This is a genomic window from Allobosea sp. GW821-FHT10B12 (genome assembly GCF_059415545.1).
Genome location: NZ_JBWKNL010000005.1, coordinates 280,117 through 335,645, shown reverse-complemented (window position 1 = coordinate 335,645; position 55,529 = coordinate 280,117). Strand labels below are relative to the sequence as shown.

Below are 55,529 nucleotides of genomic sequence, written 5' to 3'. Positions count from 1 at the left end.
AGCGCGTACATCGTGCCGCAGCGCTCGACCGCCATGCCGCGAGCGTTCTGTCATTGCAGGAAACCCGGCGCATGGTCGACGAACTCATCGCTGCCCATGGCGATGCATTGCCGAAATGGAGGGATGCGGCCTGAATTTCGCAGGTCCCCGGAACAGTATCGAGCCGATGTCGCCAATCCGTCTCGCCATCGCGGCGACGGCCGGAATGGGCCTCAAAGCGTCGAGCGGCGCACGGTCAGGTCGGAGCGCTCGAAGACGGCGGGCAGCAATTCGACGCCGAGCCCGGGGCCTTCCATCGGCAGCACATAGCCGTCCTCGAACACCGGCATCTCGGTGACGAGCTCCTTGTACCAGCCGGTGTAGAAGGCTCGGACGGACTCCTGGATCAGCGTATTGGGCTGGCTGAACGAGGCGTGGATCGCCGCAATGAAGCCGACGGGGCCGATGCAGTCATGCGGCGCGAAGGGTCGGTGATAGGTCTCGGCCATCGCCGCGATCTTGCGGCCTTCAGTCAGGCCGCCGGTCCAGCACAGATCGGCCATCACGACATGCATGGCGTCGCGGTCGAGCATGTCCTTGTAGGGGAAGCGCGAGCCCAGCGTCTCGCTCGCCGTCACGGAGACGGTCGTCGAGCGGGCGAACTCGGCGAGCGCCTGCGGCGAGTTCATCCGGATTGGGTCTTCGTACCAGCTCGGATTATAGGGCTCGAGCGCGCGGGCGATCTTGATCGCAGTCGGCAGGTTCCAGAGCGAGTGGAACTCGACCATGATCTCCATCTTGTCACCGACGGCCTTGCGGATCTTCTCGAAGGGCTCGATCGCCTTCTTCATCTGCTCCGGCGTGATGTAGAGGCCCTGGTTCTCGATCGCGGGCGGATCGAACGGCCAGATCTTCATGGCGGTGATGCCGCTTTCGAGCAGGCTTTCGGCGACGGCGTCAGCGCGGTTCATGAAGCCGTCGAGATCCTCGTAAGGCCCTGCGGACTCGCCGAGATTCCAGGTCGAGACCGGCTTGATGTTGTGCGAGCGCACATATTTGTAGCCGGCGCAGGTGTTGTAGATGCGCTGCTTGTCGCGGCAGAGGCCACCCAGCATCTGGTGCACGGGCTGGCCACAGACCTTGCCGAAGATGTCCCAGAGCGCGATGTCGACGGCCGAGGTGGCGCGCGACTCGACGCCGGTCGACGCCTGCGCCATCGGCAGGTTCGACATCTCGCGATGCAGCGCCTCGATATGCAGCGGGTTCTTGCCGAGCAGGCGCATCGACAGCGTGTCGTGCAGATGCGACTCGACGGCGCCTGCGCCATAGAAGGTCTCGCCGAGGCCGATGACGCCTGCATCGGTGTGAACCCGCACCCACAGGACGTTGGCGAACTCCTCGGTCCGCATCGTCTCGATGGCGGTGATCTTCATGGCGCTTTTCCCTGAATTTCATTTTGGTCGCGCGCCTGGCGCATCGACCTCGTTGTTGGATTGCCTGGTGGCCTAGAGCACCGAGATCATGCCGCCATCGACATAGATGATCTGGCCGCTGACATAGTCGGAAGCCGAGGAGGCGAGGTAGACGCAGGTGCCGACGAGCTCGTCCGGCCGGCCCCAGCGCCGGGCCGGCGTGCGGCCCTTGACCCAGGCGTCGAAGGTCGGATTGTCGATCAGCGCCTGGTTCATGTCGGTCAGCATGTAGCCGGGGCCGATCGCGTTGGCCTGGATGCCGAGCTCGCCCCATTCGGCCGCCATCGCCTTGGTCAGCATCTTGATGCCGCCCTTCGCCACCGTGTAGGGCGCCACGGTGGCGCGGGCGAGCTCGCTGGTCAGCGAGCCGATATTGATGACCTTGCCGCGGCCGCGTTTGGCCATGCGCCGGGCGGCCTCGCGGCCGGCGACGAAGGCGCTGGTCAGATTGGTGTCGATCACACGCTGCCAGTCGCTCGTCTGGAGTTCGAGCATCGGCTTGCGGAACTGGATGCCGGCATTGTTGACGAGGATGTCGACCGCGACGCCCTCCGCATCGAGCGCCTCGAATGCCGCGACGACCGCTGCCTCGTCGGTCACGTCGAAGCGCAGGCCACGTGCGCTATGGCCGGCGGCCGTGAGGGCGACGACAGCCTCGTCGAGCCGGCCCTGGTCGGCACCGTTGAGGATGATCGTAGCGCCCGCAGTGGCGAGCCCTTCGGCCATGGCGCGGCCGAGGCCGCGTGACGAGCCGGTCACGAGCGCGGTGCGCCCGGAAAGGTCGAACAGCTTGTTCACGTTCAGCGTTCCTGGGGCGCTATCGTCTGAAGCGCGGGATGGACTGGCGGTGGGCCGCCTGTGGTGATCTGCGAGGCGTAGCGGCGATAGGATTCGCCGATGTGCTTGCGCATTGCTTCTCCGGCTCCGGCCGGATCGCGCGCCCGGATGCGGTCGAGGATCGCGGCATGGTCGGCGCGGCGGATCGCAATGTTCGAGGCTTCGCCGCGGTCCTTGTTGCGCATGCTCTGGATCGAATTGAGCAGCGGGCTCGACACGAACTGCAGCACGTTCAGGAACAGCGGGTTTTGTGCAGCGGCTGCGATGGCAAGGTGCAGTGCCAGATCGTGCTGGGCGCTCTCCTCGCCGAGATCGTCGGCCGCGTTCAGCGCAGCATCGGCGGCCTCCATCCGCGCCAGATCCTCCGGCGTGTGGCGCAGGGAGGCAAGCTGCGCCGCCTCGACCTCCATGCCGAGACGAAATTCGAGGAACTGCAGGATCGACTGCTCTGACGCTTCGATCTCGGTGCGTCGCAGGCGCAGCGAATCCTGCTGGTTGACGAACAGGCCGAGGCCGCGCCGGCTTTCGACGATGCCGTCTGCCCGCAGAAAGGCGATCGCCTCGCGCACCACCGGCCGGCTGATGCCGAGCTGGCGCGCGAGCTCGGTCTCCGAGGGCAGGCGCGCGCCAGGTTGCAGCGCGCCGGTCCTGATCGACTTCGCCAAAGCGGCGGCGGCGTCGCTGGCGAGGTTGGGTCTGGATCCGATCGATGACAGCTGCATGGCGTTTCCCGATGTTGCCCTATATTGTCATGCTATCAGTTGTTTGACAACCTGACATCTGCAGCGTTATGGGAACTTATCGGCGCCGCCAACAGAGCGACATCAAGCGCGCCCCACGGGAGGTCTCCATGTTCCACCAAACGCGCCGGACCGTGCTCGCCAGCCTCGCCGCAGGGGCGGCCATCGCTGCGGCTCATGTCGCGCCGGTCTCTGCTCAGGATGTAAAGACAGCCAAACTCGGCCACTCCTTCGCCGATGCCCACCCGCGCGCCACAGCGATGAAGCGCTTCGCCGAGGAGGTCGCCAAGGCGACCAATGGCAGCGTCAAGGTCGAGGTCTTCGGCAATGCGGCGCTCGGCTCCGAAGAGAAGATGCTGATCGCCACCCAGTCGGGCACGATCGACTTCTACATGGGCGCGCTCTCGCCGATCGCGGCGCGCAAGAAAGAGCTCCAGATCTTCGACTTCCCCTTTCTGTTTGCCAGCGATGCGGAAGCCGCGGCCGTGCTCGACGGGCCGGCCGGCCGTCGCCTGCTCGACAACCTCGCCGATATGAACCTCCAGGGCCTGGCCTGGTCCGGCGGTGCCTTCCGCAACCTCTCGAACAGCAAGCGCCCGATCGCCTCGCTCGCCGACATGAAGGGGCTGAAGGTCCGGGTCATGCAGAGCCCGATGGCGCTGGCGAGCTTCAACGCCATGGGCATGAACGCCGTGCCGATGGCCTTCACCGAGGTCTATACGGCGCTGGAGACGAAGGCGCTCGACGGTTACGAGCATCCCTTCGTCGACATGTACGCCAACAAGATGTTCGAGGTGCAGAAACACCTGACGGTGACCAACCACGTCTATACGCCGGTGGCCCTGCTCGCCTCGAAGCGGTTCTGGACCTCGCTGACGCCGCAGCAGCAGGCCGCAATCCAGTCCGCAGCGGAGGCGACGCGCACCTTCCAGAGGGAGGCCGAGCTGCGCGAGGCCGGCGAGGTGCTGAACGAGCTCAAGGCCAAGGGCATGGCGGCGGTCGAGATGCCGCCGGCCGAGCTCGACGCCATCCGCAAGGCGATCGAGCCGGTTATCGCGAAGAATTCCGAGGTGATCGGCGCCGCTTTCGTCAACGACTTCTACGCCGAAATCAAGAAGCAGCGGAAATGAGACCCTGCCCGGCTTCGCCGCCGGGCCGATCGAGACGACACGAGCGCATCCGGGCGCAAGCATTCAACGACAGAAACAGGGAGGCAGTCATGATCCTTTCGACTTCGCGGCGTTCGGCAATCGCCGCGCTGCTGGCGACGACGCTGCTGGGCTCCACCGCGGCTCTGGCCGAGGTCAAGGCCAAGATCGGCCATGCCATGCCGGACACCCATCCGCAGGCCACCGCCGTGAACAAGTTCGCGGAGCTCGCCGGCACCTACACCAATGGCAATGTGAAGGTGCAGGCCTTCCATTCCGCCATGCTGGGCAGCGACGAGAAGCAGCTCCAGGCCGTGCAGGCCGGCACGCAGGAATTCTACATCGGCACGCTCGCGCCGCTCTCGACAAGGGTGAAGGAGGTGCAGGTCTGGGATCTGCCCTTCCTCTTCCAGAACGAGAAGGAGGTCTATGCGGTCCTCGACGGCGCCTCGGTGAAAGCGATCTTCGAAAAGATCGAGCCGAGCGGGCTGGTCGGCCTGACCTGGACCGGCATGGGCTTCCGCAACCTGTCGAACAGCCGCCGCGCGGTGAAGACCGCCGAGGACGTCACCGGGCTCAAGCTGCGCGTCATGGCCAACCCCGTCGCGCTCGACACCTGGAAGTCGATCGGCGCCAACGCCGTGCCGATGGCGTTCTCCGAGGTGTTCACGGCGCTCGAGGTGAAGGCGCTCGACGGCCAGGAGAACCCACTGCTGCACATGTGGTCGAACAAGATGCAGGAGGTGCAGAAGTACATCTCCATCACCAACCACGTCTATACGCCGGTGGCGCTCGTCGCCTCGAAGAAGTTCTGGGACACGCTGTCCGCCGGCGACAAGGCCGGTGTCCAAAAGGCGGCGGTCGAGGCCGGGCTGCTGCAGCGCAAGCTCCTCGACGAGGGCGACCGCGACGTCATCGGCAAGTTCAGGGAAGCGGGGGTGACGGTGAACGAGGTCTCGGCGGAGGACCTGCGCAAGGTCCAGGCCAAGGTCAAGCCGGTCGTCGACAAGTTCAAGAGCCAGATCGGCGAGCAGTTCGTCGACGGCTTCACCGCCGAGATCGAGAAGGCGCGCGCCGCCAAGTAAGGCGACCGCAGCTGCATGGCCGGCTCGGGTGAGCCGGCCGAACTCTCCGCACGCACCAAGCGAGGTGATCGATGGGCAATCTGCTCGCAACCGCGGTCAGCGGCTTCTACCGCCTGATCGAGATCATCCTGGTGCTGTGCATGGCCCTGATGCTGGTCATGGTCTTCGGCAACGTCGTGCTGCGGCTGTTCTTCAACACCGGCATCGATCTCTCGGAGGAGATGCCGCGCTTCGCCTTCGTCTGGATGACCTTTCTCGGCGGCATCATCGGCTTGCACCGGCGCAGCCATCTCGGCGTCGACATGGTGGTGCAGGCGCTGCCGGTCCTCGGGCGCAAGGTCTGCTGGGCGATCAGCCAAGTCGTCATGCTGATCTGCGCTCTGTTCATCTTCTACGGGACCTGGCTGCAGCACGACATCATCGCCGGCAACGCCTCGCCCGTCGCGCAGATCAGCATGCTCTGGGTCTATGGCGTCAGCTACGTCACCGGCGCCGCCATCGCCCTGATCTGCCTGTCCAACCTGATCCGCCTGGCGCGTGGCGAGGTCGGCGACGACGAACTCATCGACGTGCACGAGGAGGGCCTCGCCGAGGGGCTGGAGGCTGCGCGTGACATGAAGGCGGGCACCGCCGGAGGAGCCAGGTCGTGATCGTCTTCGTCTTCATCATCTCGCTGCTGGGCCTGATGGCGCTCGGCATGCCGGTCGCCTTCGCGCTGATCGGCTGCGGCCTCGCCATGATGCTCTACATGGGCATCTCGGATCCGCAGATCATCATTCAGAACATGTGGGATGGCGCCAACAGCTTCCCGCTGCTCGCCGTGCCCTTCTTCATGCTGGCGGGCGAGTTGATGAACGCCGGTGGCATGACCCGCCGGATCATCACGATGGCGATGGCCTGGATCGGCCATATCCGCGGCGGCCTCGGCTATGTCGCAGTCATCGCGGCGGTGATCATGGCGTCGCTGTCCGGATCGGCCGTGGCCGACACCGCGGCGCTCGCCTCGGTGCTGATCCCATTGATGCGCAATGCCGGCTACAATATCGACCGCTCCTGCGGCCTCATCGCCTGCGGCGGCATCATCGCGCCGGTCATTCCGCCATCGATCGGCATGATCATCTTCGGCGTCACCGCCGGCGTCTCGATCACCAAGCTCTTCATCGCCGGAATCGTGCCAGGCGTCCTGATGGGCCTGGCGATCATGTTCGCCTGGCGCTGGAGCATCAAGCGCGACAATCCGCGCGTCGAGCCGAAGCGCAACATGGCCGAGCGGCTGACCGAGACCCGCAACGCGCTCTGGGCGCTGGTCCTGCCGGTGGTCATCATCGGCGGCCTCAAATTCGGTTTGTTCACGCCGACCGAGGCTGCGGTCATCGCCGCCGCCTATTCGCTCTTCGTCGGCGTCGTGATCTATCGCGAGATCAAGATCCCCGACCTGTTCGGCCTGATGTACCGCGCCGCCGAGACCACGGCCGTGATCATGTTCCTGGTCGCTGCCGCCGGCGTTTCCGCCTGGCTCATCACCACCGCCAACATCCCCCAGCAGCTCGCCGCCATGGTCGAGCCCTTCATGGGCAACAAGATGCTGCTGACGGCGGTGCTGATGCTGCTGGTCCTGATCGTCGGCACAGCGCTCGATTTCACCCCGACGGTGCTGATCATGACGCCGGTGCTGATGCCGGTGGTCAAGCAGGCCGGCATTGATCCGGTCTATTTCGGTGTGCTGTTCATCATGAACAACGCGATTGGGCTGGTGACGCCGCCCGTAGGAACCGTCCTCAACGTCGTCTGTGGCGTCGCCAAGGTGCCGATGACCGGTGTGATCAAGGGCGTCATGCCGTTCATGATCGCCCAGATCATCGTGCTCGTGCTGCTCGTGATCTTCCCCCAGATCGTGATGTGGCCGCTGGCGTGGATGTCGCGCTGAGGTCTGGGGCGCCCGCGCCGGGGGATGTCCGCTGTCCGGGTAGCGGCCAACTTCCGCTTCTGGCGCGGAACAACCGCCGATCGGCTATTTCAAGGTATCCGCGCGACCGTGTCCTTTCCTGCACCGAGCTGATCGCCTGTGACTGTCCTGAGTGAGCCGAACAAGAAAATAGCTTGGCCGCACCATTCGCGAACAGAATTTTCCCTCGGAGCCGGAAGCGAGAGCAATTGCTGGAATCGGGCGGGCGTTATGCTCGCCGACGCATCGTTGCCGGAGCCCCGATCCGGTCGATCAGATAAATGGATCGGACCATGCCCGAGATCGTTCACTTGGCCGACATCCGCAAGGCTCTCGGCAAGATCGATCTGATCGCGGTCATCGAAGAAGCGTTCGCGGCCTATTCGCGCGGCGACGTCGCCGTGCCGCCTGTCGGCGAACTGCTGTTCGCCGACCCCCCAGGTGAGATGCACGTCAAATACGGTGCAATCCGGGGCGACGATGTCTTCGTGGTCAAGCTCGCGACAGGGTTCCCGCGGAACGCTGCCCTAGGTTTGCCGCCCTTCGGTGGAGTCGTGCTGGTCTTCAGCGCGAAGACCGGTCTGCTGTTGCAGGTCCTGCTCGATGAAGGCCATCTGACCAATGTCCGCACGGCCGTGGCCGGGGCAGTCGCAGCAAAATATCTCGCGCCGAACGCCGTCAGTTGCATCGGCATCTGCGGCTCCGGCGTTCAGGCGCGCCTACAGGCACAGCACCTGCGTGCCGTCACCGACTGTCGGCGCGTCTTGGTCTGGGCGCGCGATGCGCGCAAGGTCGCAAGCTGCGTGGCCGATCTCGCGCTGCTTGGCTTCGAGACGGACGTGGCCTCCTCCGTCGAGGCTCTGGCGGCGGCTGCAAATTTGATCGTCACGACCACGGCAGCGGAGGAACCTTATCTGCTCGCCGGCCATGTCCGGCCGGGGACGCATATAACCGCAGTCGGCTCCGATACGCCGGGCAAGGCCGAGCTTGCTCCCGACCTGCTGGCCCTCGCCGACCTCATCGTGGTCGACAGCCGCGCGCAAAGCCAACTGCGCGGCGAGGTTCACCATGCAATCGCTGCCGGCTGTTTGCCTGCGAACCGTCTCGTCGAGCTCGGCGAGATCATCGCCGATCCCTCGCGCGGACGCCGCGGCAATGATCAGATCAGCATCGCCGACCTGACCGGCGTGGCAGTGCAGGACATCGCCCTGGCAAAGGCGGTTTGCGCGGAGCTGGCCGGCGGCTGACGGCCGCCGGTCCCGGACGTCGTCAGCGTGCGGGTGGAACGATCCCGAAGCGCTGCTGCAGGAACCGGTCGATGTGATCGAGGGCAGCTGCGAAATGCTCGGGATCGACGCCGATGCCGAGGCGCAGATGGCTTTCCATGCCGAACCAGCTGCCGGCGACGACGAAGACGCTTTGGCTCTCCCGCAGCTCGCGCGAGAAGTCGTCCGAGGTGATCGGCAGATCGTAGCGCAGGAAGGCCATGGCACCCGCTTCCGGCGGAACCCAGGCGAAGATGCTGGCGCGCGCTTCGATCCAGCTCGCAAGCCGATCGAGATTGCGATGAAGCAAAGCGCGGTTGCGGGCAATGATGCGGGCGCGTCGGGCCGGCTGCAGAGCATGCAGCGCCAGGCGCTGGCCGAGTACATTGCTGCCGATCGTGGTGTAATCCTGGCGCCGCATTGCCTCGCCGACGAGCTTTTCCGGTGCGACCAGCCAGCCGAGCCTGAGCCCGGCGAGCGCCATCGCCTTGGCCATGCCGCCGGTGACCACCACGTCGGGCGAAGCGCCGAACAGGGTCGCGGTCTCCTCGCCCGCGAGCTCGGCGCCGCGATAGATCTCGTCGGCATGGAGCGTGACGCCGTGTCGGCTCGCGATCTCGGCCAGGCCCAGCCGCTCTTCCGCACTCAGCACGGCACCGGTCGGGTTGTTGGGATTGCACAGCGAGATCAGCCTGGTGCGCGAGCCGATCGCAGCGACGACCTCGTCGAGGTCGAGCCGCCAGCGCCCCTGCTCGAGGCGCAGCGGGACCTGGCGGACATTCGCTCCCAAGGCTCGCGCCAGACCGTGGATCTGCATGAAGTTCGGTGTGACGAACACGATCTCGTCACCGGCCTCGAGCAGGCTGAGCAGCGTGACGAGATTGGCTTCGGAGGAGCCGGTCGTGACCAGAACCTGTTCGGGGCTCGCGCCGGGATGGAGCGCGGCGATCGCGGTGCGCAGCGCCGGCTCGCCTTCGGTGTGGCCATAGCCGAGCGGCAGGTCGAGCAGCGCCGCGATCTCGTCCTCGCCGAGAAGCTCGCGGATCGTGAACGGATGCAAGCCGCTTTCCGTCAGATTGTAGGCGACGGTGTTCTCCCAGAGCGACTGGGTGCGTTCCAGCGTGAAGGTATCGATGAGCATAGAGGTCTCCGAAGTCAGCCGGCCATGGCGAAGCCGCCACGGCTCGCGAGCCTTGCCTCGAGCGCGTGCACGGCCGAGGTCAGGATGAGGTTGAGGGCAAGGTAGATCGCGCCGGCGGCGAGGAAGATCTCGATCGGCGCATAGGTCTCTGAGGCGAGCGCGCGCGCCTTGCCGGTGATTTCCATGATGGTGACGGTGCTGGCGAGCGAGGTCGCCTTCACCATCAGAATCAGCTCGTTGCCATAGGCCGGCAGCATCTGGCGCACCGCCTGCGGGAAGACGACGAGGCGGAAGCGCAGCCAGGTCGAGAGGCCGAGCGATTTCGCCGCCTCGACCTGGCCCTTGCCGACCGCCTGCAGGCCGCCGCGGATGATCTCGCTGCCATAGGCGCCGGTGTTGAGTGCCAGCGCCAGCAGCGCGCAGAAATACTCGTCGCGGAACAGCGGCCACAGGCTGGACTGGCGGATGCTGTCGAGCTGAGCGAGGCCGAAGTAGATGAAGAAGATCTGTAGTAGCAGCGGCGTGCCGCGGATCGCGTAGACATAGGCATAGGCGAGGGCGGACAGGACGCGAACGCCGGAGAGGCGGCCGAGCGCGATCAGGACGGCCAGAAAGAAGCCAGCGAAGGTCGCTGTCACGGCGAGCTGGAGCGTCAGCGGCACTGCCCCCAGCAGCGCCGGCAAGGCTTCGAGGATCAGCTCCGGCCTCATGCTGGCCTCCCACGCGCCACGCCGCGCTCGAAATGGCGCTCGGCCCGTTCGAAGGCGAGGTTCGACAGGCCGGTGAGGCCGAGGAAAATCAGGATCGCGACCGAGTAGAACAGGAAGGGCATGCGGGTCGAGCCAGCGGCGATGTCGGTGATGCGCATCAACTCGACAAGCCCGGTCACCGAGATCAGCGCCGTGTCCTTCAGGGTGAGCTGCCAGACATTGCCCAGCGACGGCAGCGCATAGCGCAGCAGCTGCGGCAGCAGGATCAGGCGGAAGAGCTGGAGCCGCCGCATGCCGAAGGCGCGTGCCGCCTCGGCCTGGCCCGGCGGGATGGCACGGATCGCGCCGCGGAACACCTCGGCGCTGTAGGCGCCGGAGATCAGCGCGATCGCGGCGACACCGGCACCGAACGCATCGGCGGAGCTGGTCCCGCCATAGCCCATGACGGTTCCGATCATGCGGAACAGCTCGCCGCCGCCGAAGAAGAGCAGATAGAGCACCAGGAGTTCCGGCACGCCGCGAATGACGGTGGTGTAGACCAGCGCCGGCCAGGCAAGCAGAGGGTGTCCGGTCAGTCGTGCACCCGCAAGCAGGATGCCTACGAGACTGCCGCCGAGGAAACCCAGCACGGCGATGAGCAACGTCATCGCCGTGCCGCGCAGGATCTGGCTGCCCCATCCGCCCGGCCCGAACGCCAGGAGATCGATGAGGCTCATGGATTGGCCGCGACCGGGCGGACGGCGCCGTCGAAGCCCATCCATTTCTGGGTGAGGCGGGTCACCGTGCCGTCCTGCGTCGCTTCGACAATGGCGCGATCGAGCAGCTGGCGCAGTTCCTTCTCATTCTTGCGGAAGCCGAGCGCGATGCCCTTGCCGAGCGCCCCGCCGCGCAATGCCGGTCCGAAGACGACGAAGTCGCGGCTTTCCTTCTTCTGGCGCTCGATGAAGCTGCGGATCGGGCTGAAGCCGCTCACCACCATGTCGATCCGACCGCTGACGAGGTCGAGATATAGGCTCTCCTCCTTGTCGTAGATGCGGACCTTCACGTCAGGGAAGAGCTGCTGCATGAAGGTTGCATGGGTCGAGGCCCGCTCGACGCCGACCGTCGCCTTGGCCAGCGCCGCCGCGATCTCGGCGACGGCCTTCTTCTTGTCCTCGGTCATCTCGTACAGATCGATCATCCGGCCCTTGCCCGCTTCCATCCTGCTGATCGCGCTGCCGGCCGCGGCGACGAACAGGGTCGGCCCGGCATAGTAGGGCAGCGAGAAGTCGATCGACTCGGCCCGCTTCTCGGTGATGGAGAGCGACGCCATGATCGCGTCGAAGCGGCTCGCATTCAGCCCCGGGATCATGCCGTCGAAGCTCTGGGCGACCCAGTCGCAGGAGAGCTTCGCGCGTTTGCAGAGCTCGCCGGCGAGATCGACCTCGAAGCCGACGAGCTTGCCGGACGGGTCGGTGAAATTGAACGGCGGGTAATTGCCGTCGGTGGCGAGCCTCACTTTCTTCTCCTGTGCCGAGGCACAGCTCAGCCCGGCCAGGACGGCCGCGGACACCAATAGGCCGATACGGCTGTTCCGTCGCATGTCGTTCCCCATTCTTGGCGTTCTGATCGTGATTGTCATCGCCTTGGGCCACGGGTTCCGAAGCCCGCAGCCACATCGCCAAGAGTAAGGAGCCGCCGGCGAAACAATCGTCCAAAGGCCTATGAAGCGGGACGAAAGATGTCCGGCGCCCCGGCGGAAACGACGTTTTATGTCCGGCTGTGTCGCGGACACTGGCGGGGCGTGCAGATGGATGCACGGACCTTTGCGGAGCCTGCCTTGTCCGAGCCCTTGCAGAACTATGTCGATGGAAGCTGGCGCGGCTCGGATACGCGTCTCGTCCGCGAGAACCCCTCCGACATCAGCGAGATCGTCGCGGAGACATGGGTCGCGCGGCTGCAGGACATCGCGGAGGCAACCGCAGCGGCGCGGCGGGCCCTGCCGATGTGGCGGAAAGCTCCGCCACAGCTGCGCTTCGAGCTGCTCGACCGCATCGGCGACGAGATCATGCGGCGCAGCACGACACTGGCGACCCTGCTGGCGCGCGAAGAGGGCAAGACCGTTCCCGAGGCGCAGGCCGAGATCGTCAAGGCGAGCCAGACCTTCAAGTATTTCGCCGGCGAGGCGGTGCGCCTTTCGGGGGCTTCCTTGCGCTCGACACGGCCCGGCGTCGATGTCGACATCCGCCGCGAGCCGGTGGGCGTGGTGGCGCTGGTCACGCCCTGGAACTTCCCGTTCTCGATCCCGGCCTGGAAGACCGCGCCGGCGCTCGCCTATGGCAATTGCGTCGTGCTCAAGCCGTCGGAGCTGACCTGCGCCACCGCCTCGGCCTTGGCGGCCATCATTCACGATGTAGGGGTTCCGCCTGGCGTGTTTCAGCTAGTGATGGGTGGCGGCGAGGTCGGCGGCGCGCTGATTGCGGACAATGAGGTCGACGCGGTCAGCTTCACCGGCTCGACCGCGACCGGTCGGAGGATCGCAGCCGCGGTCGCATCGCGCGGCGGACGCCTGCAGATGGAGCTCGGCGGCAAGAATCCGCTGGTCGTGCTCGCCGATGCCGATCTCGACAAGGCCGTCGACGCGGCGGTGCGCGGCGCCTTCTACTCGACCGGGCAACGCTGCACGGCATCCAGCCGCCTCATCGTCGAGGGCGCGATCCACGACGCTTTCGTCGAGCGCCTGATCGCGCGCACCAAGGCCTTGCGCGTCGGCCACGCGCTCGATGCGGCGACCGATATCGGGCCGCTGGTCAGCGAGGCACAGCGCCAGCGGGTGCGGGACTATCTGACCGGTGCCGGCGCGGACGGCGCCGAACTCGCCTTCGGTGGGCGCGTGCTCGAGGCGCGCACACAGGGTTACTACCTGGAGCCGGCCGTCTTCCTTGCCGGCACGATGGACCAGCGGATCAATCGCGAGGAGATCTTCGGCCCCATCGCCTCGGTATTGCGAGTCGGCGATTTCGACGAAGCCATGGCTGTAGCCAACGCCACGCCCTACGGCCTGAGCGCCGGCCTCTTCACCCGCTCGCATGCCAAGGCGCGCGCCTTCATCCGCGACATCGACGCCGGCATGGCGATGGTCAATCTGCCGACCGTCGGCTCGGACTATCACGTGCCGTTCGGCGGTCGCGGCGCCTCCGCCCACGGTCCGAAGGAGATGGGGCTGGGAGCCTTCGAGTTCTTTACCCAGACCAGGACGGCCTACATCGCCGAATGACCGGGGCCCGCGAAACCATCGATGGGCCGGTTGCCGGCGCCGCCCCTATCATCGAAGCCGTCGGCTTGCGCAAGAGCTTCGGCAGCTTCCCTGCCCTGGCGGGTGTCAGTTTCGCGGCGCGCCGCAGCGAGGTCGTCGCCATCATCGGCGCGAGCGGTTCGGGCAAGAGCACCTTCCTGCGCTGCCTCAACTTCCTCGAACGGCCGGACGCCGGCGAGATCCGGTTCGATGGCGAGGTCATCCAGGCCGGTCCGCCGACTACGGCACAGGTGCGCGGCGTCGAGCGGTTGCGCCGGCGCTCGGCGATGGTTTTCCAGCAGTTCAATCTCTGGTCGCACTGGACGGTGCTGGAAAACGTCATGAAGGTGCCGATCCACGTCCAGGACGCGGTGCCCGCCACTGCCCGTGAAAAGGCGCTTGGGCTGCTCGACAGGGTCGGCCTGCTCGACAAGCGGGACGTCTATCCGTCTCAGCTCTCTGGCGGCCAGCAGCAGCGCGTCGCCATCGCCCGTGCGCTCGCCGTCGAACCCGAGCTGCTGCTCTTCGACGAACCGACTTCGGCGCTCGATCCCGAACTGGTCGGCGAGGTCCTCGCCGTTATTCGCGGCTTGGCGCAGGACGGCCAGACGATGCTGATCGTCACCCACGAAATGGGTTTCGCGCGCGAGGTTTCCGACAGGACGGTGTTCTTCCAGGGCGGGCAGATCGCCGAAATCGGCGCGTCGCGGGAGCTGCTCACCCGGCCGCAGACCGAGAGGCTTGCAACCTTCCTGGGCTCGATCCGCTGAGCTGACAGCTTGTGCCACCGGCAGGCTCGCGATCGCGCAATTCCTGTCAACCGAGCGGGCCAGCAGGAAATCTCGTCCCTCAGGCCAGCGTTACCGTTTTCTGCATCCGGTGCTTCGGCACACGGCTGCACCAACAGGAATACATCATGTCCAGCACCTCGCATGTCATCGATCCCCGCGCGATCGAGCCTGATACCCGCTCGACCTATCCGGCACATCTCCAGGAGCCGGTGCGCGGCAGGCGCAAGCGACGGCTCGGATTGCAGGCGGGCCTACGCAAATTGTCGGTGGTGCATGTCGAGCTGCCGCCCGGCACGGCGTCGTCTCTCAAGGTCTGGCAAAGCCACGAGGACGAGTATGTGCTCGTGCTCGACGGCGAGGCGACCTTAGTCACGGACGCAGGCGAGGAAATCCTGAAGCCCGGCCAGTCCGCCGGCTTCCCCGCCGGGCAGGCCATCGGCCATCAGATCGTCAACCGCGGCGACAAGCCCCTCGTCTTCGTTGAGGTCGGCACAATCGCTGACGAGAATGTCTCGACCTATCCAGATGACGACCTGCTGCAGGTGCCGGATGGCCGCGGGCGGCGTTTCGTGCGCGCCGACGGGACGCCCTTCGAGGCATGAGCGGGCGGATGTCGAAGGTGACGCCACGGCTGTCGGAACCGCTCGCGCCTGAGATCCAGGAGCTGGTGTTCCGACCGCGGATCGAGCGTGAGCTGGCCCTGGGCATCGAGGATCTCTGCGCCGTCAACGCGGCGCATCTGGTGATGCTGCGGGAAGCTGGGCTGATCGACGAAGGAGAGTGCGCCTTGCTCGCTGCCGCGCTGATTGGGCTGCGGGAGGCCGGCGCCGAAGCGATCGAATGCGATCCCGCTCGCGAGGACGGCTACTTCAACTTCGAGGCGGCGCTGATGCAGCAGGCCGGCGCCGAGGCAGGCGGCCGCCTGCATCTCGGCCGCAGCCGCAACGACATCAACGCCACGCTCGACCGGCTGTCGGCGCGGCGGGTCGCGCTCGACCTGGCGAGCTGCTGTATCGCGCTGCGGCGGGCTTTGCTCGAACGCGCGCAGGACCATGCCGCGACGGTGATGCCTGGCTATACCCATCTCCAGCCGGCGCAGCCGATCACCTTCGGCTTCTACCTCAGCGGAGTCGCCGAGGCGCTGGCGCGCGACACGCAGCGGCTGCTCGATGCTTGCAACGCCATCGACCTGTGCCCGCTCGGCGCCTGCGCTCTGGCCGGCACCTCGGTCCCGATCGACCGCGACCGGCTGGCCGCGCTGCTCGGCTTCGAGGCGGTCATGCTGCATGCGCAGGATGCGGTCACCTCGCGCGATTACGCCCACGATCTCGCCGCTGCCATGCTGAGCCTGGCCTCGACCTGGGGGCGCTTCGCCCAGGACTTTTATGTCTGGGGTACGCAGGAGTTCGCGCTGATCTCGTTTCCCGACCGGATCGCGGGCACCTCCAGCATCATGCCGCAGAAGAAGAACCCGATCGCGATCGAGTATCTGAAGGCGAGCGCCGGGGAGGTCCTTGGCGGAGTGGTCGCGAGTTTCACTATCGTGAAGGGCGGGCATTTCAGCCATGCCGGCGATACCGGCCGCTCCGCTCTGGCGCCTCTCTGGCCGGCGCTGCGGCTTGCCCGCAATGCGCTGACGGTCGCCCGCATCGTCACGGAGGCGGTTCAGCCCGAGACCGGGACCATGAGCGCCCGCGCCGCGGCCGGCTTCTCGACCGCGACTGATGTCGCCGACTGCCTCGTTCGCGAGGCTGGGTTGTCCTTCAGGCAGGCGCACCATGTCGTGGCCGAGCTGGTGCGTACGGCGTTGGCGGCAGGTACCGCGCCGACGGCCTTGTCCCCAGGCGATGTCAGTCGTGCGGCTGAAACAGTGCTTGCCCGACCGGTGACGCTGTCGAGCGGCCAGCTGGCGCGGGCCGTCGATCCAGCGCAGTCCATCACTGCGCGCATCTCAACCGGGGCTGCGGCTCCAGACGAAACGCGCCGCATGATCGAGCTCGCTCTGGTCGTCCTCGACAGGGATGAAGTCGAACTGCGCGACCGCATCGGCGCGATCACGGCTTCACAAGCGAGGTTGTGGCAAGCCGTGGCAGACCTGACGCGCCCGGCTGCAGAGTTTGCGTCGTGACAGGTCCTGTCCCGGCGTTCGCAAATTTGACAGAAACGCGGCCTGCGCCAGCCCAATGGAGAACAGCTTCGCCAGCCTCCGAAGATACCGTTTCCGAAATGAGGTTCGGTGTATGGCGATGACGGCGAATGGAGCGGGGCAATTCGTGCGGTTGGGTGAGACGAGCCGCGCGCCCGCCCTCATCCACATCGATGGCGAAGCGGTGCCATGCCTCGCAGGCGACACGGTGCTGACCGCGCTGCTGCTGCACGGCAGACAGCTGCGCGTTTCCGAATTCGGTGACGGGCCACGCGCCGGCTTCTGCAATATGGGCGCCTGCCAGGACTGCTGGGTGTCGCTCGAAGGCGGGGAGCGCCGCCGGGCCTGCACCACCTATGTCCAGCACGGCCAGCGGATCGTGACCCAGGAGCGTCCATGACGGCCGGGGAGCAGATCGTCATCATCGGCAACGGCCCGGCCGGGACCCGCGCGGCCGCGACGCTCTGCCGGGCCGGCCGCCGTAACGTCACCGTGATCAGCGAGGCTCCGGCCAGCGGCGGCCAAATCTACCGCCGCCAGCCACCAGGCTTCAGTCGCGATGCGAAGGCTCTCTACGGCGACGACAGTGACAAGGCGAGCCGGCTGCACGCCACCTTCGATGCGCTTGCGGACCTTGTCGCGCTGAAGGCCGAAACCGCGGTCTGGAACATCCTCGATCGCCAGGTCTACACATATGGTCCGGGCGGCATCGAGGTCCTGCCTTTCGACCGCTTGGTCCTCGCCACCGGCGCGATGGACCGCATCCTGCCGATCCCCGGCTGGACCTTGCCCGGTGTCTTCACGCTCGGCGGCGCCCAGATCGCACTCAAGCATCAATGCTGCGCGATCGGCCGGGCCGTCGTCTTCGTGGGTACTGGGCCGCTGCTCTATCTCGTGGCCTACCAATACGCCAAGGCGGGCGCCAACGTCGCCGCGGTGCTCGATTCCGCCCGTTTCGCCGACAAGGCCCGGGTGCTGCCGCGACTCGCTCTGGCGCCGCGCCTTCTGCTGCGCGGGCTAGTTTATCGGCGCTATCTGAAGCGGCGTGGCGTGCCGATCCATGAAGGCGCCCGCCCGCTTGCGATCACGGGCGATGCTTCCGTGGCCGGACTGCGCTTCCGCGACGCCGCTGGCAAAGAGCGGATGCTCATCTGCGACGCGGTCGGCCTCGGCTTTGGGCTCAACCCAGAGCTTCAGCTCGCCGAACTCGCCGGCGGCCGCACCGTCTTCGACCCGGCCAGGCGGCAATGGCTGCTCGCCCATGACGGCGAAGGCCGCGCTGCCGAGCGCGTCTATGTCGCCGGAGACGGTGTCGCGATCGGCGGGGCCGATGTCGCCGAACTCGCCGGCGAGCGAGCGGCGCTCGCCCTGCTGGCGGATCTTGGCCAGGCCGTCGACCGGGTGCGTCTCAAGGATATCGGTAGGCAACTGTCACGGCTGGCTGCCTTCCGGACCGGGCTCGACCGCGCCTTCGCCTATCCGGCCGGCTGGATTGCCGAGCAACCTGACGACACCATTCTGTGCCGCTGCGAAAACGTTACCTTCGGCGATGTCCGGGCGACGATCCGCCGGCATGCCCCGCAAGAGGTGAACCGGCTCAAGGCGCTGGCCCGTCCCGGCATGGGTCGCTGTCAGGGGCGCGTCTGCGGCGCGGTCCTCGCCGAGTTGCTCGCTGCGACCTCAAACCGCCCGCTCGACACGGTCGGGCGCCTGCGCGGCCAGGCGCCGGTCAAGCCGCTGCCCTATGCCGCCGCGGCCGACCAGGCCGCTCCGGCGATCCACGACTGGATGACGACCGACGAAGTGGAACCGGTGCGATGACGGATCGGATCGAGACCGATGTGGCGATCGTCGGCGGTGGCATTTCCGGTGTCTGTTCGGCGTATTATCTCGCTCGCCGCGGCGCCCGCGTGGTGCTGCTGGAGCGTGGCGCCGTCGGCTCCCAGGCCAGCGGCGTCAATTTCGGCGGATTGCGGACAAATGGCCGGGCCGAAGGCGAGCTGCCGCTGAGCCTGCGCGCCAGCCGCGAATGGCGGCAGATCGAGGCGCTGGTCGGCCACGACTGCGAGGTCGAGTTCACCGGCCATGTCGAGATCTGCGACCGGCGCGAGCATATGGCGGCGGTCGAAGACTGGGCGAAAATGGCCCGCGGCTACGGCCTGGAGTGCGAACTCATCGGCGGCAATGCCGTCGCAGAGCGGTTCCCATGGATCGGCCGGCGGGTCATCGGAGCCTGTTTCGTCGCAGCCGACGGCGCGGCCAATCCGCGCCTCGCCGCGCCGAACTTCGCACTGGCGGCGCGCAAGCTCGGCGCCGACATCCGCGAGCAATGCCCGGTACACCACGTCGTTCACAGCGGCAGCCGCTTCACCATCGAGGCGGGCGAGGGATTGACGGTCGTGGCGCGCCTTCTGGTCAACGCCGCTGGCGCCTGGGCCGGCCGGATCGCGGCTCAGCTCGGCGAGCGCTTCGCCATGGACGTGATGGCGCCGCAGATGGTTGTGAGCGAGCCTTTCGCGCGCCGGATCACGGCGACGGTGGATTACCCGGTTGCCGGCCGCTACTTCTATGTCCGCCAGGTCAAGCGCGGCAATGTCCTGTTCGGCCGAGGTCCAGGGCGCGCCGATCTCGATACCGGCCGGGCCCAGTTCATGCCGCAGAACGCCTTCGACGCCTCGCGCATTGCGATGGATGTCGTGCCGCTGCTGCGGGGGCGGTCGATCTTGCGGAGCTGGTCGGGCATCGAGGGCAAGACGCCGGATTCGATGCCCTATCTCGGATTGAGCCGGACCGTTCCCAACCTGATCCACGCCTTCGGTTTCTCGGGGCATGGCTTCCAGCTCGGGCCGGGAACCGGCGCCGTGGTCTGCGAGCTGGCGCTCGATGGCCGGAGCGCGACACAGATCGAGGCTTTCGACCCCTATCGCTTCGAGCGCGCAACAGCGGCGGCCTGATGTTGGCGTGTCAGGCGGCGCGGCGCAGAGGTGGGTTGATCTCGGTCGGAGCCGGCTGCTCGTCCTTGATCTCGCGCAGCACGACAAAGCTGTCGAAGCGCGCGAGCGGCACGTCGCCAGCGAGCAGCGCGCTGCTCGCCGCCTCATAGGCGATCAGATCGATGCAATCGAAGCGCAGCATGTAGTCATAGCTGCCGCAGAGACCGAAGCAGCCGGTGACCAGCGGGTTGGACCGGATATGCCGCTCGAAGATCTGGAAGTCGGAGGCGCCGTGGTTCTTCAGCGTGACGAAGGCGAAGATCTTGACGTTCGGGTAGAGCCGCGCCCAAGCGATCCTGGCACGGTAACCGCTGATCAAACCCATGCGCTCGAGCCGCTTGACCCGCTTGTGGCATGGGCTGGCGGAGATGCCGACGAGCTCCGAGAGTTTGTAGTTGGTGATGCGTCCGGCCTTCTGCAGCTCCGAGAGGATGCGCAGGTCGATCCGATCGATCTTTTCCATGAGGTTTGCGGGTTCAGTCGAGATCGGCCGGACCGTCATCGGAGGCACTCCTGTTGGCGCGATCACCCGGATTCCGCCTAGCATCCGGCAGCTCGGATTGCCCGGATCGCGGAATTTTGCATTCCTTCAAGAGTGATCAGGCTACGCGCCCGTGCAATCGAAACGATATCAATCCTGCATGCAGAAAACTCACGCCGGGCAGTTCAGGTTTCCGTCGCTCAATGCGCTCGTCGTGTTCGAGGCGGCGGCGCGGCGTGGCAGCCTGACGTTAGCAGCCGAGGAACTGCACGTAACGCCGGGCGCGGCGAGCCGGCAGGTCAAGGCGCTGGAGCAGGCACTGGGCGTCGAGCTGTTCCGGCGCCGGCATAATGCGATCGAGCTGACCGAGGCAGGCCGCGGCTTCCTCGGCCATGTCGACATAGCGCTCGGACAGGTTCAGACGGGCATTCAGGAGCTTGCAGCCAGTCGGCAGAGGCTGACGATCCAGGCGCCGATCACGATGACCCAGCGCTGGCTGATCCCGCGGATCGAGAGTTTCCGCCAGAGCCATCCCGAGGTCGATCTCCATATCCGCTCGATCCATTCAGCGAAGGGGGATGCGGATATCGACATCCGATACAGCCGGGGTGAGATAGCTGAGGAGGACGGGCAGGTCTTTCTGGTCGACCAGACCATTCCCGTCTGTTCGCCCAGCCTGTTCACATCGGGCGCAGCTCCCGCCTCCGCCGAGGGGGTTCTGAAATTGCCGATACTGCTCGACACGATTGACGGCTGGTCCTGGCATCGCTGGTGCGATGCAGCCGGCACGGACTTCCGCCCGGCGGCCGGCTGCATGGCCTTCGACACCGACGAGGCGGCAATCGATGCCTGTCTGTCCGGCCTCGGCGTCGCGCAGGCCAACGCTGCTTTCGTCGAGCCGATGCTGGCGCAAGGCAGATTGCTTTGGCTTTGCCCGACTATTCACGCGCCAGTGGGAAGCTATGCCGCCGTGGTCCGCAGGCCGAGCCGGGTGGCGACTTCGTTCCTTCGCTGGCTGGGCGCTGAGCTGAGACCCTGATCTTCATCCGGTCTGAGGGAGAGTCCGTCACTCACGGAGACGGACAATGCGCGCCTCACGATTGACGGAAGAGCAGATCATCGGGATGCTGAAGGAGCAGAAGGCTGGAGCTGCGACAGCGGTTGTCTGCCGCAAGCACGGCATCTCTTCGGCGACCTTCTACAAGTTCAAGGCGAAGTATGGCGGGATGGACGTGTCGGATGCGCGCCGGCTGAAGACCCTCGAGGACGTCGCGATAAACCCGGAACGGGTTTACGCTGTGAACACCCGCCTCAAGAAGCTACTGGCCGAACAGATGTTCGACAACGCGATCCTGAAGGATGTCGCCGCAAAAAAATGGTGACGCCCGATGCGAAGCGGAAGGCGGTGGCTCATGCCTGCGCGGTGCATGCCGTGAGCCAGCGTCGGGCGTGCCTGGCGCTCGTCGCCGACACCTCGTTCTCGGGCCTGCGCGTGGCTCGCGAACTGGATGATGTCATTCGCCTGCGCGGCCGGCCGGATACGGTCGTGTCCGACAACGGCACCGAACTCACCTCGATGGCGATCCTGCGCTGGTGCCAGGAGACCGGCGTCGAATGGCACTATATCGCCCCCGGCAAGCCGACGCAGAACGCCTTAGCCGAGAGCTTCAACGGGCGCTTCCGGGACGAGTGCCTCAACGACACGCTGCTCTCGACGCTCGCCGAGGCCCGCAGCGCCATCACTTCATGGAAGGAGGACTACAACCGGCACCGACCCCACTCGCCCCTCGGCAACATCACGCCCGCCGAGTTCGCCCTCAAATCCACGCTGGAAAAACAGGCCGCCTAAGGCCAGAAATCAAACCCAGGACTCTCCCTCAGGCCGGAGAAGAAAAGGGTCTCAGGTCATGTCCAATAGCGCTCGGCGCCAACTGCGGACTTTGGGATACTGCCCGAAACCAGACACACTTGGCGAAAAGGGCGAGCCGCCTTCTTACGCGGATCCGGACTCGACATTCCGCCGCTTTGCCGAGTTGGATCGGGAAGTGGTCAATCTCTGATCCTGGCGGCGGTGACCGTTACTTCGACAAGGAGATTCGGACTAGCCAGCCGGGCCTCGACCGTCGTGCGCGCAGGCACGGAGGCGTGAGCCAACCAAGCTTCCCACTCGAGGTTCATGGCTGCAAAGTCGTTGATGTCGCGAAGATATACCGTCGCGGTCAGCAGATGAGACCTGTCGCTCCCGGCTTCCGCCAGGAGCTCATCGATCCGCCGCAGGACCTCCTTCGTCTGGCTGGAGATATCGCTCAGGGTCGTGCCATTCGCCGTCTGGCCCGAGAGGAAGATCAGCCCGGCGTGGCGAACGATCTTGCTCATTCGCGGCCCGGTCTGGAAGCGGTCGATGATCATCGGGAAGTCTCGCTTTCTTTGGCAGGAACACATCCGATCGCGGCAAGCGGCACCGGCTTGAGTGGCGATCGAATACGGTAGGCGCCCACGGCTGCGGGCGTCATGCTCAGTTCACGCGCCAGGATGCCTGTCACGCCGAGGCCGCAGATCCGGCCCTGGCACGGCCCCATGCCGCAGCGACTGAAGAACTTGGTCTGGTTCGGCCCCAGGCAGCCGAGATCGGCCATGCGCGCGATCTCCCGCGCGCTCACCTCCTCGCAACGGCAGACGATCGTCTCGCCCGACGGCGCCGTGATCCAGTCCGGCGGACGGTAGAGCGCGTCGAGGAAGGGGCGGATGCGAAGCTGCCCGCGCAAGGCCCGGCGCGGCGCTTTCGCCAGCCGGTCGCGCTCCTCGAAGGATACCCGGCCCAGTGCGTACGCAGCACCGATCGCAGCGAGTTCCCCGCTCGTTGCCGCCGCCAGTGCCCCGGCTATGCCGCCGCCGTCGCCGGCGATGCGGAAGCCCGAAAGGCTCGTCTCGCCGAAGACATCCTGGTGCGGCCTCCAGGCCTGCTGCGCGTCGTCCCAGGCATGCTCGACGCGCAGGAGACGGGAGATCTGCGTATTGGGCACGACGCCGTGATGCAGGAGCACGACATCGGCGGCGATGCGCTTCCGTTCGCCAGCGACCGTGAAGCGCAAGGCCTCGGCCCGTTCATCGCCTTCGATCGCAATGTCCGTCGCCTCGATGAACCATGGAACCCGCGCCCGCCGGATCTGCCTGATCATGGCGAGGCCCTTTGCCAGGAGCCTGAGCGCGAGGAGAGCGCCAGGCATCTCTCGAAGCGCCGCCCGCCGGTTCGCGGCAGGGGCGGTTTCGACGATTCCTGCAATGTCAGCGCCCGCACCGAGCAACTGGCAGGCGACGAGCAGCAGAAGCGGGCCACAACCGGCCAGCACGATCCTGCCTGACGGAATGGAGCCGCTCGATTTCAGCGCGATCTGGGCGGCGCCGGCATTGAGGACACCCGGCAAGGTCCAGCCCGGAAGCGGCGAGGCGCGCTCCATGGCGCCCGTCGCGACGATCAGTTGCGGTGCGCGGAGTTGGAAATTGCGGCCGCCCGTAATCGCCGACACGGTCAGGTCGGGCGTGATGTCCCAGACGGTCGTCGCAAGACGGCGATCGATGCCGGCATGGAGGAACCGTGCGGCGAGTAGCCTACCGTGCAGATAATCGGAACCGAGAAGCCGGCCAACCTGCGGAGCGACATCGCCGACATTGCGATAGATCTGGCCGCCGGGGCGCGACTGCTCGTCGAGCACGGCCGTTTTCAGGCCGAGCTTCGCTGCGGCGAGCGCAGCCGCCATGCCGGCCGGACCGGCTCCGATGATGATGAGGTCATGCGTCATGGACGGCCTCCACCCGGCGTGCACCGTTCGCAAGCCGTACGCTCATGCCGTCCACGACCTCGACCATGCAGGACTGGATATTCTGGCGGCCATCCACGTGGCACAGGCATTCGAAGCAGACGCCCATCAGGCAGAGAGGCGAGCGCGGCGCATGCGACAGCGGAGTGCGGCGCAGCGGCACGAGCTTCGCTTCCATCAAGGCCATCGCCAGCGAAATCCCCTTGCGGACCTGCAGCGAGCGGCCGTCGACCTGGATCGTGATGCGGTCCTCAGCGGCCAAGCCGGCCATCGGCTCAAACATGGAAGCGCTCGGCCTTGAACTCCGCCAGAGCCGCCGGCTCTGCGCCGCCCGTGATCCATCGGGCGAGAGGATCGGCGTGCTGCGCGGCGAGCGTGACGCCCGAATGGCAGGTCACGACGAAGGCGCCCGGGCATTCGGCTGACGCCTGATAGATCGGATAGCCGTCCGGCGTCATCACGCGTAGCGCCCCCCAGGTCCGCACGATGTTGACGCCGGCGAGCACCGGGAACATCCGCACGGCGCGTTCGGCGATGCGCGACAGTTCGGCGATGGTGGTGCCGTCGTCGAAGCCGACATCCTCCTTGCTCTCCCCGATCTGGACGCCGCCATCGCCGGTCTGGCGCACGCTGCCGGTCGGCAAGTCGAGGAAGGGCGCGACGCGTTCGCTGATCAGCACCTGGCCGCGAACCGGCTTGACCGGAGCGTCGAGCCTGACCATCGGCGCCAGCCCAGCGTTGCCGAGGCCGGCGGCGAGAACGAGCTTGGCGGCCACATGCGTCGTGCCGCCTGCGTGGATGCGGAACGCGGCATCGCGGTATTCGATACCATCCACATGTCGCCCGGTCTGCAGTTCGCCGCCGAGCGCCAGCAGCGCCGCCGTCAGGGCGCGCAGCAGTCTTAGCGGGCTGACATGGCCATCGAGCGGACAGAAGCTGGCGCCGACGACGTCGGGGCCGACATGAGGACACAGCTCCCGCACCGCATTGGCACGCAGGATGTCATAGGGGTAGGTTTCGCCGAACGCCGCGACGTCGGCGGCGAGTTGCGCCATCATGACGGAGCGCCTGTCCAGCTCGCTCTCGTCGAGGCAGAGCGCCAGGCCGCCGGGCTGCGAGAGCTGCAGCCCGATGCCGGCGACCTCTTCGAGTTCCCTGGCGAAACCGGGCCAGAGCTTCGCGGCCGCCATCGACCACAGCGCATAGGCGGGCTTGCCGGCGCCCTTGCCCTGGACCCAGACGAGCCCGAAATTGCCACGCGCGGCGCGAAAGGCGTCGTCGCCTTCGTCGAGCAGCCGCACGCGCTCGCCGGCCTTGGCGAGGCCATAGGCGATCGACAGGCCGACCACGCCGCCACCGACCACGATCGTGTCGAGATCGCTCACGCCTTGCCTCCAAGGACGCGGTCGATGCCGAAGGCGCGGTCCATGACGATCATCAGCAGAAGCGTCAGCACGATCAGGACGCTCGACATCGAAGCCAGCAGCGGGTCGATCGTGTTGGCGATGTGGTTGTACATCCGCACCGGCAGGGTCGAGGTGCCGACGCCGGAGACGAACAGCGACATGGTGAGCTCGTCGAAGCTCGTGATGAAGGCGATGATCCAGCCGCCGGCGATGCCGGGCAGCAGTTGCGGAAGCTCGATCCGGCGGAACACCGTCCAGGGCGAGGCGCCGAGTGAGATCGCCGCCTGCGACAGCGTCTGATCGTAGCCGGTCGCGGCCGCGATCACGAGGCGCAGCACATAGGGCAGGACGATCACCGTATGGGCGGCGGCCAGGCTCCAGATCGTTCCGGTCGCACCGAGATGCGTGAAGAGGCGCAGGAGCGCGATGCCGAGCACGATGGGCGGCACCATCATCGGCGACATCAGCAGTCCGAGCATGGCATCGCGGCCGGGGAAGCGATGCCAGGCGATGGCCATCGCGGCGGGAACGGCCAGGATCACCGAAGCAGTGGCGGCGAGCACGCCCAGGCCGAGGCTGAGCTTGAAGCTGTCGATGAAATCCTTGGCGTCGAGCAGGGCGCGATACCAGCGCAGGGACGCGCCATCGAAGGGCAGCGCGACATAGCCCTTGTCGGTGAAGGAGACGAGGACGACGACCGCCAGCGGCGCCAGCATGAACAGCGCGAAAGCCCAGTGGAACAGGATGAGGGCGAGCGGAGTCCGGCTCATTGGAACACCTGGCTGAATCGGCGCTCCAGGTATTTGTTGGCTCCGAGTGAGACCGCGAGCACGATGACGAGCAGGATCAGCGACAAGGCTGCCCCGAGCGGCCAGTTCAGATTGCTGAGGAACTCGTCGTAGATCGTGGTCGGGACAACTTTCAGGCGCCGCCCGCCGATGATCGCCGGCGTCGCGAAGGCGCTGGCGGCGAGCGCGAACACGATCAGCCCGCCCGAGAGGACGCCGGGCAGAACCTGCGGCAGCACGATCCGGGTCATGATCGTCACCGGCCCCGCGCCAAGGGACTCGGCCGCCTGTTCCGTGGCCGGATCGAGCTTCTGCAACGAGGCCCAGACCGACAGCACCATGAACGGCACCAGCACGTGGACGAGCGCGATGGCCATGCCGGTGAAGCTGAACATCAGCCTGATCGGTGCCGAGACCAGCCCCGAAGCCAGCAGGATGGTGTTGATGATGCCGGTATTGCCGAACAGGATCGACCAGCCGAGCGTGCGCACCACCACCGAGATCAGCAGCGGACCCAGCACGATGACAAGCGACAACGCCCTCATGCCGGGCGACAGCCGGCTCAGCACATAGGCCTCGGGCACGCCGATCACTACGGCGACGGCCGTCACCAGCAAGGCCAGCTTGAAGGTGCGCAGAAAGATCGTGAGGTAATAGTCGTCGGTCGCAACCTGGACGTAGTTCTCGACCGTGAGGCCCGGCCCGACGCCACCGCTGCTGGAGAAGGGCTGGAAGCTCAGGGCAAAGGTCATCGCCAGCGGCAGCGCGACGAGCGCGAGCGCTGCGACGACGCCGGGACTGGCAAGCCAATAGGGTACGCGGTTCATGCCGCCACCCCGCGCCCGACGACACGCACGTGCTCGGGCGACCAGGTCAGGCCGACCTCATCGCCTTCCGCCGCACCGGGCGGGCCGACATTGGGCTCGGTCAGTTGCATCAAGCCGAGTGCCGTCTCGATCTGGTAGAGCCAGTGCTGCCCGAGGAAGATGCGGACGGCCACCCGCCCGCCGACGAGCGCAGAGCTGGTGGAAAAGCTCAGCTTTTCCGGCCGGACGATGTAGTCGACATCGCCGCTCGCCGGGGCTAGTCCCATCGGCAGCCGCATGCCGCCGACCATGACGTCTTCTCCTGATACCGCGCCGGCGAAGACGTTCGCCTTGCCGAGAAAGGTCGAGGTGAACCGACCATTGGGATGCTCGTACATCTCGAACGGCGCCGCGACCTGCTCGACAGTGCCCTTGTTCATCAGCACGACCCGGTCGGCGAGCGTCATCGCCTCGGCCTGGTCATGCGTGACCATGATCGTCGTGATGCCGACCTTGCGCTGGATGGCGCGCAGCTCGATCTGCATGCCCTCGCGCAATTGCGCGTCGAGCGCACCCATCGGCTCGTCGAGCAGCAGTACCGGCGGGCGGATGACGAGCGCACGGGCGAGCGCCACGCGCTGCCGCTGACCGCCCGAGAGCTGGCGGGGATAGCGTTCGGCGAGATGGCCGAGCTGGACCAACTCGAGGGCCTCGCCAACCCGTGCGGCGCGCTCTTGCGCCGGAATTCCGCGCATCTCCAGCCCGAAGGCGACATTGGCTGCGACGGTCATGTGCGGGAAGAGGGCGTAGCTCTGGAACATGATGCCGAGGCCGCGCTTGCTCGGGCGGACGTCGGATATCTCGGCGCTGTCGAGCAGAATGCGCCCTTTGGTGGGCGTCACGAAGCCGGCGATCATCTGCAGGATAGTCGTCTTGCCGCAGCCCGACGGCCCCAGCAGGCAGATGAACTCCCCCTTGGCGACCGCCAGGTTGAAGTCCGCGACGGCGACGAGTTCGCCATAGGCCTTGCCCAGATTCTGCAGGTCCAGAAATACCATGTCGTCCTCCCGGCCGTCCCGCCTCACGCTCGGCCTTTCGGCGGCGTGGGCCTGGCATTGCCCCGGCCGGGGGCATGTGCGGAGATCTCGCAATGCTCGACCGGGCTCGCTTTGCGGCAGATGGCATGGTCACCTGCCGTACAGGGCATCACTGATAATAAACCGGTATGCACCTGTTATCTCCCCTAGATCCGCTTCATTGCCATCAGAGGCGTGCCCAGAAGCAGGATTATTCGTTATCGTCATATGATAGGTCTGCGGAGAGCAGAAGAAAATGTAGACTTTTACTGCTGTTTATGCCGATAGGTTATGAATGAGATCGCCCCTGAATCTCCGCCAGATCGAGACGTTCCGGGCCGTGATGGTGTGCGGAAGCATCATCGGCGCGGCAAAACTGATGAACGTCACGCAGCCGGGCGTCAGCCGCACCATCGGCATGCTCGAGAAGAAGTTGGGTTATGCGCTGTTCCAGCGACGCGGCCGTCGCATCGTGCCGACGCCCGAGGCCGAGGCGCTGTATCGCGAGATCGAAAAGAGCTACCGCAGCATCGAAACCATATCGCGAGTCGCTCTCGATATCGGCCTGCAACGGGCCGGTGCGCTGCGCATCGCGGTGTTGCCGGCGCTATCGCAATGGCTGGTGCCGCGCGCGATCAGCCGCTTCCTGTCGACACGGCCGGATGTGACGGCTTTCGTCCAGAGCTTGCCGTCCGTCCAGATCGCCGAGCTCGTATCCACGCGCCAGTTCGACGTCGGCATCGTCGAGATGCCGGTGTCGCGGCCGGGGATCGATACCGAGGAACTCGGCGAATCGGTCTTCAATGTCGCTCTGCCTCCGGGGCACAGGCTGACCGCGCAGGATCACATCTCAATGGGCGACCTTGCCGGCGAGCGCATGGTCCTGCTCTCGCAGCACAGCTATGTGCGCTATCAGATCGACGACGCGTTTTCGGCGGCCGGCGTCGCCCCTACGGTCGTCCTGGAGACCGCGAGCGCATCGATCGCCTGGGCGCTGGTCGCCGCCGGGGCCGGCATCAGCATCATCTCGGAATCGACGGCCGACCGTGACATATCTCCGGATGTGATCGTCCGTCCGCTCGATGCCAGGATCACCTGCCGGTACGCGGTCGTATTCCCGCAGCTGACGACAAGGTCGAGCCTCGCGGACGCCTTCGCGGCCGATCTGCGCGCCGAGTTTCAGGGCGCGACGCGCTGATCGTCGATCCCTTCGGGCTGGTACCCGGCCGTCTCCACACGGCATCGTGCCGGCGCACTCCCCCGCGTCGCAGCTTCGCATATCCCGGCAAAGCATAACAATCCGGCATATATAGCGGAAGCAATTTACATATTCGCGCTGTGGCGCGCGGATTAAAGTCTCCTTGCGTTCAAAACCACAATAAGGGGATAGAAATGCGCAAATACCTTGGCGTCATAAGCGCGCTCGTCGTGGCCGCTCCGCTGAGCCTGCAGGCCGCAGAAACGATGTATGTGGCGGGTTTCGGGGGCGCCACGGAAACAGCTTTCCGGGAGAAGATCATCCCGCCCTTCGAGGCGAAGAGCGGCCTCAAGATCGTCTACGTCCCGGGGAACTCGACCGACACTCTGGCGAAGCTGCAGGCGCAACGCGCCAAGCCGGAGATCTCGGTCGCCCTGATCGATGACGGCCCGATGACCACGGCGGTCGAGTTCGGCCTTTGCGCCACGCTCGAAGACGGGCCCAATTCGAACAACGTCTATCGCAGCGCGCGACGCGTCAGCAAATCGGCGATCGGCCTCGGCTACGGCGCCACCGGCCTCGTCTACAACACCGAGGTGTTCAAAAAGAACGGCTGGGCCGAGCCGACCTCCTGGAAGGACCTGGAGGACAAGCGCTACGCTGGGAAGATCGTGATCCCGCCGATCGGCAACGGCTTCGGCCTGCTCGCTCTGGTGATGCAGGCACGATTGAACGGCGGCGACGAAAGCGCGATCGACCCGGGATTCGCGGCGATGAAGCGCATCAGCCCGAGCGTCCTCGCCTGGGAGCCGTCGCCCGGAAAAATGGCCGAGTTGCTGCAGACGGGCGAGGCTGCCCTGGGCGTCTGGGGAAATGGCCGCGTCCGTGCTCTTGTGGCGCAGGGAGCGCCGGTCAAGTTCGTCTATCCGAAGGAAGGCGCCCTGGTGATCCTCACCGAGGTCTGCGCCGTGCAGGGCGCCCCCCGGCCGAAGCAGGCCCAGGACTTCGTCCAATATCTGCTCAGCCCGGAGGTCCAGGCCATCATCGCCGAAACGCAAGGCTGGGGGCCGGTCAATCAGGAGACCAAGCTTCCGCCGGCGATCGCCGCCGATGTCGTCTTCGGGCCTGAGAAGGTGAACTCGCTGATCAAGCCGAGCTACACCGCGATCAATCCCAAGCGGGCCGACTGGACCAGCCGCTGGAACCGAGAGATCGAGCGTTGATGGGCCGGCCCTCGATGCAAGAGACAGCAGCCCCGTTTGGTCACTACGACCAAACGGGTATCGCAGGACGGATCGCAGCCTATGTCGCAGCGGCGAGGCGAAGTCGGGTCTCGGAACCGGCACGAGAAGCCGCGTTCAGATGCATCCTCGATCTCATGGGCGCAGCCGGCGCGGGCATTGCGGATCGGGCCGCGATCGCCGTCCGCTCGACGGCACTGGCGACGATGGGGACAGGCAACGTTCCCATCTGGTTCTCCGGCCGGTCGGGCTCCGCCATCGGCGCGGCCTGGGCGAACAGCGCTGCAGCCTCGGCGCTCGATCTCGACGACGGCCACCGCCTAGCCCGTGGCCATCCTGGTGCTGCCGTCATCCCGACCGCCTTTGCCATCGGGCGCGAGACCGGCGCCACATTGGAACAACTCATCGCTGCGACCGTGATCGGCTACGAGGTCGGGATCACCATTGCCGCCGCGCGCACCGCTTATGGCAATACCGGCACTTGGTCCGCCTATGCCGTCGTCGCCACTGCTGCTGCCTTGCGCGGCACGTCTGCCGATGTGATCGAGCACGCTTTGGCGATCGCGGGTGAGAGCGCGCCCAACCAGCTGTTTGCAAGCGCGCCGCTGCAAGGTCCTGCTCCCGAGGGCAGCGACGTCAAGGAAGGCATTCCCTGGTCGGTCGTCACCGGCCTGGTCGCACTGGGCCTCGCCGAGGCAGGCCATACCGGCCCGCGCAATATCCTCGACAGCGTCAGCCACTACCGTTTCCCCGAGGAGACGTCGCTCGGCTCCGCGCCGCGCATCTGCCAGACTTATTTCAAGCTCTACGCCTGCTGCCGCCACGTCCACGCGCCGCTCGACGCGCTGCTGGGACTGGTAGAGCGGCACGCCATCGAGGTGCGGACGATCGATCGGATCGAGGTCGAGACCTATGGCGGCGCCCTGCGCATCTCCAATAATCCGGACCCCGCCAACCTTGTCGATGTCCAATACAGCATTCCCTATTGCCTGGCCCTGGTCGCCCTGGCCGGCCCTCAGGCCCTGTTGCCGACAACGTCTCGCGTTCTCGCGCTCGGTGACGTGAAGGAACTCGCTGGCAAGGTCGTGCTGTCGCTGGATCATGGGCTCGATGCCCGCTTTCCGGCCGAGACGCTGGCCCGCGTCACCATCGTGAGCGGGAATGCGCGCTTCACCTCCGAACCGACGGGGCCGCAGGGCGAAGCGGCCAATCCGCTGAGCTGGTCGGCTCTCGAGGACAAGTTCAGGGCGGCAACCCGCATGGTCGCGACCGAGGCGCAGCAGCGCCAGGTGCTGGCGGCCGTCAACGATGCGCGCGCAGGCCAGCCAGCGGAGCTGATGGCCTGTTTCGAAGGCCTGACCTTCGAGGCGAACGAGCGATGACGAAAACATCCGTCGAGGATTTCGCGGCGCTGATCCGGCGAGCCGGCCTGCCGGTCCAGCCAGCGGATGTTCGGCAGATCTACGAGGCCTGGGCCTTGGTGGAACCGATGCTCGATCGCATCCGCTTACCTGGTCGTGATCGCGCCGCCGAGCCTGCGCACGTCTTCCGCGCCGATATCCATGCATCGCATCCCGGCAAGACGGAAACATTCTGATGGAGACGCCGACCATCGCTCAGGCCGCGGCCTTGATCGCGGCGCGCGCGATCTCGCCGGTAGAGCTGGTGGAGCATTGCCTGTCGCGCATCGAAGCGCTCGATGGCGCCTTGCACAGCTTCGTCACGGTCACCCCCGAACGTGCGCTCGAGGACGCGCGGGCGGCCGAGCGGCGTATGATGGCCGGTACGCTGCGCGGCAAGCTCGACGGCATCCCGATCGCGCACAAGGACATCTATTGCACGAGGGGAATCGCCACCACAGCGCACTCCAGGCTGCTCCGGGGAGCGATGCCTGACGAAGACGCTCACACCGCCATGCTCCTGGCTCAGGCCGGCACGTCGATGCTCGGCAAGCTCGCGACGCATGAATTTGCTCTGGGCGGCCCATCTTTCGACCTGCCCTGGCCGCCGGCCCGCAATCCCTGGAACACCGACCATTTCACCTCGGGCTCGTCCAGCGGCCCGGCGGCGGCGATTGCCGGAGGGCTCGTCCTCGGCGCTACCGGCTCCGACACCGGCGGGTCGATCCGCGAGCCCGCCGCGCTCTGTGGCATCGCCGGGCTGAAGCCCACCTACGGGCTCTGCAGCCGGCGCGGCATCCTGCCCTTGGCCTTTTCGCTCGACCACCCCGGCCCAATGGCCTGGACTATCGAGGATTGCGCGCTGCTATTGCAGGCGATGGCTGCTCATGACCCGGCGGACCATACGAGCATCGAATGCTCGGTTCCGGACTTCAGCGCAGCTCTGAGCCGTGGCGTGAAAGGTCTTCGTATCGGCGTCGTGCCGCGCTGGCATGACGCTGACTGCCCGGTCAGCCCTGGTGTCCAGAAGGGCTTCGAGAGCGCTCTGGCAATTTGGCGGGATCAGGGAGCGGACATCGTCGATATCACGATGCCATCCCTGTTCGACTATCAGGCGGTTTGCATCATCATCATGATCGGCGAGGCCTATGCATTGCATGAGCCCTGGATGCGATCACACCTCTACGACTATGGCGAATTGCTCCGCGACCGCATCTTGCTGGGCGGGCTGATCTCCAGCACCGACTACCTGCAGGCGGTGCGCCGTCGCCGCGAGTTGTGCGTCCTGACGGCGGAGGCGGCCGCGGACGTGGATGTGATTGCCACCCCGGGGGCTCCTCAAGAAGCGCCGCGGGTCGACAGCATCTCAAAATGGGGTTTCCTGGCGAGCACGGGTTTCGCCAAGCCGTTCAACGTCACGGGCTGGCCTGCCGCCTGCGTTTGCTCAGGCCTTGGCCAAGGCTGGCTGCCGGTCTCAGTGCAGATCGCCGCCAAGCCGTTTCAGGAAGCCCTAGTGCTGCAAGTAGCAAGCGCTTTCGAGGACGCGACCGATTTCCGCTCTCTTCGACCCTGTTGAAGACGACCGGTGCGGATGCGCCAACAGCTGACCTTGGATCAGTGCCGGGTAGCGGACATTGCATTGAGGCCGACGGAGCCGAGTGCCACCGGCCTGCAATCTTCAGACCTGGAAATTTCTAATCAACCGCGCCAGATCGGCTTGAAACTGTTTATAGTGCTGGGTGACGCCTGCTGTTGAAAGATCGGCATCTAGGATGACCGAAAGCCCGCGGGAGAGCAGCAAGTAGCCTTCCCCTGTCAAAGACAGTCGCCTCAATCGGGCATCTTCCGGATCGGCAAGGACGGCGACCAGCTGCCGACGGAGGAGTGGCTTGAGGCTCGCGGTGATGGTGGTCCGGTCCGCGCCTAGAGCAGCGGCGACCTCACCGATCGATGGTGGCGCATCCACGTCGAGGCAGCTCAATAGGATCAGTTGCCCGGTGTTGAGGCTGAGATTTCGCAGTGCAGCGTCGGTCCTTCGGGACAGAACCCTGGCGGCACGCAGGATCGAGGCCGTAAGCCCGGTGGAGGCGTCATAGCCCGAGCTTGCGGAGTCTGGCCCATCGCTCACTCCGCCGCCTGCGCAAAGGCGAGCGGCGAAGTTGCGGCACTAGATCGAGCCTCGACCTTGCTGGCGGCTGTCGCTGCCGGCTTGATCCTGAACCAGGCGGCATAAAGCGCCGGCAGGAAGAGCAGGATGAGCACCGTGCCGACCGCCGTGCCGCCGATGAGCGTATAGGCCATCGATCCCCAGAATACGGAGTGGGTCAGCGGGATGAACGCTAGGACCGCTGCGAGCGCGGTCAGGATCACCGGTCGCGTGCGCTGGACCGTCGCCTCGATGACGGCGTGGTAGTCGTCCAAGCCGGCAGCCTGGTTCTCCTTGATCTGGTCGGTCAGGATCAGCGTGTTGCGCATCAGGATGCCGGCCAGGCCGATGAGACCGAGGATGGCGTTGAAGCCGAAGGGCTGGTTGAAGACCAGCAATGTCGGAACGACGCCGATCACGCCAAGCGGGGCGGTGAACAGCACCATCGTCATCATCGAGAATGATCGCACCTGCAACATGACCACGATCAGGGTCACGGCGATCATGAGCGGGAAGATCTTCCCGAGCGCATCGTTCGCCTTCGTCGCCTCCTCGATCGAGCCGCCCATGTCGATGCGGTAGCCGGCGGGCAGTGATGCGATCAGTGGCTGAAGCGCCGTCAGGACCTGCTTGGAGACTTCCGGCGGCTGAGTGGCCTCGTTGATCTCCGATCTGACCGTGATCGTTGGCACGCGGTCGCGACGTTTCAGGATCGGCTCTTCCAGGCGGATCTCGGAATGTCCGATCTGGTCGAGCGGAACCTGTCGCCCCTCACGGCTCATCAAGGAGAAGTCGGCAAGACGGGTCGGATCCAGCCGCTCGCCGCCGGCGCTACGCGCAACGACGGGCACGTTGCGGATGTCCTCGCGGACCTGGGTGACGGCGATGCCGGTGAGCAGGAACTGGAGCTGCTGACCGACCTGCGCCGGCGAGAGACCGATGAGATTCAGGCGATCCTGGTCCGGGACAAAGCGAAGCACAGGCGTGCGATTGCCCCAGTCGCGGTTCGCCTCCCTGACGTCGGGAACCCCGCGCATGATCTCCAGAGCCTTTTCGGAGATCTTGTAGAGCTCGGAGGGATCGGGACCCGTCACACGAAATTCGACCGGGAACACCGACGGAGGCCCGAAGACGAACTGCGTGGCGCGGACATAGGCTTCGGGCGCAAGCCCGTTCGATACGGCGTCGCGCAGCCGGTGCTTCAGGGTTTCGCGCGTCTGCGCATCCGGTGTCAGCACGACGATCTTGGCGAAGGCCGGATCGGGCAGCTCCGGCGACAGCGCCAGGAAGAAGCGCGGGGCGCCCTGACCGACATAGCTCGTGACGATCTTGGCTTCTGACTGCTTTTCGAGCCAGCGTTCGACCTTTTCGACTGCAGCGGTGGTCGTCTCGATGCTGCTGCCTTCCGGCAGGCGGATTTCGACGAGCACCTCGGGCCGGTCGGAGGTGGGGAAGAACTGCTGCTTGAGGCCGCCCATGCCGATGCCGGAGAGCGCGAAGGCGACGCCGACAATCGCGCAGGTCAGGAACTTGTGATCGACCGCGAAGGTGATGAGCCGCCGCAGGCGCCGATAGTTCGGTGTGTCATAGATGGCGTGATGGCCGCCTTCGACTGGCTTGATCTCCGGCAGCATCTTGACGCCGAGATAGGGTGTGAACACGACCGCGACGATCCAGGACACGATCAGCGCGAAGCCCACGACCCAGAAGATGTTGCCGGCGTACTCGCCAGCCGTCGAGCGCGCAAAGCCGACCGGCAGGAAGCCAGCAATCGTGACCAGCGTGCCCGACAGCATGGGCGCTGCGGTGTGGCTCCAGGCATAGGCGGCCGCCTTGATGCGGTCCATGCCCTCTTCCATCTTCACGACCATCACCTCGATGGCGATGATGGCGTCGTCGACGAGGAGCCCGAGCGCCAGGATGAGCGCGCCGAGCGTGATCCGGTCGAAGAAGCGGCCGGTCTCCAACATAATGAAGAACACCACGGCCAGCGTGAGCGGGATCGCCGCCGCCACGACGATGCCGACCCGCCAGCCGAGGCTGAGCAGGCTCACCAGCAAAACGACGCCGAGCGCCATCGCGAACTTCATCATGAATTCGTCGACGGCCGCGGAGATGTTGACCGCCTGGTCCGTCACCTTGTCGAGCGTCATCCCGAGCGGCAGCGTCCGGGCGATCGCGGCCGTCTTGTTCTCCAGCGCTTTTCCGAGCGCGAGGCCGTCCCAACCCTCCTGCATGACGGCGGCGAGCATGATTGTTGGCTCGCCCTGATGCCGGATGATGAAGGTCGGCGGGTCTTCGTAGCCGCGGCGGATCTCTGCGGTGTCGGACAGTTTCAGCGTGCGCCCACCCGCAACGATCGGCGTGTCGGCGATCGCCTGGACGCTGTCATACGCGCCGTCGATCCGGATGAAGACCCGCGGCCCTTTCGTATCGATCGAGCCCGCCGGCGTGACAGCATTCTGCCGCTGCAAGGCGGCGACGATGTCCTGCGCCGAAACGCCGAGGGTCGCCAACTTGGTGTAGGAAAATTCGACGAAGATCTGTTCGGGGCGCTCGCCCAGGATGTTGACCTTCTTGACGCCGGGCACATGGAGAAGGTCCTGGCGGATGGTCTCGGCCTGCCGGGCGAGTTCCCTCATCGGCATGCCCTTGGCCTTCAGGGCGTAGAGGGCGAAGCTGACGTCTGAATACTCGTCGTTGACGAAGGGGCCAAGCACGCCGGGCGGCAGGTTGCGCGCTTCGTCCGCAAGCTTCTTGCGGGCCTGATAGAATTCTTCCTGCACGGCGGATGGCGGCGTGCTGTCTTTCAGGTTGACCGTCATGTAGGCGTAGCCGGGGCGCGTCGTCGTCTCGACGCGGTCGTACCAGGTCAGCTCCTGGATCCGTTTCTCCAGCGGCTCGGCGACCAGATCCTGCATTTCGCGCGCCGTCGCACCCGGCCAGACGGATGTGACGGTCAGCGTCTTGATGGTGAAGTTCGGGTCTTCCGCCCGCCCGAGCTTCACGAACGCATAGGCGCCGGCAGCGACGAGCAAGATGATGGAGAACAGCGTGACGGCGCGTTCGCGAACGGCGATCGCGGAAAGATTGAGGCTCATTTGCCGCCCCTGTTCTGGGAAGCAGGCCTGACGCGCGCGCCGTCCTGCAGAAGATGGGCCCCGAGCGAGATGACCGGCTCTCTGGAAGTCAGTCCGGAGATCACGGCAGTCTCATTGGTCACACGCACCAGCTTCACGGGCTGGAACTTCACCGTCGAGGTCTCGCCATCCAGGAGCCAGACGCCTGTCCGCTGGCCATTGTCCAAGAGTGCTCCGAGCGGCACCTCCATCTCCGGCTGGCTTGCCTGGTTGACCAGCCGGAGGGTGACGGTCGCCCCGAGCGGCGCGGCTGCTGCCTCGCCTTCGAGCACATAGCGCGCTTCGTAAGTGCGGGTTTGCGGATCGGCCGAATTGGACAGCTGGCGAAGCTGCGCGGCGTAGCGAAGAGAAGTCGTGCCATACAGGCTGGCCTCCGCCGCCGAGCCGATGGCCGGCCGGATCGTCTCCGGCAGCGCGACGAGCGCTTCACGGGGGCCGGCCTGTGCAAGCCGGACCACGGCCTGGCCGGCCGCGACGACCTGTCCCGGCTCGCCGAGCGTTTCGACGACCGTTCCATCGGCATCGGCGACCAGAACGGAATAGGTCGCTTCGTTTTCCGCAACCCCCGCTTCCGCCTCCGCCGCCGCAAGCTGGGCCGTGGCGGTGTCCAGTGCCGCCTTGGCCTGCTCGTAGCGCTGCGGACTTGCAGCAAACCCGTCCTTGGCCAGTGCGGCATAGCGCTTCTCATCAGCACGCGCCTGAACCAGAACGGCACGCGCCGCCACGGCCGCGTTGCGCTTTGCCGTGAGCGCAAGCCGAAGGTCCGTCTCATCGATCCGCATCAGGGGCTGGCCGGCCTTGACCTCTTGGCCGACATTCACAAGCCGCTCGACGATTTTACCGGCAACCCGGAACCCGAGATTGCTTTGGACCCGGGCCGCGATGACGCCCGTGAACCGGCGCTCGGATTCGGCGACAGGGATCGGGGTTGCCAGTCTGACGATCGGCGCATCCTGCCGCGGATCGCTCACGGCGGACGCCTTCTGTGGGCGGGCCGAGAAGGCAACGAGTACCGCCACCACTGACGCCGCGACCAGGACGCCCGCTGCGGCGACAACCGATTTCTTTTTCTTCCCCATGGCCTTATACCAATTAGATTGCGTTCGATCACCATACCTATTATAGATTACGAACGCAATCTAATTTTTGGAGGTCCCAATGCGTGTCACGCGCCAACAGGCCGAGGAGAACCGGCAAACCGTCATCGATGTCGCGAGCCGTCTCTTTCGGGAGCGCGGCTTTGATGGCATCGGCCTCAAGGACCTGATGGCGGGTGCCGGGCTGACGCAGGGCGCTTTCTACAAGCAGTTCGACTCCAAGGACGACCTGGCGGCGCAGGCGTCGAAGCGGGCCCTGGAGAGTGCCTTCAACAGCTGGTCGGCTGTTGGCGAATCCAGCCCTGAGGATCCGTTTGGCGCGATGGTCGATTTCTATCTCAGCATGGGCCATCGCGCCTTGCGGGGCGACGGCTGTCCGATCGTCGCGCTGGGTTCGGATGCGGCACGCCAGGGCGACGACGTGAAGGCGGCGTTCCAAGCTGGGATCGAGAAATACCTCGAGTTGCTTGGCGGCTGGATCGGCGACGCCGGCGATGTGCAGTCCAGCGGCAAGGCCATGGCCATCCTCTCGACGATGATCGGCGCGATGGTCCTCTCTCGCGCCGTCAATGACGAGCAGATGTCGCGACGGTTCCTGGAGGCGGCCGCCGAGAGCGTGCGGTCCTCGACCGAACCTGTGCAGCAGCCGGGACGGCGCCAATGACGTTGTCGTCGGCGGAGTAGTCAGAGCCAGCGGCGAACCTGGGCCTTGTAGCGGCGGTAGTCTTCGCCGAACTTCGCTTCGAGATAGCGCTCCTCGCGGGCGATCACCTGCGTCTGGATCGCGATCAGCACCAACGGGAGCAAGGCGAAGGCGATCGGTCCGTCGAAGCCAATCGCAAGGCCGGCATAGATAAGCGCCATGCCGAGATACATGGGATTGCGGGTCCACCGATAAGGGCCGGTCGTTGCGATGAGGGTCGTTGGCTGCGACGGCCGAACGTTGGTGCCTAGCCGCCGGAACAGCCCCGCCGCCGCAAGCATCACCGCCGCGCCGGCAACGAACAGCAGCGCGCCTGCTGCGACCAGCAACCGCCAGTCGATCCCGAAAGAGCGCAGGGTGAGGAACCGCTCCGCCGCCAGCCCCAACAGCAGCGCTCCCAGATAGATGAAGGGCGGAGGGAAGCGCACACCCGCACTGTCCGGTTCGACGGCCATGCTCATCTCCAATCTGTGCTCAAACCAGCATCGACTGCTGGGCGAAGATACCCGCCATCGCGCCTTGCCACGATGCCGTGGTGACCGAGGGCATTCCGGGGTTGGCGAGGTCGCCGGCGGCGTAGATGCCGGACATGCTGGTCTCGCGGCGCTCGTCGACCTCGAGGGCGATGCCGACGGGCGTATCGACCGTGGCGAGGCCCAGTGATTCATGCAGGCTGGCGGACGGCTTGTTGCGCGGATGCGCGAACAGGATGTCGACCGCAACATCGGGGCCGGTATCGCGCTTGATGGAGGCGCGATGCCCCCCGGGACGGGCGATCCCGGTGATCCGGCCGTCGACGACAGGTATGTTGCGACGCGCCAGATCGGCCCGGATATCGGGCGGAATGTCATGACCATCGGCGAAGAGCGTCAGCCTGTCGGTCCAATCGTGAAACAGCCTGACCTGATTCATCGACTGCGGACCCGACCAAACAAGGCCCCAATGCTGGTCGGCAACTTCAAAGCCATCGCAATAGGGGCATGGGATGACGGATGTGCCCCAGGCTTCGGCGAAGCCTGGAACATCAGGCATCTGGTCGACAACGCCATAACTCAGGATCAGGCGGCGCGCCTTCAGGCTTTCACCATCGCCAGTGAGGACCGAAAAATCGTCGATGGCACCGGAGACGCTGTCGGCTCGGGCATTGACCAGCTTCACCGTCGGATAACGCGCCAGCTGCCGCCGCGCCTCGGCCAGGATGTCCAGCGGCGGCTTGTGATCGTGGCCGAGCAGACCATGCGAGTGGCCAGCGAAGCGGTTGCGCGGCAGACCGGTATCGAGAACGGTGACTTTGCGACGGGCACGCCCGAGCTGCAGCGCGCCGGCGAGACCGGCAAAGCTGCCGCCAATGATGATGACGTCTTTCATGGTGAGTGGCTCCTTGTTGTGGATGGAAGAGGATGGGCCGGACTGGGCGGTGGCCGGGGCGCGGGCGATGCCGATGGCGGAAAGCGCCGCAGCCAGCTTCAGCAGGGTTCGTCGTTGCATGGCTCTCTCGTGTTTCAGGCCGGATCGTTCGACGAACGCGCTTGCATACTTTGGAAACTGCATGGTATCGTAATTTGTGAATTACGATACTGTCAAGGACCGTAATTGTCGTGACCGAAAATCGCCAAGGCCGGCGCGGCCGGCCCGCCAACGAGGCGCTTGGCCAAACGATCGTCGACGCTGCGCGCGAACTCTTTGTGGAATTGGGTTTTCAAGCGACGACCCTGGACAAGGTCGCCCAGCGAGCGAAGGTATCCAAGCTCAGCATCTATCGGCACTTTGAGAACAAGGAGGCGCTGTTCAGCGCGGCCATCGCGGCCCGCTGCCATCAGTTTGCACCTCTGGCCCTTTCTGAAGGCGTCGACGGTTCGGCCGAAGATCAGCTCATGGCGGCGGGATCATCCCTGCTTCGCACGCTGTTGAGCCCGGACGTCCGCAGTGTCGAAGCCATGGTCATGGCCGACAAGACGAATCAAAAGTCGCTAAGCAAGCTTTTTTACGAAGCCGGCCCCGCCCATGTCATGGCCCAAATCGAGGCCCTGTTGCGTCAGATGCACGCGAAGGCGGTGTTAAACGTGCCCGATCCTCTCCGGTCCGCCCGTTTGTTTGCCGCGCTTATCAAAGGATCCGATCTCCTGATGATCGCACGCTTCGATGAGGCGAGAGCAGAGGACGACAACGAAATCGAATCCTATTGCCGCTCGGCCGTCGCCATGTTCATCGCCGCGCACGGTGGCAACGACCACGCGGGGGGCTAGTTCAATAGGCCGGCGCCGGACATGGCGCCAGCAGCAGGCTAGACTCACGGCATTCCTCTCCGCAGCGCCTTGTGACCGGCGTAGGGTTCCACTTTCAGCACCCCGGCGAAGCCTTGGGGATGCCGGATCGGCTGAGAGGCCTGCGGTCCGGCGCGTAGAGATAGACGACGCGGGGCGGATCATCGGTTGTTCTACGGCCTAGTCACAAGCAACTGTCTTCGCCCAGGCAGAACGCGCCTTATTGGGACTTCGGCACGGCGCCATAAGCGGAACTTCGTGCGCTGCCAGAAACCTGACATTGGCTAATGCGGTGCAACGGGCCTCGACAGGTCCTAGCGCAAGCGTTCGACAGCGCTCGGCGTCCTTTCGAGCACCTGCTTGGCTCTGTTGGATCTGGAATCATTAAGGCGCCCTGAGCGCGTGCAACTCACACACCTATTGCGATAAATTCGTAGGAATGCAGCTGCCTCTGGCCCGCAATCGCGCAGTCCATCGCTGGCAGAGCGACCGCCTGTAGCACCGGGCCACTCAGGATCAGCGCCGCCTGCGGTCCGCGCAGCCGCACAAAGCCGTCCCAAGCGATTGATCACAAAAGCGCGGTCGCAGCGGCCAGCGCCAGCTCCTCTCACGAGACGGTTGACGGCTGTCTAGCGCTCGAATAATCATCAGTAAAAATAACATTCATATATGAAAGCTGGAGGAAGCCCATGAGGGCCCGAGCATCGTCGGGCGGGTTTGGTATCGTGATCGGCCTGTACCGGGCCGTTCTGGTCGGCCTGCTGATCGCCATCACGCTCCTCATCGCCACCGCGGTGCTGTTCCGCTACGGGCTCGGCGCCCCGATCCTGTATTCCTACGAGCTGGCGTCGCTGCTCTTCGTCTGGCTGGTCTTCCTGTCTTTGGCCGGCGGGGCCGCCCAGGCGGCGCATCTCGGCGCCGATGTGCTGACGCCCTATCTCGGCCCGAATGCGCTGCGCCTGCTGCACATCCTCGCGCATCTCTGCTCGCTGGCGGTGCTCGCCTATATCAGCTGGTACGCCTGGGTCCTGGCCGGCCGCACCCGCGTCGAGATGCCGACGCTCGGGCTCTCGATGGCCTGGATGTATGCCGCGGTCCCCGCCGGATGCGCGCTCTATATCGGCTGGATCTTCTACGACCTGGCGCGCCTCGCCGGCCTGGTCACGGCCCCGCCGCCGGCTCCGGTGGAGATCTGAGCGATGGGCAGCACCGGCCTCTTCACCGTCTTCACCGGCCTGATGATCACGGGCATGCCGATCGCCCTGGTCATCCTGGGTGCGGCGATCCTCTTCGTCATGACCGAGCCGGGGCTGATGCCGCTCGGCGTCGTCCAGGCGCTCGTCAACGCGACGCAACCCTTCCCGCTGATCACCATCCCGCTGTTCCTGCTGGCGGGCGAGCTGATGAACATCAGCGGCATCTCGCGCCGGCTGATCGACTTTGCCTCCGCGCTTACCGGCCACATGCCCGGCGGTCTCGCGCAGGTTAACGTCGTCGTCAGCACGCTCAAGGGCGGCATGAGCGGCTCCGCCAATGCCGATGCGGCGATGGACGCCAAGATGCTGGTGCCGGAGATGACACGGCGCGGCTACGACATCGCCTTCTCCTCGGCGGTGACCGCGACCTCTGCCTTCACCGCGGCGATGTTGCCGCCCTCGATCAGCCTGCTGATGTTCGGCTTCGTCACCGACACCTCGATCGGGGCGCTCTTCCTCGCCGGCATCGTCCCCTCGATTCTGCTGACCCTCGCCTTCATGGCGGCGACGCACATCATCGCCAAGCGCCGGGGCTATGGCGGTGACACGCGCTGGCAGGGCTGGGGCGTCGTCGGGCGAACCTTCATCGGCTCGCTGCCGGCGCTGCTGCTGCCGCTGGTCATCACCTTCGGCATCCGCTTCGGCGTGTTCACGCCGTCAGAGGCCGGTGCCGCCGCGGTGGTCTATGCACTCGTCTTCTGTGCCGTGACCCGCGAGGCGAGCTGGTCCGAGATCTACAGCGCGATGTGGAGCACAGCCGCCACGACCGGCGCGATCATGCTGGTGCTGGCTTCGACGGGCGCGCTCGGCTTCGTCCTGACCTTCGAGCGGATTCCGCAGGCTGTCGCCGAGCAGCTGATCTCGATCACCAGCGAGCCGCATCTCCTGCTCATGCTGATCTGCCTGCTCGTCTTCGTCGTCGGCATCTTCATCGAGGGCCTGCCGATGATCCTGATCCTGGCGCCGATGTTCCTGCCGGCCGTCACTCAGGCCGGCATCGATCCCGTGCATTACGGCGTGGTCTTCGTGCTGGTCTCGTTGCTGGGCGGCATCACACCGCCGGTCGGCACGCTGATGGCGACGACCTGCGCGATCACCAAGGTGCCGATGGGGCCGTTCTTCCGCGAATGCCTGCCGTTCCTGATCGCGATCATCGCGACGGGGTTGCTGATCATCTTCGTGCCGCAGACCGCGACCTGGCTGGCCTATCTCTGACCACGAGAGAGCGACACGCGAAGTCGCCAACCCGCAACGCCCTAGGGAGAAAACTGATGAAGACAGTAATTAAGATGCTGGCCGCGACCGCGCTCAGCGCACTCGCAGCCTCCGCCGCCCAGGCACAGCCGAAAGCGACGCAGCTGCGTTTCGCCCACATGAACGGGCCGCAGCACTCGGTCAATCTGGGCGCGCTGAAGTTCAAGGAGGCGGTCGAGAGCCGCACCGCCGGCCGTGTCCAGGTCGGTGTCTTCCCGAGCGGCCAGCTCGGCGAGAACACCGCGATCGGCGAGCAGATCAGCCTCGGCAGCGCGATGATCGGTCAGATCGGCGTCGGCGTGCTGGCCGACTACGTCCCCGACTACTCGGTGATCGTTTATCCTTTCCTGTTCAAGGATTTCGCGCAGGTGAAGGCCTTCCTCGCCTCCGACATGCCCAAGCAATGGGCCAAGGCGCTGGAGAAGAGCAATCTCAAGGTGCTCTGCCACGCCTATTTCGGCACGCGCGACCTCTACACCCGCAACAAGGCGGTGCGCGTGCCCGCGGACATGACCGGGCTGAAATTCCGGGTCCAGCCGGTGACGATCTACACCGAGCTCGCCAAATCGATGGGCGCGACGCCGACGCCGATGCCCTGGCCCGAGATCTACAGCGCGCTCAGCCAGGGCGTGATCGACGCGGCCGAGGCGCCGCCGAACGCGATCGCCGACCAGAAGCATTACGAGCACGCCAAGATGTACATGAAGACCGGACACATCGTCGATGTCTCGCCGGTCGTGATGAGCCTGTCCGCCTTCAACGGCCTGTCGAAGGACGATCAGGCGGCGGTGGCCGAGGAGAGCCAGAAGGCCTGCGATTTCATCAGCGAGGACACGGCCAGGGCCTATGACGCCAGCCTCCAGATCCTCAAGGACAAGGGCATGACGATCATCGCCGATGTCGACCGCGACGCTTTCGCCAAGCGCGCCGAGGCGATCGAGAAGGCTTTCCCGAAATGGACGCCTGGCCTTGTCGCCAAGGTTCGCGCCACGATGGGAAGTAACTGAGATGACGGCGACCGAGCTCGACAAGGACCGGGATGGCGCGCGCCGCTATGCCGTACCGGCGCTCGAGAAGGGGCTCGACGTGCTCGAGCTCCTTGCCCGGTCGCCGGACAGCCTCGGCATGAGCGCCGTCGCGGTGGCGCTCGACCGCACCGTGAGCGAGATCTTCCGGGTGATGCAGTGCCTGGAAGGTCGCGCCTATGTCGAGCGCGACCCTGAGAGCGATCGCTACCGGCTCTCGATGATGCTGTTCAACCTGGCCCATACCCGCCCGCCGACCAAGGCCCTGGTCTCGGCAGCTGGGCCGGTGATGGACCGCATCTCGGCGACGACCATGCAGTCCTGCCACCTTGCCGTGATCGATGACCTCAACATCGTCGTCGTGGCGCAGGTCACGGCGCCGACGCCGATGCATTATTCGGTTCGCCTCGGCGCGCAGTTCCCGGTCTGGGAAACCAGCTCGGGCCTCGTGCTGCTGGCGCACCAGCCGGAGGAGACGCGCGCCCGGCTGATCGACCGCATCATGACCGTGCAGTCCGATGTGACACGTGCCGAACTCGAAGAGCGCTGCGCGGATGCGCTGCAGAAGGGCTGCGAGATCCGCACCAGCGCCATCGTCAGCGGCGTCACCAACATCACCTATCCGGTCTTCAACCATCAGGGCCGGGTCGTCGCCGTGCTGACGAGCCCGTTCCTGCCGCAGGTGCATCTCGATGTGCGCCTCGATGAGGCCGCGGCGCTGATTGCGGCCGGCACAAGCGAAATCTCCAGCGCGCTCGGCCACCATCCCGGCTGAGCCTTCGTCCCTCCAAAGACAAGACGGATCAATGGCTTCTGTTCGCACCATTCGCGGCATCTCCTGGGACCACCCGCGCGGCTTCGACTGCCTGGCGGCCAATGTTCTGGCCTTCCAGGCGGCCAATCCCGATATCGAAGTGATCTGGGAGCGTCGTAGCCTGAAGCAGTTCGGCGAGCAGCCGATCGACGCGCTGGCGGAACGCTACGACCTGATCATCGCCGACCACCCCTTCGTCGGCCATGGCGCGGCCTCGGGCTGCCTCGTCGACATCACGCCGATCATCGGCAAGGCGGCGGTCGAGGCGCTGCTCGCCGACAGCGTTGGCAAGAGCAGCGTCTCTTATCACTGGGGCGGCGGCGTCTACGGTCTGCCGACCGACGCAGCCTCGCAGGTCGCATCCTATCGCCCGGACCTCATGCAGGCCCTGGGGCGCGAGGTGCCGTGCAACTTCAACGAGACGCTGGCGCTGGCCAAGGCGGCCCGCGCCGCCGGCAAGTCCATCGCGACCCCGGCCTGCCCGACCGACGCCATGGCGATGCTCCTCTCCTTCACCGCGAATCTCGGCCAGAAACTGTCGACCGAGCCCGGCCGCTTCTGGGAGCGTCGTGCCCTCGACGAGGCCTTCGCCTATATCGAGGAGCTCGTCGCCGCGAGCCATCCCTTCTCGATCAGCTGGAATCCGATCCAGGCTTATGATGCGGCCGCTGCCAGCGACGACATCGTCTACATCTCTTATGCGTTCGGCTACTCGAACTATTCGCGCCGCGGCGTCGCCAAGCCGATCCTGTTCACCAATGTCGCGGGGCCGGGCAGCGATCCGGTTGCGGGTGCGCTGCTCGGAGGCGCCGGCTGCGTCGTGACGAAGAGCGCGAGGGATCATGAGGCGATCGGCCGCTATCTGCGCTTCGTGCACGACCCCGCGCACCAGTGCGGCGCCTATTTCGACGCCGGTGGCCAGCCCGGCAGCCGCTCCGCCTGGCTCGATGCCCGCGTCAATGCCGAATCCGGCGACTTCTTCCGCAACACGCTGGAGACGCTGGACAAGGCCTATCTGCGTCCGCGCTTCGACGGCTTCGTGCCGTTCTTCGAAGAGGCCGGCGAGATCGTCAACGCCCGCCTGCGTGGCGCGATCAGCCGCGAGGCGGCGATCGACAAGCTCACGGCCCATTACGAGCACAGCTTCGCGCCGGAGCCGGCCCAATCATGAGCGCGCTCGATCACCTCACGGTGCTCGATTTCAGCCATCTGCTGGCCGGCCCGCTGGCCACGCAGATGCTGGGCGATCTCGGCGCCGACATCGTCAAGATCGAGCGGGTCGGCGAGGGCGATCTCTACCGGAACCTGCCGCCATTCTTCAACGCGCGGATCAACGGCGAGAGCCCGCATTTCCTCGCCTGGAACCGCAACAAGCGCTCGCTGGCGCTCGACCTGAAGGCGCCCGAGGCGCGCCGGATCATCCTCGACATGGCGGCGAAGGTCGATGTCGTGGTCGAGAACTTCCGGCCAGGCGTGATGGAGCGCCTCGGCCTCGGCTATGCCGATCTTTCCGCCGTCAATCCGGCCCTGATCTATTGCTCGAGCTCGGGCTATGGCGCGGGCGGGCCGCTCTCCGACCGGCCTGGCCAGGACCTGCTGCTGCAGGGCATCAGCGGCTTCATGAGCATGACCGGCAGCAAGGACGACAGGCCGACGCCGCTCGGCATCTCGCTCGCCGACCAACTCTGCTCCTACCACATCGTCTATGCCGTCCTCGCGGCGCTGATCCACCGGATGAAGACCGGCCGCGGCCAGCGCATCGAGGTCGACATGCTGCGCGCCTGCCTCGCCCATCAGGGCCAGGAGCTGCTTCTGGCGCTGACGCTCGGCCGGGCTTTCGAGCGGCCCGCCTCGGGTATCGCCCATCCCGGCATGCCGGCGCCCTTTGGCGTCTACCGCACCGCCGATGGCTGGCTGACGATCGCGATGAACCCGGTCGAGCGATTGGCTGAGGTGCTTGAGCTGCCGGAGCTCGCCGCCTGCGACGCAAGGCGCCTCTGGGACGAGCGCGACGCCGTCCACGCCCTGATCGAGAACCGCACCGCGACCGCCTCGACCGCGCACTGGATCGAGACGCTATTGGGCGCCGGCCTCTGGGCCGGCGAGGTCAACAGCCTGCAGCAGGTCACGCAGCTCGAACAAGCCGAGCACCTTGGCGCATTCACCAGCTACGAGCACCCGACGGCCGGTACGGTCCGCACCGTCAACATCCCCGTCAGCCTGTCGGAGACGCCGGGCGAGGTCCGTCTGCCGGCACCGCGCATCGGTGAGCACAGCCGCGAGATCCTGGCCCATTTCGGCTTTGCTGAAGACAGCATCGAGGCCTGGATCGGCGCTGGTGTGGTCGGGGCCTTGCAGGATCCCGCCCTTTCGGAGAACGCAGCATGAGCAGCGAGCCCACGATCCGCATCGAGATCGTCGACGCGACCGCGATCATCCATTTCGCCCGGCCGGACCAGCTCAACGCGATGAGCACGGCGATGGTCGGCGAGATCCTGGCCGCCTTCGACCGGTTCGAGAGCGACGCCGCGATCACCGCCGTCATCCTCACCGGCGAGGGCAAGGGCTTCATGGCCGGCGCCGATCTGAAGGAATATGCGACGCTGGACGCCGACGGCTTCCGCGTCTTCCAACGCCGCGGCCGTGCCCTCTACGAACGGATCGAGCGCTTCGGCAAGCCGGTCATCGCTGCGGTGAACGGCTACGCGCTCGGCGGCGGCTTCGAGATGGTGCTCGCCTGCGACCTCGTCGTCGCCAGGCGCGGCGCCCGCATGGGGTTGCCGGAGGTGAGGCTCGGCCTGATCCCGGGCGGTGGCGGCACGCAGCGTCTCGCCCGCAAGATCGGGCCGAACCGCGCCTTCGAGCTGCTGGCGACGGGCGAGCATCGTCCCGCCGAGGATTATGCGGCCTGGGGGCTGGTCTCGGAACTGGTCGAAGAGGATGTCGTCGCCGGTGCTCTGGCGCTCGCTGCCCGCTTCCAGAAATATCCCGCCGAGGCCGTCGCCGCGCTCAAGCGGCTCAACCGCGTCGCCCAGGCGAGCGAACTGCAGGCCGGGCTCGATCTCGAGGCGCAGGCGCTGCAGGGCCTGTTCGAGAGCCCGGAGGGCCAGGAGCGCGTCAACGCCTTCGTCGCTCGCTCGGGCGCCCGCTGACTCCATCGACGAGACGAAAGACCGGATACCCATGACCAAAGCGCTCGAAGACGTCACCGTCCTGGACTTCAGCCATCTGCTGCAAGGGCCCTTCGCCACGCAGCTCCTCGGCGATCTCGGCGCCAACATTATCAAGGTTGAGCGGCCGGGCCAGGGCGATCTCTTCCGCACCTTGACCTTCAACAACCAATGGGTCGACGGCAGCGAGAGCCCCAACTTCCTCGCCTGGAACCGCAACAAGCGTTCGATAGCGATCGATCTCAAGGCGCCGGAGGCGAAGGCCGTACTCTACCGGCTGGCCGAGAGCGCTGATGTCGTGGTCCAGAATTTCCGTCCCGGCGTGCTCGCCAAGCTCGGCTTCGGCTATGAGGATTTCCGGCGCATCAACTCGCGCATCATCTATTGCTCCGGCTCGGGCTACGGCCAGGACGGCCCATATGTCGACCGGCCGGGCCAGGACATGCTGATCCAGGGTCTCACCGGCCTGGCCGCCGCGACCGGTCGCGGCGACGGCCCGCCGGTGCCGGTCGGCTCCGGCTTCGCCGACCAGATCGGAGCGATGAACATGGTCTATGGCATCCTCGGCGCATTGTACTGGCGCGAGCGCTCAGGCAAGGGCCAGGAGATCCAGATCGACCTGATGAGCGGGCTGCTCGCTCATCAAGGCCAGGAGATGCTGGCCGCGCTCAATTTCGGGCGCGACTTCGTCCGGCCGAAATCCGGCATCGGCCATCCCGGCATGGACGCGCCCTTCGGCATCTATCCGACCTCGGAGGGCTGGGTGACGATCGCGATGAGCCCGTTCCGCCGGCTTGTCGGCGTGCTCGGTGACGACAGCCTGCTCGCCTACGACGATCCCAAGCTGCTCTTCGACAAGCGCGATGAGATCTGGGAATGCATCGCTGCGCTGACGAGGAGCTGGACGACGCGCGACCTGCTTGAGGCGATGCTCGCCGTCGACATCTGGTGCGGCCCGATCCAGACGCATCTGCAGGCCAAGGACGATCCGCAGGTCCGGCATATGGGCACGCTCACGAGCTACGAGCATCCCCGCGCCGGGACCGTCCAGGTCGTCGGGCCCGTCGTCCGCTTCTCGGAGACGCCGGCGGCGATCACGCGGCCCGCGCCGCTGGTCGGCGAGCACTCCGTCGAAATCCTGCGCGAGGCCGGTTTCGAGGCCGAGGAGATTCATGAACTTCTATCCGGCAAGGTTCTCGCGCAGTCGGAATGATGCGCCAGGAGCTGACATTGGCACGCTACCTGAAAGCTGACATTCGACGACGGCCAATTCATCGTCGGTAGCGACTTATGCTAGCCGGGTGCCGCGGGAGCGACAGCTATCAACGTATCCCGCTCACCACCTGCGCGCGCCCTCCAAAGCCTGAGCGAAACAGGGCCTCATGCGCGTCCTGATCAGGATCGTAGCAGCAGTCTTCGACCAGGCGCAGATCGTAATCTGCATCACTGGCCCAGGCGACGCTCGAAAGAACGACGCCCGTCGTGCTGATCCCGGCCATGACGAGCGTGCTTACTCCGCGCGTCCGCAGATCGGCGTCGAGCGACGTGCCATGAAAGACGCTGGCTCGTGGACATGTGTAGAACAGGTCTCCTTTCTCCACCGCCAGTTCTGCGACAGGCAGTCCGGTTCGAAATCGCCCGCTCGGGAGATAAGGGGTGATCTGGCGGTTGCTCGCCGGTGGGGCATGTTCATAGCCTTCGCCCAACGAAAAATTCGGGAAGAGCACCGGCCGGCCGGTGGAGCGCCATCGCCGGATCAAGGCGTTGCAACGATCCAATAGCGGTGACGGCTGCTCGCCGAACAGGATGTCGAACACATCGACCTGATAGTGCATGATGACGAGGGCTGCCTTCTCGATGAAGCTGCCCTGGAAATCGATCGGCATCGCATCACCTCGCGCTAGATCTGAACCGCGCCCCGTAACTCGTACGCGCACCTCGACTTGAACTCAGGAATCATTCGCTGAAGCGAGGCTGCGACGCCATGCAGTCAGCTGCTCCATGGTCGCTATCGCCCCACCGCACACGATGACCAGGATGTTCTGGAAATCGGCGAGTTCCGCCACCTGCTCGTAGATCGTGGCGATGCTCGCCCCGCAGGCCGGTTCGACGAGAATGCGATGGTCGTCGAGGAAGCGCAGGCAAGCATCGACCGCCTGAAGATCCGACACCACGGCGCAGCCGATGCGATGCTTGGACAGCAGGGCGAACGCATGTTCCGCCACCTGGCGCGCGCCGAGCGAGGTGGCGATGCTGTCGATCGCTGGCAGGACGATGCGTTCGTTCCGGGCAACCGATTGGGCGAGGCAGGAGGCACCCGTCGTCCCCACGGCCAGAACAGGCGTCGTCAGCTTGTGGCGCTGCAAGCCTTCGACGACGCCGCTGAGCAATCCTCCGCCGCCGACGGAAAGGACGACGAGGTCGGGCTCCACACCCGCCTCGACCATCTCGTCGATGATCGTCGAATGCCCTGTCCAGACCACCGGATCGTCGAAGGGGTGGACGAACGCATCGCTGGCCGCCAGCATCGCAAGCGCGCGCTCGTTCGCCTCCTGCCAGGACGCGCCGTGGACCAGGATTTCGGCATTCATGTCGGAGATCAGGCGACGCGCCCTTGGCGGTGTCGTCTCGGGGACGACCACCGTCACCGGGATGCCAAGCTCACGCCCAGCATAGGCGGCCGCTATTCCGGCATTGCCGCCGGACGAGCTGACGAAACGTTCGACCCCGCTGCGTGCATGGTGCTGGCACGCAAGGCCGATGCCGCGCAGCTTGAACGATCCCGTCGGCTGGAGAGATTCAAGCTTCAGCCAGACCTTGCGCCCGCTCGCGCGGGAGAGAGCCGATGAGCGATAGGTAGGCGTTCTGACATGGAGGGACATCATGACCTTCCCATCATGAGCGATCGGAGCTCAGCCACGGTCCCGGTTGCGCGAACCATGCCCGCCGTCCTTGTTCAGGGGGGCGGTGGAATGCCGGACCTTGAGTTGCATCCCGACAGACAGGCGCTCCGGCGCCATCTCGGATTGCTTGTCGGACATTTTTTTCAGCAGAAGATTGGCTGCAAGCTGGGCCACTTTCGTGCCATTGCCACGCACGGCCGTGATCGAAGGCGTCATGACTTCCAGAATGCTGGCGTCACCGATCGAAACGATCGACATGTCGCGCGGCAGAGCCAGCCCGCGCTTCGCGCAGAAGCGCAGGATCCCGGGGATCTCGTCGATATTGGCGATGATGGCGGTGATCGGCCGTTCTCGTCGGCATAACGCCTCCAGTTCGCGCGCCTTGAACGCGCCGACCTCGAAGACGAGACCTGCCGCCGGCTCCAGCCCGCGGTCTGCAAACGCCGCATCGAAGCCCGCCTTTTGCTCCCGGCCGACCCAGGTGTCGAGGTGACCGGCGACGAGCGCGATCTCGCTGTGCCCCAGCTCCAGGAGATGCGCGGTTGCGCTGCGCGCGCCGTGCCGATGCTCGGTCAGAACGGTGTCGAAGCCACCGCCCGGACTGCGTTCCCACAGCACCATGGGGATGTTGATCGCGGCGAGCCGCTGCGCGACATCCGGATCGTTGTCGCGATTGACAGTCAAAAGCATGCCATCGACGACGCGGTTCTGCATCAACGACAGAAGCTCGGCCTCTCGCCCATTGTCGAAATGAGTGCTCGCAACGATCAGGGTGTAGCCGGCCCGGCCGAGCGCCGTCTCCGCCGCAGCGATCATTTCCGCCGCGATCGGCTGCCGGATGTCTGTGACGAGGCAGCCTACGGCGTAACTCTTGCCGAGCCGCATGGAGCGGGCGACCGAGTTGGGACGGTAGCCGAGTTCCTGCACGGCTCTGAAAACCTGGTCGCGCAACTGGGGAGCGACATTCTCGTTTCCGTTGAGGACGCGCGAAACGGTGCCGAGGCCGACGCCGGCCCGGCTGGCGACATCCTTGATCGTGACGGTCCTGGGCTCGCTGGTCGCTTGCCCCGCCCTTTCCTCACTCACCCGGACCGTCCCTCTCCTGCGCCTCATCGACATACACGTGCGGCAGGCAGCGTGCGAGCCGGGGAACCAGCTCGATGACAGGAATGCCGATCGCCCTGGCGAGATCGTGGATCGAGATCTCCTCGCTTCCCTGCCGGCCGAGGACGACGACCTCGTCGCCGAGCGCGACATCGCCGAGTGCGGTCACATCGATGACCGAATGCTGGAAGGTCCGGCGGCCCAGCACAGGACAGCGCCGGCCGCGGATCAGGACTTCGCCCAGTGGCGGGATATGGTTCAGCCCGTCCCAGAAACCGATGGGCGCAACCGCCGTGCGCATGCCGTGTGCGATGGCGATCGGCGCGCCATAGCCGATTCCCAGCACGGCGCCGGGGGGGTGCTCCTGTATCTGGATGATCCGGGACTTCACAGCCTTGAGCAAAGGCGAGAGGGCGCCGATCTCCATCCAGTTCTCGTCGAGCCCTCCGCCATAGATCAGTCGCCCGGGATCGACCGCGTTGAAGAGCATGTCGGGATAGGCCAGCACCACGCGGCTCGAGGCCAGTATGAGGGTGAGGTCGTCATGCCCGGCCGCGGCGGCATCGGCTGCCGCTCGCCGGAAGAGTGCGGCCTGATCCCGACTCGTTGCGGGGTCGTCCGGCGTGCTCAAATGCGAGTACAGGCCCCGAACCGTGACGTGACTAGCGGCGCGAAGGCGCTGCAGCACGCCGAGCCATTGCTCACGGCGCAAGCCATAGCGGCCGAGACCGCAATCGACCTCGACGAAGACCTCGATCGCCTCGCCTGCGGCGATCACCGCCTCCGCATCGGCGATGCTCTGCACCGTCACCGTGGCACCGAGCCGAGCTGCTGCTGGCAGGTCGGCGGGGGTGGTGGAGGCGAACAGTAGGACCGGGAGCGTCGTGCCGGTGCTGCGGATCGAAACGACCTCGTCCGGGCTGCCGGCGCAGAAGCCATCGACGCCCGCCCGTTCCGCGGCCTTCGCGACCGCCGTGGCTCCGAAGCCGAACCCATCGCCCTTGCAGACGAAATAGATCCGGACATCCGGGCCGACCCGTTTGCGCGCCGCGGCGACATTGCGGCTGAGTGCGCCGAAATCGAGCTCCGCCCAGCTCGGACGCAGCAGGCGAGCGCGATCATGCCGGAGACAGTCTGTCCGCGCGTGACCGGGGCCGTAGCCTGCCAGTGCTGCGTGCACGGTCATGCCGCTTCTCCTTCTCGTTCGATGTTCGACGTCAAGCTCCGATTGCCTTCCGTAAAAAGGCGAAGCTGGGCGGTGGCCAACCCGGAGGGATCGGGCGCCAGGCGAGCGCGGCGAGCTTTCGTCGCGGTGGGATCCGCGCGGCCATCGGCGTCGATCACGACCCCATAGACGTCGCGCGCAAACGCCTCGGTGAAGCGCCCGTCACGTACATCGGCCGCTACCCGAGCCGGATCGCGCTCCAGCGGATCGCCATTGCCGCCGCCACCGGGAGCGATATGCGTGAAGAGATCGCCCTCGTGAAGCGCAAGCGTCCGCATCGGCATCACCGGCAGGAGATCGGCCTTGCCGGCATGGTCGAGAATATTGAGGGACGGCGAGCCCGGGCACCCGCCGAACAGCCCCGGCGGCAGATGCGCGCGACGGTCCGAGCGGACGGTGAGCGCCGCAGTTTTCCCGAGGATGCGATAGGACCGTGTGATCGCCATGCCGCCGCGCCGCCGCCCCGCGCCACCCGAATTGGCGACCAGGCCATAGCTCTCGATCCGCAGCGGATAGCGCGCCTCGATCAACTCCACCGGCATGTTCGACAGGTTGGCACCGGGGTTGGCGATCCCGTCGACGCCGTCCTTGGTGGCGCGGCCGCCCCAGCTTCCGAGAATCCCGTCCGTAATCAGCCAGGCCTTGCCGTCATGGACGCCGCTCAATGAAATGGCCGAAGGACCTCCTTCGCCGGCAGCCGGCATCCGGTCGGGGACGATCTGAGCGAAGGCGTTGAACAGCACATCGAGCATTCGGTAGGCCATGACGCCGCGCGCCGCGCAGGCGGCAGGCGGACGCGGATTGACGATGGTGCCGAGCGGCGCCACGACCCGGACCGGGCGGGCATAGCCCTCGCAGTTCGGCACCGCCGCCTGGACGGCGCAGCGCAATGCGGCATAGGCGACCGAATACGTGATTGCGACAGGGCCGTTGATGGCGCCCGGCACCTCTCCGCTGGTTCCGGTCCAGTCGATCTCGATCTCGTCGCCAGCAACGGTGATCGCGACCTTGAAGCGGATCGGCCCGCCAACCTCGCCGAGGCCATCGATGAAATCCTCGGCCTCGTAGACGCCATCGGGCATCGCGCGGATCTCGTCGCGGACGAGCCGCTCGGCATAGTCGTGCAGTTCCGCCAGCATGCTGCGCATCGGCCGCGCGCCATATTTGGCAAGCACCTTGCCGAAACCGCGCTCCGCCGCGGCGCAGGCGGCGATCTGCGCCCGCAGATCGCCCAGGACCTGTTCTGGAATACGCGAATTCACCTCCAGGAAGGCGAGCAGATTCTCGTCCATCCGGTCTTCACACATCGCCCTGATCAGCGGGATGCGCAGGCCTTCCTGGAAGATTTCCGTCGCATGGAGCGCCATGCTGCCGGGAGCCATGCCGCCGAGGTCGGTGTGGTGTACGAGGCTGGCGACGAAGCCCTCGACCTCTCCGTCATGGAAAACCGGCTTGACCAGGTAGACATCCGGCAGATGCATGCCGCCGGCACCGTAGGGATCGTTGGTGATGTAGCCGTCGCCGGGCTGCATCGTCCCGCCGAAGCGCTTGAGGATGTTCGCCATCACGCTCGGGAAGGAGCCGAGATGCACGGGATTGGTGAGCCCCTGCGCGATGATGAGCCCGTCCCGGTCGCAGAGCGCTGTCGAATAGTCCATCGAGTCCCGGACGATCGGCGAATAGGCGCT

General features: G+C 65.9%; 54 protein-coding genes and 1 pseudogene (2 of these 55 only partly in view). 30 read left to right on the top strand and 25 right to left on the bottom strand.

What is annotated here, in order from left to right; translation table 11 throughout:
* Positions 1 to 134, top strand: partial view of an alpha-glucosidase/alpha-galactosidase gene (locus AC07O0_RS19255; RefSeq protein ID WP_494625288.1) — the final stretch only. 1,165 nt of this gene lie to the left of the window's left edge; the window shows 134 of its 1,299 coding nt (coding positions 1,166–1,299); its start codon lies beyond the left edge, outside the window; its stop codon occupies positions 132 to 134.
* Between the two features lie 78 nt (positions 135 to 212).
* Here AC07O0_RS19255 and AC07O0_RS19250 read toward each other — a convergent pair whose 3' ends face one another.
* The 3 genes from AC07O0_RS19250 to AC07O0_RS19240 all read right to left on the bottom strand — a co-directional run bounded on the left by AC07O0_RS19250 (position 213) and on the right by AC07O0_RS19240 (position 3,010).
* The gene (locus tag AC07O0_RS19250; protein WP_494625287.1) at positions 213 to 1,412 is read right to left on the bottom strand and encodes a mandelate racemase/muconate lactonizing enzyme family protein; all 1,200 of its coding nucleotides are present in this window, start codon (positions 1,410 to 1,412) and stop codon (positions 213 to 215) included.
* 72 nt (positions 1,413 to 1,484) lie between these two features.
* On the bottom strand, positions 1,485 to 2,249 hold the full coding sequence (locus AC07O0_RS19245) for an SDR family oxidoreductase (protein ID WP_494625286.1): 765 nt from the start codon (positions 2,247 to 2,249) through the stop codon (positions 1,485 to 1,487).
* Positions 2,250 to 2,251: 2 nt separating this feature from the next.
* Positions 2,252 to 3,010: a FadR/GntR family transcriptional regulator gene (locus AC07O0_RS19240; protein WP_494625285.1), complete on the bottom strand. Its 759-nt coding sequence runs from the start codon at positions 3,008 to 3,010 to the stop codon at positions 2,252 to 2,254.
* Between the two features lie 128 nt (positions 3,011 to 3,138).
* Between AC07O0_RS19240 and AC07O0_RS19235 the strand changes: the two genes are divergently transcribed.
* The 5 genes from AC07O0_RS19235 (at position 3,139) to AC07O0_RS19215 (ending at position 8,453) form a co-directional block, all read left to right on the top strand.
* Complete coding sequence (locus tag AC07O0_RS19235; RefSeq protein ID WP_494625284.1) at positions 3,139 to 4,158, top strand: DctP family TRAP transporter solute-binding subunit; 1,020 nt, start codon at positions 3,139 to 3,141, stop codon at positions 4,156 to 4,158.
* Between the two features lie 89 nt (positions 4,159 to 4,247).
* Entirely contained in the window at positions 4,248 to 5,261 is a 1,014-nt protein-coding gene (locus AC07O0_RS19230; RefSeq protein WP_494625283.1) for a TRAP transporter substrate-binding protein, read from the top strand.
* A gap of 71 nt (positions 5,262 to 5,332) precedes the next feature.
* Positions 5,333 to 5,911, top strand: a complete 579-nt coding sequence (locus tag AC07O0_RS19225; RefSeq protein ID WP_494625282.1) for a TRAP transporter small permease — start codon at positions 5,333 to 5,335, stop codon at positions 5,909 to 5,911.
* Positions 5,908 to 7,188, top strand: coding sequence for a TRAP transporter large permease (locus AC07O0_RS19220; protein WP_494625281.1), 1,281 nt, complete (start codon positions 5,908 to 5,910; stop codon positions 7,186 to 7,188). Before AC07O0_RS19225 ends, AC07O0_RS19220 begins: the two co-directional genes overlap by 4 nt.
* Before the next feature lie 311 nt (positions 7,189 to 7,499).
* Complete coding sequence (locus AC07O0_RS19215; RefSeq protein ID WP_494625280.1) at positions 7,500 to 8,453, top strand: Rossmann-fold NAD(P)-binding domain-containing protein; 954 nt, start codon at positions 7,500 to 7,502, stop codon at positions 8,451 to 8,453.
* A gap of 22 nt (positions 8,454 to 8,475) precedes the next feature.
* Here the strand turns inward: AC07O0_RS19215 and AC07O0_RS19210 are convergent, their stop codons facing one another.
* The 4 genes from AC07O0_RS19210 to AC07O0_RS19195 are packed head-to-tail and all read right to left on the bottom strand — an operon-like array spanning position 8,476 to position 11,820.
* On the bottom strand, positions 8,476 to 9,612 hold the full coding sequence (locus tag AC07O0_RS19210) for an aminotransferase class I/II-fold pyridoxal phosphate-dependent enzyme (protein WP_494625279.1): 1,137 nt from the start codon (positions 9,610 to 9,612) through the stop codon (positions 8,476 to 8,478).
* Between the two features lie 14 nt (positions 9,613 to 9,626).
* Entirely contained in the window at positions 9,627 to 10,322 is a 696-nt protein-coding gene (locus AC07O0_RS19205; protein ID WP_494625278.1) for an ABC transporter permease, read from the bottom strand.
* Positions 10,319 to 11,038: an ABC transporter permease gene (locus AC07O0_RS19200; protein WP_494625277.1), complete on the bottom strand. Its 720-nt coding sequence runs from the start codon at positions 11,036 to 11,038 to the stop codon at positions 10,319 to 10,321. The genes AC07O0_RS19205 and AC07O0_RS19200 overlap by 4 nt, the downstream gene beginning before the upstream one ends.
* Entirely contained in the window at positions 11,035 to 11,820 is a 786-nt protein-coding gene (locus AC07O0_RS19195; RefSeq protein ID WP_494625276.1) for a transporter substrate-binding domain-containing protein, read from the bottom strand. The genes AC07O0_RS19200 and AC07O0_RS19195 overlap by 4 nt, the downstream gene beginning before the upstream one ends.
* Before the next feature lie 321 nt (positions 11,821 to 12,141).
* On the opposite strand from AC07O0_RS19195, the gene AC07O0_RS19190 reads away from it, so the two are divergent.
* The 7 genes from AC07O0_RS19190 (at position 12,142) to AC07O0_RS19160 (ending at position 19,487) form a co-directional block, all read left to right on the top strand.
* Complete coding sequence (locus AC07O0_RS19190) at positions 12,142 to 13,578, top strand: aldehyde dehydrogenase family protein (protein WP_494625275.1); 1,437 nt, start codon at positions 12,142 to 12,144, stop codon at positions 13,576 to 13,578.
* Positions 13,575 to 14,366: an amino acid ABC transporter ATP-binding protein gene (locus AC07O0_RS19185; RefSeq protein WP_494625274.1), complete on the top strand. Its 792-nt coding sequence runs from the start codon at positions 13,575 to 13,577 to the stop codon at positions 14,364 to 14,366. The genes AC07O0_RS19190 and AC07O0_RS19185 overlap by 4 nt, the downstream gene beginning before the upstream one ends.
* A gap of 146 nt (positions 14,367 to 14,512) precedes the next feature.
* Positions 14,513 to 14,989: a cupin domain-containing protein gene (locus AC07O0_RS19180; protein WP_494625273.1), complete on the top strand. Its 477-nt coding sequence runs from the start codon at positions 14,513 to 14,515 to the stop codon at positions 14,987 to 14,989.
* A gap of 8 nt (positions 14,990 to 14,997) precedes the next feature.
* Positions 14,998 to 16,515 (top strand): argininosuccinate lyase, encoded by a 1,518-nt coding sequence (argH, locus tag AC07O0_RS19175; protein WP_494625272.1) that lies wholly within the window; start codon positions 14,998 to 15,000, stop codon positions 16,513 to 16,515.
* 112 nt (positions 16,516 to 16,627) lie between these two features.
* A complete protein-coding gene (locus tag AC07O0_RS19170; protein WP_494625271.1) occupies positions 16,628 to 16,933 on the top strand; it encodes a (2Fe-2S)-binding protein in 306 nt (101 codons plus the stop codon).
* Positions 16,930 to 18,354 (top strand): FAD/NAD(P)-dependent oxidoreductase, encoded by a 1,425-nt coding sequence (locus tag AC07O0_RS19165; RefSeq protein WP_494625270.1) that lies wholly within the window; start codon positions 16,930 to 16,932, stop codon positions 18,352 to 18,354. Before AC07O0_RS19170 ends, AC07O0_RS19165 begins: the two co-directional genes overlap by 4 nt.
* Positions 18,351 to 19,487, top strand: coding sequence for an NAD(P)/FAD-dependent oxidoreductase (locus tag AC07O0_RS19160; RefSeq protein ID WP_494625269.1), 1,137 nt, complete (start codon positions 18,351 to 18,353; stop codon positions 19,485 to 19,487). Before AC07O0_RS19165 ends, AC07O0_RS19160 begins: the two co-directional genes overlap by 4 nt.
* 10 nt (positions 19,488 to 19,497) lie before the next feature.
* Here AC07O0_RS19160 and AC07O0_RS19155 read toward each other — a convergent pair whose 3' ends face one another.
* Complete coding sequence (locus AC07O0_RS19155; protein ID WP_494625268.1) at positions 19,498 to 20,028, bottom strand: Lrp/AsnC family transcriptional regulator; 531 nt, start codon at positions 20,026 to 20,028, stop codon at positions 19,498 to 19,500.
* Between the two features lie 139 nt (positions 20,029 to 20,167).
* Between AC07O0_RS19155 and AC07O0_RS19150 the strand changes: the two genes are divergently transcribed.
* Together AC07O0_RS19150 and AC07O0_RS19145 are read left to right on the top strand one after the other, a co-directional pair.
* Positions 20,168 to 21,046, top strand: coding sequence for a LysR substrate-binding domain-containing protein (locus tag AC07O0_RS19150; protein WP_494625267.1), 879 nt, complete (start codon positions 20,168 to 20,170; stop codon positions 21,044 to 21,046).
* A 46-nt stretch (positions 21,047 to 21,092) separates the two neighbouring features.
* A pseudogene (locus AC07O0_RS19145) lies at positions 21,093 to 21,856 on the top strand (integrase core domain-containing protein).
* 200 nt (positions 21,857 to 22,056) lie between these two features.
* On the opposite strand, the gene AC07O0_RS19140 reads toward AC07O0_RS19145, so the two are convergent.
* Genes AC07O0_RS19140 through AC07O0_RS19110 form a run of 7 tightly spaced genes read right to left on the bottom strand, consistent with a single transcriptional unit; the run spans position 22,057 to position 27,883 of the window.
* Complete coding sequence (locus tag AC07O0_RS19140) at positions 22,057 to 22,416, bottom strand: RidA family protein (RefSeq protein WP_494625266.1); 360 nt, start codon at positions 22,414 to 22,416, stop codon at positions 22,057 to 22,059.
* Positions 22,413 to 23,807 (bottom strand): FAD-dependent oxidoreductase, encoded by a 1,395-nt coding sequence (locus AC07O0_RS19135; RefSeq protein WP_494625265.1) that lies wholly within the window; start codon positions 23,805 to 23,807, stop codon positions 22,413 to 22,415. The genes AC07O0_RS19140 and AC07O0_RS19135 overlap by 4 nt, the downstream gene beginning before the upstream one ends.
* On the bottom strand, positions 23,797 to 24,108 hold the full coding sequence (locus AC07O0_RS19130) for a (2Fe-2S)-binding protein (protein ID WP_494625264.1): 312 nt from the start codon (positions 24,106 to 24,108) through the stop codon (positions 23,797 to 23,799). The genes AC07O0_RS19135 and AC07O0_RS19130 overlap by 11 nt, the downstream gene beginning before the upstream one ends.
* Positions 24,101 to 25,210: an NAD(P)/FAD-dependent oxidoreductase gene (locus AC07O0_RS19125; protein ID WP_494625263.1), complete on the bottom strand. Its 1,110-nt coding sequence runs from the start codon at positions 25,208 to 25,210 to the stop codon at positions 24,101 to 24,103. Before AC07O0_RS19125 ends, AC07O0_RS19130 begins: the two co-directional genes overlap by 8 nt.
* Entirely contained in the window at positions 25,207 to 26,001 is a 795-nt protein-coding gene (locus tag AC07O0_RS19120) for an ABC transporter permease (protein ID WP_494625262.1), read from the bottom strand. Before AC07O0_RS19120 ends, AC07O0_RS19125 begins: the two co-directional genes overlap by 4 nt.
* On the bottom strand, positions 25,998 to 26,846 hold the full coding sequence (locus tag AC07O0_RS19115; RefSeq protein WP_494625261.1) for an ABC transporter permease: 849 nt from the start codon (positions 26,844 to 26,846) through the stop codon (positions 25,998 to 26,000). The genes AC07O0_RS19120 and AC07O0_RS19115 overlap by 4 nt, the downstream gene beginning before the upstream one ends.
* Entirely contained in the window at positions 26,843 to 27,883 is a 1,041-nt protein-coding gene (locus tag AC07O0_RS19110) for an ABC transporter ATP-binding protein (RefSeq protein WP_494625260.1), read from the bottom strand. Before AC07O0_RS19110 ends, AC07O0_RS19115 begins: the two co-directional genes overlap by 4 nt.
* 313 nt (positions 27,884 to 28,196) lie before the next feature.
* Here AC07O0_RS19110 and AC07O0_RS19105 point away from each other — a divergent pair, with 313 nt between their 5' ends.
* From AC07O0_RS19105 to AC07O0_RS19085, 5 genes are all read left to right on the top strand, one after another.
* Complete coding sequence (locus AC07O0_RS19105) at positions 28,197 to 29,099, top strand: LysR family transcriptional regulator (protein WP_494625259.1); 903 nt, start codon at positions 28,197 to 28,199, stop codon at positions 29,097 to 29,099.
* 194 nt (positions 29,100 to 29,293) lie between these two features.
* Complete coding sequence (locus tag AC07O0_RS19100) at positions 29,294 to 30,322, top strand: ABC transporter substrate-binding protein (RefSeq protein WP_494625258.1); 1,029 nt, start codon at positions 29,294 to 29,296, stop codon at positions 30,320 to 30,322.
* Positions 30,322 to 31,722, top strand: a complete 1,401-nt coding sequence (locus tag AC07O0_RS19095; protein ID WP_494625257.1) for an MmgE/PrpD family protein — start codon at positions 30,322 to 30,324, stop codon at positions 31,720 to 31,722. Before AC07O0_RS19100 ends, AC07O0_RS19095 begins: the two co-directional genes overlap by 1 nt.
* Positions 31,719 to 31,937 carry a hypothetical protein gene (locus AC07O0_RS19090; protein ID WP_494625256.1) on the top strand — a complete coding sequence of 73 codons (219 nt, stop codon included), beginning with the start codon at positions 31,719 to 31,721 and terminating at the stop codon, positions 31,935 to 31,937. Before AC07O0_RS19095 ends, AC07O0_RS19090 begins: the two co-directional genes overlap by 4 nt.
* Complete coding sequence (locus AC07O0_RS19085; protein ID WP_494625255.1) at positions 31,937 to 33,316, top strand: amidase; 1,380 nt, start codon at positions 31,937 to 31,939, stop codon at positions 33,314 to 33,316. The genes AC07O0_RS19090 and AC07O0_RS19085 overlap by 1 nt, the downstream gene beginning before the upstream one ends.
* 102 nt (positions 33,317 to 33,418) lie before the next feature.
* On the opposite strand, the gene AC07O0_RS19080 is transcribed toward AC07O0_RS19085, so the two are convergent.
* The 3 genes from AC07O0_RS19080 to AC07O0_RS19070 are packed head-to-tail and all read right to left on the bottom strand — an operon-like array spanning position 33,419 to position 38,105.
* Positions 33,419 to 33,868, bottom strand: a complete 450-nt coding sequence (locus AC07O0_RS19080; protein WP_494625254.1) for a MarR family winged helix-turn-helix transcriptional regulator — start codon at positions 33,866 to 33,868, stop codon at positions 33,419 to 33,421.
* On the bottom strand, positions 33,865 to 36,987 hold the full coding sequence (locus tag AC07O0_RS19075; protein WP_494625253.1) for an efflux RND transporter permease subunit: 3,123 nt from the start codon (positions 36,985 to 36,987) through the stop codon (positions 33,865 to 33,867). The genes AC07O0_RS19080 and AC07O0_RS19075 overlap by 4 nt, the downstream gene beginning before the upstream one ends.
* Positions 36,984 to 38,105, bottom strand: a complete 1,122-nt coding sequence (locus tag AC07O0_RS19070) for an efflux RND transporter periplasmic adaptor subunit (protein WP_494625252.1) — start codon at positions 38,103 to 38,105, stop codon at positions 36,984 to 36,986. The genes AC07O0_RS19075 and AC07O0_RS19070 overlap by 4 nt, the downstream gene beginning before the upstream one ends.
* A gap of 79 nt (positions 38,106 to 38,184) precedes the next feature.
* Between AC07O0_RS19070 and AC07O0_RS19065 the strand changes: the two genes are divergently transcribed.
* A complete protein-coding gene (locus AC07O0_RS19065; protein ID WP_494625251.1) occupies positions 38,185 to 38,787 on the top strand; it encodes a TetR/AcrR family transcriptional regulator in 603 nt (200 codons plus the stop codon).
* Between the two features lie 20 nt (positions 38,788 to 38,807).
* On the opposite strand, the gene AC07O0_RS19060 is transcribed toward AC07O0_RS19065, so the two are convergent.
* Both AC07O0_RS19060 and AC07O0_RS19055 read right to left on the bottom strand, forming a co-directional pair.
* Complete coding sequence (locus tag AC07O0_RS19060; RefSeq protein WP_494625250.1) at positions 38,808 to 39,281, bottom strand: methyltransferase family protein; 474 nt, start codon at positions 39,279 to 39,281, stop codon at positions 38,808 to 38,810.
* A 19-nt stretch (positions 39,282 to 39,300) separates the two neighbouring features.
* Positions 39,301 to 40,194, bottom strand: a complete 894-nt coding sequence (locus AC07O0_RS19055) for an NAD(P)/FAD-dependent oxidoreductase (protein ID WP_494625457.1) — start codon at positions 40,192 to 40,194, stop codon at positions 39,301 to 39,303.
* A 230-nt stretch (positions 40,195 to 40,424) separates the two neighbouring features.
* Here AC07O0_RS19055 and AC07O0_RS19050 point away from each other — a divergent pair, with 230 nt between their 5' ends.
* The 9 genes from AC07O0_RS19050 to AC07O0_RS19010 all read left to right on the top strand — a co-directional run bounded on the left by AC07O0_RS19050 (position 40,425) and on the right by AC07O0_RS19010 (position 49,822).
* Positions 40,425 to 41,072 (top strand): TetR/AcrR family transcriptional regulator, encoded by a 648-nt coding sequence (locus AC07O0_RS19050; protein WP_494625249.1) that lies wholly within the window; start codon positions 40,425 to 40,427, stop codon positions 41,070 to 41,072.
* Positions 41,073 to 41,779: 707 nt separating this feature from the next.
* On the top strand, positions 41,780 to 42,286 hold the full coding sequence (locus tag AC07O0_RS19045) for a TRAP transporter small permease (protein WP_494625248.1): 507 nt from the start codon (positions 41,780 to 41,782) through the stop codon (positions 42,284 to 42,286).
* 3 nt (positions 42,287 to 42,289) lie between these two features.
* A complete protein-coding gene (locus AC07O0_RS19040; protein ID WP_494625247.1) occupies positions 42,290 to 43,561 on the top strand; it encodes a TRAP transporter large permease in 1,272 nt (423 codons plus the stop codon).
* 56 nt (positions 43,562 to 43,617) lie between these two features.
* The gene (locus AC07O0_RS19035; protein ID WP_494625246.1) at positions 43,618 to 44,607 is read left to right on the top strand and encodes a TRAP transporter substrate-binding protein; all 990 of its coding nucleotides are present in this window, start codon (positions 43,618 to 43,620) and stop codon (positions 44,605 to 44,607) included.
* 1 nt (position 44,608) lies between these two features.
* On the top strand, positions 44,609 to 45,400 hold the full coding sequence (locus AC07O0_RS19030; protein WP_494625245.1) for an IclR family transcriptional regulator: 792 nt from the start codon (positions 44,609 to 44,611) through the stop codon (positions 45,398 to 45,400).
* Between the two features lie 31 nt (positions 45,401 to 45,431).
* Positions 45,432 to 46,610: an extracellular solute-binding protein gene (locus tag AC07O0_RS19025; RefSeq protein WP_494625244.1), complete on the top strand. Its 1,179-nt coding sequence runs from the start codon at positions 45,432 to 45,434 to the stop codon at positions 46,608 to 46,610.
* Positions 46,607 to 47,827, top strand: coding sequence for a CaiB/BaiF CoA transferase family protein (locus AC07O0_RS19020; protein ID WP_494625243.1), 1,221 nt, complete (start codon positions 46,607 to 46,609; stop codon positions 47,825 to 47,827). Before AC07O0_RS19025 ends, AC07O0_RS19020 begins: the two co-directional genes overlap by 4 nt.
* Positions 47,824 to 48,591 carry an enoyl-CoA hydratase/isomerase family protein gene (locus AC07O0_RS19015; RefSeq protein WP_494625242.1) on the top strand — a complete coding sequence of 256 codons (768 nt, stop codon included), beginning with the start codon at positions 47,824 to 47,826 and terminating at the stop codon, positions 48,589 to 48,591. The genes AC07O0_RS19020 and AC07O0_RS19015 overlap by 4 nt, the downstream gene beginning before the upstream one ends.
* A 31-nt stretch (positions 48,592 to 48,622) precedes the next feature.
* Positions 48,623 to 49,822 (top strand): CaiB/BaiF CoA transferase family protein, encoded by a 1,200-nt coding sequence (locus AC07O0_RS19010; protein WP_494625241.1) that lies wholly within the window; start codon positions 48,623 to 48,625, stop codon positions 49,820 to 49,822.
* Between the two features lie 109 nt (positions 49,823 to 49,931).
* On the opposite strand, the gene AC07O0_RS19005 is transcribed toward AC07O0_RS19010, so the two are convergent.
* From AC07O0_RS19005 to AC07O0_RS18985, 5 genes are all read right to left on the bottom strand, one after another.
* Positions 49,932 to 50,495 (bottom strand): cysteine hydrolase family protein, encoded by a 564-nt coding sequence (locus AC07O0_RS19005; protein WP_494625240.1) that lies wholly within the window; start codon positions 50,493 to 50,495, stop codon positions 49,932 to 49,934.
* Between the two features lie 63 nt (positions 50,496 to 50,558).
* A complete protein-coding gene (locus AC07O0_RS19000) occupies positions 50,559 to 51,491 on the bottom strand; it encodes a pyridoxal-phosphate dependent enzyme (RefSeq protein WP_494625239.1) in 933 nt (310 codons plus the stop codon).
* Between the two features lie 30 nt (positions 51,492 to 51,521).
* Positions 51,522 to 52,598, bottom strand: coding sequence for a LacI family DNA-binding transcriptional regulator (locus AC07O0_RS18995; protein ID WP_494625238.1), 1,077 nt, complete (start codon positions 52,596 to 52,598; stop codon positions 51,522 to 51,524).
* Positions 52,591 to 53,802: an alanine racemase gene (gene alr, locus AC07O0_RS18990; RefSeq protein ID WP_494625237.1), complete on the bottom strand. Its 1,212-nt coding sequence runs from the start codon at positions 53,800 to 53,802 to the stop codon at positions 52,591 to 52,593. Before alr ends, AC07O0_RS18995 begins: the two co-directional genes overlap by 8 nt.
* Positions 53,799 to 55,529, bottom strand: partial view of a hydantoinase B/oxoprolinase family protein gene (locus AC07O0_RS18985; RefSeq protein WP_494625236.1) — the 3' portion only. 114 nt of this gene lie beyond the right edge of the window; 1,731 of the gene's 1,845 nt are visible here — the last part of the coding sequence; its start codon lies off the right edge, out of view; it ends in the stop codon at positions 53,799 to 53,801. Before AC07O0_RS18985 ends, alr begins: the two co-directional genes overlap by 4 nt.

Bases quoted from the DNA above. Each gene is read 5' to 3' on its own strand.
- AC07O0_RS19040 (WP_494625247.1), top strand. From the start codon at position 42,290: ATGGGCAGCACCGGCCTCTTCACCGTCTTCACCGGCCTGATGATCACG.
- AC07O0_RS19100 (WP_494625258.1), top strand. From the start codon at position 29,294: ATGCGCAAATACCTTGGCGTCATAAGCGCGCTCGTCGTGGCCGCTCCG.
- AC07O0_RS19160 (WP_494625269.1), top strand. From the start codon at position 18,351: ATGACGGATCGGATCGAGACCGATGTGGCGATCGTCGGCGGTGGCATT.
- argH (WP_494625272.1), top strand. From the start codon at position 14,998: ATGTCGAAGGTGACGCCACGGCTGTCGGAACCGCTCGCGCCTGAGATC.
- AC07O0_RS19205 (WP_494625278.1), bottom strand. From the start codon at position 10,322: ATGAGGCCGGAGCTGATCCTCGAAGCCTTGCCGGCGCTGCTGGGGGCA.
- AC07O0_RS19200 (WP_494625277.1), bottom strand. From the start codon at position 11,038: ATGAGCCTCATCGATCTCCTGGCGTTCGGGCCGGGCGGATGGGGCAGC.
- AC07O0_RS19070 (WP_494625252.1), bottom strand. From the start codon at position 38,105: ATGGGGAAGAAAAAGAAATCGGTTGTCGCCGCAGCGGGCGTCCTGGTC.
- alr (WP_494625237.1), bottom strand. From the start codon at position 53,802: ATGACCGTGCACGCAGCACTGGCAGGCTACGGCCCCGGTCACGCGCGG.
- AC07O0_RS19130 (WP_494625264.1), bottom strand. From the start codon at position 24,108: ATGTTTGAGCCGATGGCCGGCTTGGCCGCTGAGGACCGCATCACGATC.
- AC07O0_RS19140 (WP_494625266.1), bottom strand. From the start codon at position 22,416: ATGATCATCGACCGCTTCCAGACCGGGCCGCGAATGAGCAAGATCGTT.
- AC07O0_RS19045 (WP_494625248.1), top strand. From the start codon at position 41,780: ATGAGGGCCCGAGCATCGTCGGGCGGGTTTGGTATCGTGATCGGCCTG.
- AC07O0_RS19105 (WP_494625259.1), top strand. From the start codon at position 28,197: ATGAGATCGCCCCTGAATCTCCGCCAGATCGAGACGTTCCGGGCCGTG.
- AC07O0_RS19185 (WP_494625274.1), top strand. From the start codon at position 13,575: ATGACCGGGGCCCGCGAAACCATCGATGGGCCGGTTGCCGGCGCCGCC.
- AC07O0_RS19035 (WP_494625246.1), top strand. From the start codon at position 43,618: ATGAAGACAGTAATTAAGATGCTGGCCGCGACCGCGCTCAGCGCACTC.
- AC07O0_RS19235 (WP_494625284.1), top strand. From the start codon at position 3,139: ATGTTCCACCAAACGCGCCGGACCGTGCTCGCCAGCCTCGCCGCAGGG.
- AC07O0_RS19075 (WP_494625253.1), bottom strand. From the start codon at position 36,987: ATGAGCCTCAATCTTTCCGCGATCGCCGTTCGCGAACGCGCCGTCACG.
- AC07O0_RS19090 (WP_494625256.1), top strand. From the start codon at position 31,719: ATGACGAAAACATCCGTCGAGGATTTCGCGGCGCTGATCCGGCGAGCC.
- AC07O0_RS19215 (WP_494625280.1), top strand. From the start codon at position 7,500: ATGCCCGAGATCGTTCACTTGGCCGACATCCGCAAGGCTCTCGGCAAG.
- AC07O0_RS19225 (WP_494625282.1), top strand. From the start codon at position 5,333: ATGGGCAATCTGCTCGCAACCGCGGTCAGCGGCTTCTACCGCCTGATC.
- AC07O0_RS19230 (WP_494625283.1), top strand. From the start codon at position 4,248: ATGATCCTTTCGACTTCGCGGCGTTCGGCAATCGCCGCGCTGCTGGCG.
- AC07O0_RS19240 (WP_494625285.1), bottom strand. From the start codon at position 3,010: ATGCAGCTGTCATCGATCGGATCCAGACCCAACCTCGCCAGCGACGCC.
- AC07O0_RS19000 (WP_494625239.1), bottom strand. From the start codon at position 51,491: ATGTCCCTCCATGTCAGAACGCCTACCTATCGCTCATCGGCTCTCTCC.
- AC07O0_RS19005 (WP_494625240.1), bottom strand. From the start codon at position 50,495: ATGCCGATCGATTTCCAGGGCAGCTTCATCGAGAAGGCAGCCCTCGTC.
- AC07O0_RS19210 (WP_494625279.1), bottom strand. From the start codon at position 9,612: ATGCTCATCGATACCTTCACGCTGGAACGCACCCAGTCGCTCTGGGAG.
- AC07O0_RS19180 (WP_494625273.1), top strand. From the start codon at position 14,513: ATGTCCAGCACCTCGCATGTCATCGATCCCCGCGCGATCGAGCCTGAT.
- AC07O0_RS19150 (WP_494625267.1), top strand. From the start codon at position 20,168: ATGCAGAAAACTCACGCCGGGCAGTTCAGGTTTCCGTCGCTCAATGCG.
- AC07O0_RS19030 (WP_494625245.1), top strand. From the start codon at position 44,609: ATGACGGCGACCGAGCTCGACAAGGACCGGGATGGCGCGCGCCGCTAT.
- AC07O0_RS19115 (WP_494625261.1), bottom strand. From the start codon at position 26,846: ATGAACCGCGTACCCTATTGGCTTGCCAGTCCCGGCGTCGTCGCAGCG.
- AC07O0_RS19135 (WP_494625265.1), bottom strand. From the start codon at position 23,807: ATGACGCATGACCTCATCATCATCGGAGCCGGTCCGGCCGGCATGGCG.
- AC07O0_RS19015 (WP_494625242.1), top strand. From the start codon at position 47,824: ATGAGCAGCGAGCCCACGATCCGCATCGAGATCGTCGACGCGACCGCG.
- AC07O0_RS19165 (WP_494625270.1), top strand. From the start codon at position 16,930: ATGACGGCCGGGGAGCAGATCGTCATCATCGGCAACGGCCCGGCCGGG.
- AC07O0_RS19025 (WP_494625244.1), top strand. From the start codon at position 45,432: ATGGCTTCTGTTCGCACCATTCGCGGCATCTCCTGGGACCACCCGCGC.
- AC07O0_RS19020 (WP_494625243.1), top strand. From the start codon at position 46,607: ATGAGCGCGCTCGATCACCTCACGGTGCTCGATTTCAGCCATCTGCTG.
- AC07O0_RS19155 (WP_494625268.1), bottom strand. From the start codon at position 20,028: ATGACGGTCCGGCCGATCTCGACTGAACCCGCAAACCTCATGGAAAAG.
- AC07O0_RS19085 (WP_494625255.1), top strand. From the start codon at position 31,937: ATGGAGACGCCGACCATCGCTCAGGCCGCGGCCTTGATCGCGGCGCGC.
- AC07O0_RS19110 (WP_494625260.1), bottom strand. From the start codon at position 27,883: ATGGTATTTCTGGACCTGCAGAATCTGGGCAAGGCCTATGGCGAACTC.
- AC07O0_RS19120 (WP_494625262.1), bottom strand. From the start codon at position 26,001: ATGAGCCGGACTCCGCTCGCCCTCATCCTGTTCCACTGGGCTTTCGCG.
- AC07O0_RS19170 (WP_494625271.1), top strand. From the start codon at position 16,628: ATGGCGATGACGGCGAATGGAGCGGGGCAATTCGTGCGGTTGGGTGAG.
- AC07O0_RS19055 (WP_494625457.1), bottom strand. From the start codon at position 40,194: ATGAAAGACGTCATCATCATTGGCGGCAGCTTTGCCGGTCTCGCCGGC.
- AC07O0_RS19250 (WP_494625287.1), bottom strand. From the start codon at position 1,412: ATGAAGATCACCGCCATCGAGACGATGCGGACCGAGGAGTTCGCCAAC.
- AC07O0_RS19010 (WP_494625241.1), top strand. From the start codon at position 48,623: ATGACCAAAGCGCTCGAAGACGTCACCGTCCTGGACTTCAGCCATCTG.
- AC07O0_RS19060 (WP_494625250.1), bottom strand. From the start codon at position 39,281: ATGGCCGTCGAACCGGACAGTGCGGGTGTGCGCTTCCCTCCGCCCTTC.
- AC07O0_RS19095 (WP_494625257.1), top strand. From the start codon at position 30,322: ATGGGCCGGCCCTCGATGCAAGAGACAGCAGCCCCGTTTGGTCACTAC.
- AC07O0_RS19065 (WP_494625251.1), top strand. From the start codon at position 38,185: ATGCGTGTCACGCGCCAACAGGCCGAGGAGAACCGGCAAACCGTCATC.